Raw genomic sequence first — 57395 nt, forward strand, 5'->3', positions numbered from 1 at the left:
GTAGCTCGGGGCGATGCCCTCGGCGTAGGTGCCGAACGTGTAGCCCTCGGCGCCGTTCACCGCCGTGATCTCGGTCGTCTCGTCGGTGTCATAGAAGTGCACCTTGTAGGTGACTGATCTAGACATCGAAGTTCCCTCATAATTTCCATCGTCCTGCGCCAACGCGACCGCAGGCACGCTGGTAAGCACCATGGACAGAGACAAGCCCGCTGTCACCGCCGCATTGAATACACGCTTCTTGTCCATTTGAACTCCTTTTCCCGTTTTATCCCCACTCGCTCGATAGAGACGAGTAGATGAGCCCATCGGTTGATGTGCTAGTTCATTCCAACACCGGGTTTCAGGAGTCTGTTGCGCAACATTACGGGTTTCGTTCAGTCTGCTTCCTCGTAACAAACATGCTGGTATACATGCAACTATGCTGCGTTATATACCGACCACTTACTGAACTACCCTTGAATCCCACTCTGTCCTTGCGGTACAAAGCTCTTGTTGCACAACAATTATTGAGCGTTAGACAAACGTCATGTGCACGATAGGCATCGGGAAGTCTTGTGAGAGAGACGCGCGGGAGGTGACACTCATAGAGACGCCAAGCTCCTACATGTTCTCCGACCTCCGGAAGTTTGGTAGACTCACCAACCGCGACGCCGCCCAGGAGCTCCTGAGCGCAACCGTCACGTATGGCGGCAAGGCTCCGCGCATGAGGATTACTGACCGCACGTTCCTCTCGCGCCAGATTGTCCACGCGCTCCCCGGCCAAACGCACCCGGAGCTGTTCGCCGACTTCTTCCAGAGTTCCCAGACGCTGACGTCTCGCATCATCGCCAACCGCCCCAACCCCGTAACCGCGCGCGAGGAGGTTCGCGATCACTACTGCGGCGAGGCGGCACTGGGCATGCAGCAGGTCCTGCGCGACTTTGACCTTGACGACACGCTCTACGCCAATGCCATCAGCCGCATCGCCGCGGCGAAGTTCCGCACCGAGTCTGACAGGACCGTCCTCTACGTGATGCTCTTCCTCGCCACGGGGTGCCTCGCCGACCCGCAGCGCGCCGTCTCTATCGTGGAGCGCTTCGTGGAGTACAAGCTCGCCATGGACATCGGCACGGTGGAGATGGACGTGGGCGCGGAGTACGAGGACCGTCCCGGTTCGGAGCGTGACGAGGTCGTCCTTGGGCTGCTGCGCATCTCCGGTGACACGGCCCGACCGCCCATCCACCCGCTTGCCACGACCGACGAGGGCACCCTCGTGGGCTCGCTCGCCGACGGCGAGAGCGTCATCAATGACGTGGACGTTGACGTGAGCCGCCGCCACCTGCGCATATGGCGGGATGGCGCGCGCTGGTACGCGCAGGGCCTCGGGTCCACCAACGGAACCATGCTCATTCCCGGCGACGGCACCGACCCCGTTGTCATTGAGCCGCCGCGCGCCAAGCGAGCGCATGACGGCAGCTACCCGCCCGTTGAGATCAGCAACAGCGACGTCTTGTGCCTCGGCGCCACGACGCGCTTCCTGGTAATGCGGATAACGTCCTAGATGACGCAGCTAACGCGCAGCATACAGGGTCCTTCTCGGCATCGGCGCGCCCGCTGGCGAGAAGGACCTCGCACGCTCCGCGCCAGCCGCCCACTAGAACGACGCAACGTCGCTCATACGACATACACAATTCAACAGCGAGACGTTGCGCAACTTGAATCAAAGTGCTGTTTCTACGATTGTCTCGACCTGTTCCAAACGTTTGGAACCGGGAAGAGGCGGCCTTTGGGATCGTTAGGCAGCGGCAGAAATCAGGACTGCCCAACAGAGATAGTTCGGATTCGCAACTTCACACCCGCGTTTGGAATCTTGCCGACGCGGGCCGGTGAGGTGCGTCGGCGGTTTGAGACACTGCTTATTCCCGCCGTGCCGCGCGAGGGTCTCTCGGACGGTGCCGTCCTCAGGGCGCAGAATACCTCGGGGGAGGTGTTTGCGCTCAAGGTCCTCCGCGCGCCCGCGCCCACCCACGGCCTTGGGGACAAGACCCCGGACACCGAGGCGCTGCGCCTGGTAGAGTCAAGCCGCGAGCTGGCGTTTACGGAGGAGTACCGCAGCATGCTCGCCGTTTCCTTTCTGAGGGGGTTCCCGAGGGTCTACGGGTTTGGACTCGCCGCAAGCTCCCTGGACGGCCACGAGGAGGAGAAGCCGGCCATCATCATGGAGTGGGTCGAGGGACTCACCCTGAGGGAGGCAACAACCCTGCTCCCCGCGCGAACGTACGCGGACGAGAACGCCCGCCCGCGGCGGTCCGTCCTCCCCGAGACCGTCGCCGCGCTGGGGACGGCGCTGCTGGACATCCTGCTGAGCACGAGCGAGCTTGACTGTCGCTTCCTTCACCGGGACCTCTCCCCGCGCAACGTCATCGTGCGGACGTCTGCCGTGCCCATCGCCGAGCAGATCGCCTCGTCCTCGTTTGACCTGCGCATCGTGGACCTGGGCAGCTCCTCCGTCCTGCGGGATGGGGAGCGCGGCACCACCCTCACGCACGACATCTGGCGCTTTGGCACCGTGGAGTATGCTGCTCCCGAGATGCTGACGCGTGACGTGCCCGAGGTCTCCCGCCTGCGTCATTCGCAGACCGTGGACACCTACGCCGTCTGCAGCATGCTGTACGAGCTGGTCTGCGACCAGACGCCCTTTGAGCTGTCGCGGCGGCCCAACGCGTCCCCGTACCTCACGAAGATGGTGGAGCGGCCCGAGGTTCCCGCATGGCTTGATAACAACGCCCGCTCCCTTGCCGACCTTCTTGTCCGCGGGCTCAACGCCGAGCAGCCCAAGCGGTACACGACCCTCGCCCTCAGGGAGGCACTGGCCGCATGGCCGGGCGGCGCGGCGGCGCCCTCAGGCGCGCCATCGCAGCGCGGGAGGCGCCGCTCGCTCTTCTCGGCCCTCGCAAGCGCCGCTGCCGAGTGGGCTCGCGAGCGCCGGAGGGACGGATAGCGGCCTCCGCGCCAAAATTAATCCGCCCTTGGAGTCCCTCTGACGGCGTTTTCCCAGTTGAGTTTTCCGGGAGACGCCTTCAGGGCGGATTAATTTCCCGGCACCGCCGAAGAGAGGCCTTGAAACGCAAGAGGGCGCGCCGCCATGCCGCGGCGCGCCTCTCGTCTGACGCTCAGATGCCCCTAGTTGCCGCTCAGAATCTGGACCGGCGTGAAGGACGTGGTGATCTTGTCGCGCAGCTCGCCCTGGATGGACTCGTCCAGGCCCGTGATGTGCAGCGAGAGCTGGACGCCGTCCGCGGACTGCGTCTTGGTCCACACGTACGTGATGTACGAGGTCACGTCCCCCGTGGGCTTGAGGAAGCCAAAGAGCGCGGACTGCTGAATCTCCCCGTCTGCGCTCATGTGCACGTTGACGTGGTACACGACGGTGTTGATATTGGGATTGAGCAGGCAGTTCACCGCAAACGCCTGAGCCTGCACGCCGGAGCCCGCAAAGCACTCGAGCGCGTTCTCCGAGCTCGTGTCCGTGACGGTGACCTCCACGCGGCCGGTGTTCTCGTCCGCCTCCTGGACGGAGAAGTCCTCCGGGAACTGAGTGAAGCCGTTGCCCCACTCCACGCCGCCGCGCAGGGCCGAGGCCACGGTGCGCACGGTGACGCTCTCCGTGAGGTTGGACGTGTTGGCGCGGCGGATGAAGCCAAAGGCCACCTGGCCCACCACCACGGCAACGAGGAAAATCAGCACAAAGGAGACCGCGGTCTTGGTGATGACCTTGCCCACGTTGGAGCCGGAGGGGTCCTCCTCGGACAGGGGGTCAATATCGAGCGAGACGCCCTTCTCCTTGCGGTGCGCGCGCTGACGACGGGCACGCTCCTCGTCGGAGTGACCGGTGTGGTCGACGGTCGCAAACAGCGCCTCGGCCTCGTCGGGCGTGAGCGCGCCCTTCTGGATGCGCGCAATCTCGCGTTTCTTTGCCATCTCTCTCTTCCCCGTCGCAGGACCCGGCGGCCAAGAAGGCAGCGCGCGGTCACAACAGACCCTGTTTCAGTATACGCAATCGCACCCCGACCTGCCGAACTTGACAGTTTGCTCAGGGTCAACCGTCAGGTTTTCCATGCGGGCAGGAGGATACCGAGCACGGCGTCTGCGGGGATGCGACAGTGTCGCATCGGCTGTCGCGACATTGTCGCGTTCTAAGCCATCGTGTAGTGATGCGCCCTGCCATCCCTCTCCGCAACGAATCCATTGTTGAGCATCCGCCGGATGTAGCGCTGCGCGGTTCTTGTTGTCACATCAAGATATTCCGCAAGAGTCGCGGCGGTGAAGTCCCCATCCCGAGCGGTCAGTATCGCCGCCGCCTCATGCGCGCCGTCGACGCCCTTCGACGCAAAAATCGGCGTGACGGGCACAGACGCGCGGAAGACGTCCCCGTCCTCAAGAATGGCGGGCTTCCCACTGTACGCGCGCGAATACTTCTGGAGATTGCGCATCCCGCTGCCCAATTCCTCGGCATAGCCAATCTGGGAAAACACCCCGGCAATGTTGGGGTTTTTGGAGATGGGATTAAAGTCGCGGAGAGTGAGCCTACCCTCGTATATCGAGCGACTTGCGTTCTCCGTGCGCAGCTCAGAGCGCCCGATAACCAACTTGGCAGGAAACGGGCTGATGTACTCGCGGTGTATCAGGAGGTTTGACACCAGCTCTCTCACGATGATGTCACGCGCGCTTACTCGCTGTCCTGACTCAACAACAAATCTGTCGGGTAGGTTAGCAGCCGCAAACTCGACGAGCCTCGGATAGGCTTCGATGAGGTTGCAGGTCAACGTGAGCCTGTCATCGTAGCGGTCCATGTTTTCCCTACGCGCGATGGTGTCGGTCTTGTACGCCGGACAAACGTCGGAGATTACCTCGTCCGTGCCAAAGAGCAGAACGGCCGCGAGCGTATAGACCTCGTCGCCCGTCCTACGGTCTTTGGCATATACCCTGGCGCTTCTTAGCAGCTCCTCATCGCCCATGGATTCCCACGGATGGCCAGGGACCCTCTTCGAAGCAAGCTCTCGTGCCTTGTCGATTGTTTTTGCATTAAAATCATTAATATTTACATAGCGGAATATTCTACGTTCAGAGTATTCATTCTGCTTTCGCAGATAGAGGGGCGTCATCTGCTCCGCCCCGGAGACCTTAAATATGAGTGACAGGCCTTGAACGGATGAGGCACCGCAGAAGGCGCCATCCGTTCAAGGCCTGTCACTCACCCAAACAAGCTCAACCAAGCAAGCTGCCAGGCGCCGGGAAGGTCCCTGCCGCGCTACCCCGCGAACTGCATGGCGTAGTAGCGCGCATAGGTGCCGCCGCGCGCGAGGAGCTCCTCGTGGGTCCCGCGCTCGGAGACACTGCCATTCTCCATGGTGACGATCTCGTCCGCGTTCTTGATGGTGGAGAGGCGGTGGGCAATCACCAGCGTGGTGCGTCCGCGCGCGAGCTCGGACAGGGACTCCTGAACGGCCTGCTCGGACTCGTTGTCCAGCGCGGACGTCGCCTCATCAAAGATAAGGATCGGCGGGTTCTTGAGGAAGACGCGGGCGATGGCGATGCGCTGCTTCTGACCGCCGGAGAGGTGGCTTCCGCGCTCGCCGACCTCGGTCTCGTAGCCGTCCGGCAGGCTCTCCACATACTCCGCGATGTTGGCCTTGCGCGCCGCGTCCTGAATCTCCTCGAGCGTGGCATCCGGGCTTCCGTAGGCAATGTTCTCCGCGATGGTGCCGTCAAACAGGTAGACATCCTGCTGGACAAGGCCAATGGACTCGCGCAGGCTCCGCTGCGTGACGTCGCGCACGTCCTGGCCGTCAATGGTGATGGAGCCGGAGTCCACGTCGTAGAAGCGCGGGAGCAGCGAGCACGTGGTGGACTTTCCGCCTCCGGAGGGGCCCACGAGCGCGATGGTCTCGCCGGGCGCGATGTCCAGATTGAGGTGGCGGATTACCACGTCATCCTTCTCGCCCTTTGCTCCGGGATAGGCGAAGCAGACGTCGTGATAGCTGACCGCGCCCTTGGTGACGCTCAGCTCCGGGGCGCCCGGCTTGTCCTGGATGTCCGGCTGGGTCTCAATCACCTCGTGGAATCGCTTGAACCCGGCAATGGCCTTCTGGAAGGTCTCCGTAAAGTCCAGGATGCTCGTGATGGGCGTGGTGAAGAGAGAGATGTAGAGCGCGTAGGTGGCGAGGTCGATGGCATGCATCTGCCCGTTGGCAATCAGCCAGCCGCCAAACACCACCACAGCCGTGTTGAGCGCGCCCATCATCACCGCAATTGCCGCCTGGTAGCGGCCCATGGCGCGATACATCCGGGTCTTGGAGTCCAGATAGGCGTTGTTGCTGCGACGGAACTTGTCACGCTCCACGTCCTCGGCGGCAAAGCTCTTGACCACGCGAACGCCGGCGAGGGAGTCCTCCAGGCGGCTGTTCACGCCGGAGATGCGAACGCGGTTCTCGGTATAGACGGCGCGCATCTGCCAGTTTGCGTACACGTTATAGACCACAAGCAGACACGCAATGAGCGCGAGCACGCCCGTGAGCGGCAGATTGATGGTGGAAAGGATCACAAACGAGCCCGCCACCTCCACGATGCCAATAAGGATGAACTCCGGCCCATGGTGAGCCGCCTCGGAGATGTCAAAGAGGTCAGAGACCAGGCGGCTCATAAGGTCGCCGGACTTGTGGTGGTCAAAATAGGAGAAACTCATACGCTCGTAGGCGTCGAAGAGGTCCTCGCGCATGCGGCTCTCCATGCGCGCGCCCATGACGTGACCCCAGAAGATGACAAAGTAGCGGCAAACAAAGCGCAGGGCGTACATGCAGACAAGTCCCACAGCAAGATACGCGAGCGCGCCCATGATGGCATCTGAGCCCTCGGTAAAGAGCCCGCCCGTAAGGGTCCGCAGGATCTGCGGGAAGGCAAGATCGATGGCGGCAACGGTCACGGCGGCAATGATGTCGATGACAAACAGGTGCCGCTGCCCGCGATAGTACGAGAGGAACGATCGGAAGAGCGAGCGATGCTGAGCAGGCATGAAACTCCTTGTGAATCGGCGAAAACGTGCGCAAACAAGGGTATCACCTCGGGCACGCCACCTCGCCGACCCAAAGAAAATGCCAGCAAAATGGGGACGCCCGCCTCTGAAGCGAGGACGGGCGCAGGGAGGGAAGATGTGATTTTCACAATAGGCCATCGCACGCAGGTTCCGGTAACCAGGCAGTAAGGCATCGGTAAACCTGACGACCCGCCGCGATGGCCCACGAGCGTATGGAGATCTTCCCCCGGGGTATACTCCCCACACGACTCGGCGGTCCGAACCGCGTACCGAGGGCAGCGCCGTACCCGAGAGGGGAGGTGATGCCTATGGACGTCTCTGAGGTCGTTGTTCTTCTGACGAGTGTTCTTAACCTCGTTATCGCGATAGTAAGTCTCGTTCGAGAGGTGCGAAGGAGGTCCGATGAAAGGAACGGCCGCTAGCGCGTAAGCGCGAGCGGCCAACTACGAGTAACGGCACTGCCTAGGTTCCCCAACGTAGGCGGCCGTCGAGCCTATTGTACCCTCCCCCGGCGGTTTAGTCTCGCCGTTTTGACCCCTTTGGCAATTCCCGAGGACAAGCCCAGGGCATCCCCCGGATGGTCATAGGCCGGCCTGCGTCCCGCAAGTACGTGGCTCCGACTCGACAGAGTAACGACCCCGTAGAGCGACTGCCCAGCAGAGTGACTACTTTTGAACGGACGGCGACCCTTTGACGGCCCAGTTTGTTCAATACCTGTCACTCACGTAGCAGAAGGCGCACCCAGATGCTCTCTCCACTGCCCTGGCTGAGAATAGGCTCACTCCTGTGCAACGAGCGGCGTGCCCATAGCTGCCAGGCGATAGGCGTTTGCAAGCTGGGCCCCGTTCTCGTCGTAGCAAGGCTCAGAGAGGAGCAGCCCATACGCACGCAGGCGCGAGATGGACTTGCTCACCGTCACCTTGCTGCGCCCCAGAATCGCAGCGAGCTCCTCCTTAGAGCATGCCTCGCCCTCGTGATCGAGCACGTACGCAAGGATGCTACGCTCCGTCGGCGTCAGCCGGCGCGGAGAGTAGATGATGACCGTGTTCCCAGACATCCTCGCGTCCCAGCAGCAATCCGCAGCTAGCGGCGCGCGCGACGAGCAAGCAGGGCAATGCCAACAAACACCACGCCGCACACCGCAAACGCAACAATGGGCATCGCAGGCTCGCCCGTCTCGGGCGCACCCTCCTCCGTGGGCGGCGTCACGGGCTTCTTCTGCAGCTCGAGCTTGGGGCTCGCGTCAATCTCGTACACGTACGCGCCGTCCTCAGTCAGCGGCATGCCAATGAGGAAGGGGTCGATAGCATAGTACCCAGACGCCGGATCATGCTGCACCATGACGTAAAGGCCCAGGGCAACGTCCGTGAACGTTGCCGTACCGTCGTCGCCAATCTCAACCGTGGTGCCGGCAATGTCGTGGGAGGCCACCCACGCCGCAAGCGCCTCGGCAGCGTCCGGAGACTGCAGGTCGTCAAGCGAGACACCGCTGTCGGCGCAGGCGTCGTTAAGCGCAAACAGGTAGTCGCCGTCATCAGAGACAACGTCGCCCACGCGATACAGTGTCACCGTGCCGCCCGGCACCTGCTGCCCGTCATACTTCATGCTGACGGAAATCGTCCCCGTACGTGACGGATCGGGCACCTCATGCGCGTAGGCCACAACGCCCGTAAGGCTCAAAGCGAGCACCGTCATCACGAGTGCCGAGAGTCTCCTGAGCCACTTCATACGATGTCCCTCCTAGTTCTTCCTGCGAGAAAGGGCTCGCAGAGCAATTCCAGCCGCAACCAAGACGCCACCCGCAACCGCCATGGGCACAGCGGGGCTCATCTGCCGAGAAGAACTCTCGTCCTCCACGGCCCGATTGGGCACCCGATGCCCGCGGACGAGCAGGCGATGCGTGTTGATGCCATACGGCGTGCACGTGACGAGCGTGCAGTAGTCCTGCTGCGGATCGATGGCAAGCGCGTCCATGTCATACGGGTCAACCGTGAGAATCTGGTCGACCTCATACGTCATGGTGCGGTCGAGCACGGTCAGCACAAACACGTCGCCGACCTCGAGCTTGTCAATGTCAGTGAACAGCTCGGAACTCGGCAGCCCGCGGTGACCCGAGAGCACGCAATGCGTCCCCAACCCACCCGTGGGCAGCGAGCTTCCCTCAAGGTGCCCAGCGCCAACCTGCAGGACGGATTCCTCCGTGCCGTGGTAGATGGGGATGGACACGCCGAGGCTTGGGATGTCGATGTAGCCCATGATGCCGGTGTCGGACACCCTGAGCTGGCTCTCGTAGTCCGCACGCTCAGAGTTGGTCATTTGAAAGCGGTTGGGGTTCTGGGCGAGCTCCTGGTTGTAGCGTTCCGCACGCTCCCAGAACGCCGTGTAGTCCTGCGCGTTCATGTCCGACACCTCCTCCGAGTAATCGACGATCGCCTGCGACATGTGCATCGAGTTCCAAAGGTTGCTGACCGTTGGGTACAGCAGCAGGGACAAACCAGCAATAAGAAGGACGATAAGAACGACGTTTGATGCGGTTCTCTTGGTGCTCTTGCTCACGCTGGCCTCTCCTTGCCACTGTAGCCGTAAGGCTATCGTGGTCTCTCGCGTCCGCCGGGGAGGGAGCGCCTCCCCGGCGGCGTCGAGACTGCCTGCTTACGCAGGCTTATGCATACTTACTGGTTGCTCTCCATACGCTTGCGGTACACGAGCGTCGCAGCAACGGCAATCACGATGGCGCCGCCAGCCACGTAGAAGATCGTGGTGCCCATGCCACCGGTTTCCGGCAGAAGGGAACCGGCCTTGTTGACGACGTGGATGCCGCCGCTAGTCCACGTGCCGCCATCAACGGTCGCGTCAAGGTTGACGTCCATGATGGCGATCTCCTTGCGACCAGCGAGCTTGTTGTATCCCTCGGGGGCCTTGGTCTCCTCGAGCCAATAGGTGGTGTTGGCATCAAAGCCCTTGATCTCCACCTGGCCGTCCTTGGTAGTAATGACCTCTCCCTGCTCGCCATCCTTGGCAAGGCGATACTGCCCGTCAGCAATCTTCACGACGGGGACCTCGTTCCCACCGTTCTCAGCGTCGTAGAGCTTGAACTCGGCGCCGTCAAGCACCTTGTTGTCACCGTCAGTCTTCACGACATCGACCTTGTAGGTGTAGGTCTTGGTCTCATCCCACGTGGTCTCGTCACGGTGATCCTCGCCAAACGCCAGCTTGGTCTTGTTGGTGTTGGCGTCATCAAAGATGACGGCATTCTCGTTCACCACAGCGCTGTAGGTCACGACGATGTCGGTATCCGCGGTGATGGTATCGAGGTAGCTCTGAGCAAACTCAATCTCAAAGGTGCAGCCGTCGTTCAGGCCGGCCGCCTTGAGGGTGTAGTTAGCCGCAGCAAGATCGGAACCGCCAACCTGAACCTTGATGGAGTCAGCGTTGAGCGTCAGGCCCTTGGACATGACATCGTGGAGGACGTAGCTCTCCGCGCCCTTCTTGGCGGTGATGGTGGTCTTGAACTCGACGGTATCGCCAATCTCGGCGGTATTCTTGTCGCCCCACTCACCGGTGTCGTCCTCCTTGACCTCCTTCTTCACAGGAGGCAGCTCGTTCTTCTCCTCCATCGTGGCGCTAGGAGTGGTGGTGTCAAGCGAGCAGAGCGTGCCGACCGTGGTGTCAACGAGGTAGTAACCGAGGTTCAGGTTGCTAAACGTGACGGTGGAGTACTGCGCGCCTTCAGCGGCAGCGGGGGCCGTCTGAGTGCCCTTTGCAGCAATCTGGGCCTCCTTGGCGTGCGCAAGGGCAGCCTTGGCGAAAGCAGCAACGTCGGCATCCTTGACCCAAGTCACATAGCCCTGGTCATCAATGGAGACGTACTGAGTCTGGGTCTCGAGCCACTTAGCCCAGTCAGGGTTCGCCTTGTAGGAATAGGCCTTGGCATCGGTGTCGTAGCTCTCGAGGACGAGAACCTGATACGCGTTGTAGGTGTGGCCGGGCTCAGCGTCGTTGATGGTGATGGAGCCGGTGTTGTTGTTGGTGCCGTTCGCGGCGAACGCAGGCGTCACGGTCATGGCAAAGACCATGAGCGCGGCAACAATCGCCCCTATGAACTTCTTCAAATGCCTCATGGGTTACTTCCTCTCATTCCTTCCCATTTGGTACTTGCTTACAGAACCCGATTCAATCGCTCAGCGAGAAGAACGCTTCCGCTGATAGAACCCATACGTAAGACCGGTCGCAATGACGGCGGCTCCGCCAAGGGTGAAGATGAGTGCTCCCGGTCCGCCGGTGTCAGGCAGCTTGGGTCGTGCCGTGTTGGTGAACAACACGAAGTTGCTAATGCCCGGAGCTATCGTGCCGACTACCGTCTCAGACTTGTTTGTGGTGCCGTAATCAATTTGGTTGCTGACTTCAAAGCCTTCAGCGCCCGTTTCCTTAATTGTGTACTTGGTCCCATGCTGCAGGTAGTCGATGATTACGTACTCGTTGGCCTTGAGCTTGAAGGAGCCCTTACCGCCGGTCAGCAGCGAGCTTTCGACGCGGTTGCCCTCTGCGTCGTAGCGGACGATTGAATAGTCAGAACCTTCAACTACCTCGTTCTCATGCTCGATGCTGATATCAAAGCTGAACTCGGTATTGGGATCTGCGCTGCCTACGACTTCCTTCTGAACCTTCAGCTGGCTGTTCTGATAGGAAGGGGTGTTAGAGGAGACGGACGGCAGGGTGAACTGCATGTAGCACGTGGAGCCAGAGAGACCGCGCTCGGTGTAGTAGAACTTGAGCGTGTGCTCGCCTGCATCGCCCTGCTTGATGTAGTCCCACAGGTTGACATACATGCCAACAGAGCTGTGCACGCCACCGATATCGCAGATCAGCCTGCCATCGAGAAATACCCACATGTCATCGTCGCCGAAGAAGTAGTACTCCAGCGGCCCGACGTAGTCCTCAGTCAGCTTAAAGTTAACGCTGTACACCATTCCGAACAGGTTATTGTGAGCCTTGCTGTCATCACTTGGCGGATACATATCATTGCCGCCATACCCGACGAAATCGCCTCGGTTATAGTATTCGCCGGTTAGGCCATCAGTGCCTTGGTTTCCGTCCATCGGCCAGAAGTTATTTGTATAAATTACCCTGTTCTGCCAGAACATCTCACCGTTGACATAGCGATCAAGTCTCGTAAAGTTCTCAAGATTGTCGAGTCCTGCGCCACTTACTGCGGAGAGCGTATAAGTATCCCCAGCTCGATTAAAGTCGAGAGAATAATTGGTTATTTCCCTCTTTCCAATTGCCGAACCGTCGTCGAAGAGCTTGGGAGCGCTTATGTCGTCGGCATATACAATATGCCCCTGGTCATCGAGGCCCTTCACCAGGCCGAACGTACAGCCTTCGATGCTCGCGTTGTTATACTTGTTGAGCGTGTTACCGTTCCAGGTTTGGTTGTCCAGACCCGTGCCCGTATTGGCATTACCAAAGGCGAGCTTAGCTCCAGTACCCTGGTAATTACTATTGCTGTTGATTCCATGGGCACCGTTCGTCCCATCCCAAGTATTTCTACCGTCGTTTGTGATGTCATAATCATAGAACGTAGCGGCATTGTTGTAGTTGCTCTCCGTCTGATCTGCGACCAGGCGAATGACCATTCCATCCTCAATATAGATGGTGTCCGGATCGTCCTTCTTATCGGGATTGTTCGTAAAGTGAAGCTCAGTCGCCTGTCCGATGGGCCCGTAGGTCTCCCAGTCATCAGGGTTCGTGCTCGACGCCAACTTGCCGTCCTTCAGCACCCAGACCTCTTTAGCAGTGTAGTTTCCATTATCACGGAAGATGTTCACATACGGCAGACCCGGAGCATCAAAGTAGTTAAAGCTCTTCTCCTTGTATAGCTGCATAAGAGTCGTCGTGGACTCGAGGGAGCCATCGTCCTCGACATAAAGGCCTGTTTGCGGCAAACTTCCGCCATTCGTCGGGAGATTGCCCCCCGTACCGTCACCATTACCGCTTGTGTCAAGAATTCTCAGATATCCGTCATCGTTTCGGACAAGCGTTGTGAGATTCGCGTAATACTGCACCGTAAACGTAGGATTCAGTGCCTCGCGAGCCACAAGCTGCAGCGCGGGCGCGGCGGCATCGAGCGCGAGCGTCATCGTCGGGCGCTCGGTCGCGTCCTTCTCGACCAGCACGGTGTCGAGCTCCTCGGCCTCGCTGCTCTCAGCGCTCTGGAGCGCGGTCAGGGCAACGCCGACCTCGGCCTCGTCGGACGTGTCCTCATCGGTCTCGATGGCGTTGGCCGCCTCCTGGAGCTTGTCGCTCGGCGTGACCTCGGCGGTCACCTCGCAGTCGGAGACGTCGAGGGCCTGGCCGTTGTAGACGAACTCGAACTCGAGGGCGGAGACGCTGATCACGCTCTCGGGGTCGCTGTCCTCGACGTAGGCCTCGGCGGCCTGGTACTCCGGAGTGCTGGCGTCCAGTGCGACCGTCTCCATGGAGAGGCCCTCCGCCTCTTTGGCGGGCATAGCGTCCTCTGAGACCGTAGCCTCACCGGAGACCTTCACGGCAACGGTGTAGTCCTCGGCCTCGTAGGTGAGCGTGTTGTCCAGCGTCACCGTGTCATCAGCATCGGCGCCCTCGGCGGTAACATCATCCGCCGGCTGCTCGGGGAGCAGGCCGTAGCCGAGGATGCTCTCATCATCAAGGTCGTAGGCGGTCTCAACAACCGCACCGTCAACGTCGCCCTCAACGACCTTCATCTGGGCCGGCGCCTCGTCGGTGGCCTCGGTCACCTCGGACACAATGCCCACGCGGGCCGCCTCGTTCTTCTCGCCCTCGTCCGAGCGGAAGAACACAAGGTCGCCGGGCTCGGGAGCGTGATCGGCCGCGGCAACGTACAGCGAGGGATCGCTCTGCTGCAGCTTCTCTGCCCACGCCTGTGCGTCGGCGTCCTGCGGCATGCCCTCAACGCCCGCGTTCTCAAGGCAGAAGGATGCAAAGAGCGTGTTCCACTCCGCAGAGGGCTCACCGGCCCACTCGCCATAGCGCGAGAAGAACGTGGGCTCCTCATTGGCCTGCGCATCCGCAACGGCGGGCGCGGACTCCTCCGCATAGCCAACCTGACTCTGCGCCACGGCTACGACGGCGTCATTCCAACGGGAGGGGATGTCTTTGGGAAGGGAGGACTCCCAGCTTGCAGTGGCGCTCGACTCTGTCGTCGCCTCTTCGGCAAGCGTTGCGGAGGGAAGGATGAGCGTGTTACCAACGCTCAGAACCGCGGCCAGGCATATGGCTGCGAGCAACCCTCCCCCAGTCACAATTTTGCTTCGTTTGGCGTCCACGGTGGCACTCCCTCACAACTCGGAGCCTTGCGGCCCCGTCCTACTTTCCGGCCGTGGTTGCGGTCCGTCCCATACAGAAACATGACCCCTCCCACATTTTGTCGTGTCTCGTATCTTAACCTTCGGCTAGGCAAAATGTTTTGAGAAGTTTGAGATGTTTCCAAGAGCTAGATGTAGGTGCGCAAAATTGGGAACCAAATGACGTCATAGGGAACAAAGACTGTTTTGGTTTAATTCAGAGGTTATATGGGTCCTCCCACAGTTTGATATGACCCGTTTGTGAGGTGGACGTAAAGGGGCAGCGGGCGGCTAGCCGGGTTCAACGCATCTCTCATGCCTCAACGCAGATTGCAGGGTAATTCTTGAAGCGTGCGTTCTGCGTATAGGGGTTGCATCAACTGGTCAAATGGCCGAACGGGCGCGAAGAATGTGCGCTATCAGGCGCATGCGCCCGACTTAACGCGGGCTCTCACGCCGCCCCAAGAGACCACACGCGGACGAGCCCGGATCCGTTGCGACTCATGGGCTTGCCCTGCCGCGCACTTCTGGATGCGATGCTCGTTCCCCTTGACAAGGAACCCGAGTGTTCTGTGATAGGTGGCTGATAACGAGAAGGCCAGTAAGAGACAAGTAAAATCAGCACGAGGCCTCTTTTGGCGGCCCCGCGCTGATTCGAATTAACCTGTTGAGAGCTGGTGCTCGTCTATTCCTCGGAGAGACGACGAGAGATGGCGTCACAGAGCAGCGCGCCGACGACGGTCTTGGCGTCCTCGATGCGTCCGTCGAGAACGGCGTCGATGAGCTCGCCCACCTCGACGAGGTCAACGTTGATGAACTCGTCCGCGTCCGGGCTGGACTTGGAGAAGCTGAGGCCGGTGGCCATGTAGATGTGAATGAGCTCGTCGGTGAAGCCGTCCGAGGTGGCGATGGTGGTGAGATACGCGATCTTCTCGGCCTCCATGCCGGTCTCCTCGAGGAGCTCGCGGCTTGCGCACTCGAGCGGGTCCTCGCCCGGGTCGAGCTTGCCGGCGGGAATCTCAACGGTCACGCGGCCGAGCGCCGTGCGGTACTGGCGCACGAGGCAGATACGACCCTCCTCGGTCAGGGCCACAATGGCAACGGCGCCGGGATGGCGCACCACATCACGGATGGCGTTGCGGCCGTCCGGGAGCTGCACCTGGAGACGGTCGACGTTGAAGATGCGGCCCGTCCAGACCACGTCCTCGGTGAGGGGGCGTTCGGCGAGGCCGGCGTCGCGCGGATCGTCATCGCCGAGTACGAGATCGCGCTCCACGGGCGCTCCGGACAGGTGGTCCTGACTCATGCGGTCGCCGTCATAGGTGAAGGCGGCAACGGAGTCCTTGATGTCATCAACGGCGTTGCCGAAGTCCTCGCGCGTGGGCTCGGGAACCTCGACCGTGCCGGATTCCCTGTGCGAGGAGGGGTTCTTATCTGCGTCGGACATAGGTCCTCCCGTGTTCGTTCTTCTCGGCCATAAGACCTTGCGACTACTCTAGCCCAAGTGGTCATGAGCGACCGTCTTGTGACCAAAAGGGTACACAACCGACCAAAACCGCCCTGCTGGATGGTCGTCTCCCCTTGATAGGGGAGCCTCCATCTGCATGGCCGATTGTTCGTCCGAGATTTTCAATCTGGTCGAACACTTATTTCTTGTATAGAGATTGGCTTTGCTTGGGAGCCTTGTTTACTCATCGTCCACCCGCGTGACTATATTGCATATCTCAGTCGATTATTGGTTGATGGCGGGTATACATCTCCTCACCCACTCGTATAATCGATGTTCAATCAAACATGGGCATCTACGCCCAACCAGCGAGGAGCGCACATGGGAGTCACCAAGAGGGAAGTCGCCGACCAGCTTGGCGTTGCCAAGCAGACCGTGGTCAACTACATAGAGAAGCTCGGCCTTGCTCCGGAGCACGTCACCCGCGTGGGCAAGACCGACGTGCTCGACGACTTTGCCGTCTCTGCGCTGGCCGACGCGCTGGGCAAGAACGTCGTTCCGAGGCCGGCGCAGGATGATGCGTCTGACCAGCGCGACTCCGTGATTTCTGCCCTCAATGCCCGCATTGCTGACCTTAAGGAGCAAAACGATCGGCTTGTTGCCGAGATTGCAGAGATGAGGTCGTCTCGCGAGCGCGAACTGGGCGAGCTGAGAGACCAGCTTGCAAGCGCCAACGACCGCGCTGCGCGCCTGGCCGAGCGCGTGGCGGGTATCGCCGAACGCCAGCAGGCAATAGCCGCACTCCCCTGGTGGAGACGAAGCTACTTTGCCACCAAGCTCCTTAATTCGGGCGCTGAGTAGGCTTGTTTAGTCGAACATAGTCAGTAGTTGAACATCGACCAAACACAACCCTCTACCTAATGCTGTCGAGAAGTTCGTCGGTGTGCTCTCTGAGCTACTAGCACACGTATGAAATGGCAAAAGTTGCCTTGATATAGGCGATTTGTTCGATGAGAGCGGCGCTTATGAGCCGCCGGCTGTACGAAACGACGTCACATTGCGGCATAACAGGCGGATATTCTGTCCGCTGCATCCCTAAAGAGCGTCCTGTCCGCCCCGACAGAAAGCCTCTCGATTGGCAAAGGCTAGCAAGGCTAGCAAGGTTGGCAGGATGGCTCAGCTGGTAAGGGTCACTCCATAGCGGGCCAGAAGCGCGCTTTCCAACCTCTCAAATTCGGGGATGTATTGGTGAAGTACGCTGTTGACCAGCCGCTTGGCAGCCCCGACGTCATAGATGTGCGTCGTACTGCTGCGGTATCGCAGCATGGAGAGCCACGTTTCCTCGTCGAGGAAATCGAAATGGCTGTACGCCTCCGTGATAATCTCACGCGGGGAGCCGGATGCCGCGCGCGCATCGCCCTCGTACGAGAGCACTCGCTTCAACAGCTTCCAGCTCAGCTCAAACTGCAGGGCAAATTTACCGATAATTCCGCTCTGCACAAACTCACTGTTCAGGTCCTGAAAAGGCGCCTCCCTGAGGACTTTCAACGCTGAGACGTAGTTCTCATACTTCCTCATAGAGAACCTTTCCATCGCGGGCTATCTCCTTCCTCAGCTCCTCCGATACAGTCCCATCCAAATCAACTACGTCAACCTTAAGTAGGCTCCAGAGGTCGTTCTGCAATGCGTCGTAGAGACGGCCAAAGTTCTGGCACCCCTCAACAGCAAGGTCTATGTCACTTTTGGGAAAGTTATCTCCACGAGCCCGCGAGCCAAAGAGAATCACACGACGGGCTCTCTCACGGCGCGCGATGTCAGCAATCTGCTGGTAAACATCCTCGATGGAAACCATGTGGCCTCCCCAGGACAGGGCGGGGGTGACACGGGGACGGAGCGGTGACAAGCCCTCCGTCCCCGTGTATGTTTACCGGATGGCGCGCAGGCCGATGTCCGTGCGGAAGGTCTTGCCCTCAAAGTCGATGAGCTCACAGGCGGCGTAGGCCTTGGCGCGGGCCTCCTCGAAGGTGGGGGCCACGGCCGTGACGTCGAGCACGCGGCCGCCGCTGGTGACGATCTGACCGTCCTTCTCGGCGGTGCCGGCGTGGTAGACGGTGACGCCCTCCATTGCCTCGGCCTTCTCGATACCGGTGATGACCTTGCCCTTCTCATAGCCGCCAGGGTAGCCGGCGGAGGTGAGGACCACGGAGACCGCCCAGTCGTCATCCCAGGAGACCATGTCCTCGGTGAGGGTGCCGTTGTCGCAGGCCATGAAGACGCTCACGAGGTCGGCCTTCATGCGCGGCAGCACGACCTGGGTCTCCGGATCGCCAAAGCGGGCGTTGAACTCCAGAACCTTGGGGCCGTCCTTCGTGAGCATGAAACCGCCGTAGAGGCAGCCGGAGTAGGTGATGCCCTCGCGCGCGAGCTCGGCAACGACCTTCTTCTCAATCTCGACCATCGTGGCCAGCTCCTCGGCGGAGACGAGGTGCTCGGGGACGGGGGAGTACACGCCCATGCCGCCGGTGTTGGGGCCCTTGTCGCCATCGAGAGCGCGCTTGTGGTCCTGGGAGGTGGCAAGCGGCACTACCGTCGTGCCGTCCGTGAGGGCGAGAAGGGAGCACTCGGGGCCCTCGAGGGTCTCCTCGATCACGACGGTGGCACCGGCGTCGCCAAACGCGCCGGAGAAGCACTCATGCACGCCCTCGAGCGCCTCCTCGGTGGTCTTGGCCACGATCACGCCCTTGCCGGCGGCCAGGCCGTCCGCCTTGACCACCACGGGGCCCCCTACCTGGCGCACGTACGCCGCCGCGGTCTCCTCGTCGGTGAAGCTGCGATAGGCCGCGGTGGGCACGCCGGCACGGGCCATGACCTGCTTGGCGAACTTCTTGGAGCCCTCCATCTGGGCCGCGTTGCCGTTGGGGCCAAAGCACGGGATGCCCGCGGAGCGCACGGCGTCGGCCACGCCCGCCACGAGCGGCGCCTCGGGACCAATGACCACGAGGCCGATGCCGCGCTGGCTCGCCCACTGGGCAACGTCAACGGGGGAGTTGATGTCGAGGTCCTCGACGGGGGTGGCCATGGCGTTCATGCCGCCGTTGCCGGGGGCCACGTAGAGCTTGCCCGCGCGGGGCGACTCGGCGAGCTTGGCGAGAAGCGCGTGCTCGCGCCCGCCTGAGCCGAGCAGCAGGATGTCAGTCTTCTGGGTGTTCATGGGATGCCTCCTTATTTGGGCAGTTCTCCGACAGCACGGGATCACATTCGTGCGTGCCTCCCGGCTGCTCACGGTCTGATTGCGCGGCATCCCCGGATAGGGAGTCGCCCCAGTAGTCTTGCGCGGGAACAAAGGCCACGCCCACTGCCCCCTGGCCAACAACATGCTCCACGCCCTGCGTCACGCGGAGCGTCCCCAGGCAGCGGGAGTCAAACTCGTTGGTGTCGAGCGGCTTTGTGAGCGAGCGGAGGGCCTGCTTGTCCCCCGTCTCAACGCACGCGTAGACGAGCGACCCCTCGTTGGCCGCGACCGCACTCATGGCACGGGCAAGGCGTCCGGTGAGGTCGGCCAGGTCAACAGAGCGCGCGAGCTGCGTGAGCTCCCCGTTGGCAAGCAGGTAGAGGCCACGCTCGCCCGAGAGGCGCACCCTGATGGAGGACGTGGCGCGGCGGATGAGCGCCGTTCCCTTGCGGCGGGCACGACGGTCCGGAAAGCGTGGCGAGCGGGCGGGGATCACGAGCAGGCGGACCTTCTCGGCGAGGGCGCGGGCGCGCGTGACGGCATCCTCGAACGGCATGCCGTCCTGCCGTAAGCAGGCAAGCCGGAAGACGACCATGCCCGTCGCGGCGCTTGCCGCAGCGGACTCCACGACGCGCACCTCCGCCACGTCGACGCAGGACGCCGCCGCCCTGCAGGCGCAGGCGACCTCCAGCGAGAAGGCCGGCGACGAGTGGACCGCGGCGATCTGTGTGACGCCTTCCCGGGCGAGCGCGCGATACGCCGCCTCGTAGCGAGCGGTCAGCTCCTGCTCGTCGTTCTTCTCGGCACAGCCGTCCACGAGCACGGCCCCCATGCGCTCCAGATAGCGCGCAGGGAGGTCGCACCCCGCATCACAGACGATGGCAAAGCTCTTCTCGGACACGTCGTGCGAACCGTGCCGTTAGTGCCAGTAGCGATCGATGGTCTGCTCGCGGTCCGGGCCCACCGTGATGATGGAGACGCGGACGCCCGCGAGCTGCTCGAGGAAGTCGATGTAGTCCTTGGCCTCGCGCGGGAGCTGGTAGAAGTTGCGGACGCCGGAGATGTCGCAGCTCCAGCCGGGCAGGGTCTCGTAGACCGGCTTGGCGTGATAGAAGACGCTCTGGTGCTCGGGCACGGTGTGGTACTCCACGCCATCGCACTCGTAGGCCACGCAGACCTTGATCTCATCCAGGCAACCGAGGACGTCGAGCTTGGTGATGGCGAGGTCGGTGAGGCCGTTCACGCGGGCGGCGTAGTTCACCACGACGGCGTCATACCAGCCGCAGCGGCGCTTGCGGCCGGTGGTCACGCCGTACTCGTGGCCAACCTCACCGAGCTTGTCGCCCACCTCGTCGAAGAGCTCCGTGGGGAAGGGGCCCGAGCCCACGCGCGTGAGGTAGGCCTTGGCCACGCCGAGGACGCGGTCGATGTTGGTGGGACCCACGCCCGAGCCGGTGACGGCGCCGCCGGCGGTGCAGTTGGAGCTGGTGACGAAGGGGTAGGTGCCGTGGTCGATGTCCAGCATCGTGGCCTGGGCGCCCTCAAAGAGGATGTTCTTGCCGCTCTCGAGCTGCTCGTTGAGGAAGAGGGAGCTCTCGACGATGTAGGGGCGGATGCGCTCGGCGTAGGGCAGATAGGTCTCGCAAATCTGCTCGACGGTGTAGGTGGGTAGCTCGTAGACCTTCTCCAGGATGGGGTTGGTGTAGGCGAGCGCGCTCTCGAGCTTCTGGCGGAAGATCTTCTCGTCCAGCATGTCCTGGATGCGCAGGCCCGTGCGGTTCATCTTGTCCATGTAGCAGGGACCCACGCCGCGCTTGGTGGTGCCGATGAGGTTCTTGCCGAGCTTCTTCTCGTGCGCGCCGTCGAGGTCCTTGTGGTAGGGCATGACGATGTGCGCGTTGCCGGAGATCTTGAGGCGCTCGGCCGAGATGCCCTGATCGGCGAGCATGTCAATCTCCTGGAGGAGAACCTCCGGGTCGACGATGCAGCCGTTGCCGATCACGGGGTAGGTGCCCTCGTACATGACGCCGGAGGGAACCTGGTGCAGGGCCAGCTTCTTTCCGTTTGCGATGACGGTGTGACCGGCGTTGGCGCCACCGGCATAGCGGCAGACCACGTCAAAGTCGCCGGAGATGAGATCGGTGACCTTGCCCTTGCCCTCGTCGCCCCACTGAGTTCCCACGAGCACTGATGCCGACATGAGTGTCCCTCTCGTCGCGATTCACATACGAATCTACATTATAGGGCAGACGGACGAGAGGGAGGGGACGGTGAACAAGGGCGTGCAAAAGCGGTCGTCCCCCTTGCACGCCCCCCACAGCCTGTCAGGATGCGCTTAGTCGTGGAAGGTGTCCACCTCGACGAACTTGGTCGAGCCGGGAAGGAAGGTGAGCGGGACGTCCGCGAGGGCACCGGAGCGGTTCTTGGCGATGATGAAGGTGGTCTCGTTCATCGCGGGGCGATCCTCTCGCGACGCCTCGTCCTCGTTCATCGAACGGTCGAGCAGCGCAACGACGTCTGCGTCCTGCTCGATGGAGCCGGACTCGCGTAGGTCGGAGAGCTGCGGGCGCTTGCCCGTGCGGTTCTCGACGGTACGGTTGAGCTGGGAGAGGGCCACGACGGGCACGCCGAGGTCCTTGGCCATAATCTTGATGCCGCGGCTCATCTCAGAGACCTCGGTGGCGCGGCTGTCCGCGCGGTGGCCGCCGGACGGCGGAGAGATGAGCTGCAGATAGTCGATGATCACCAGGCCGAGCGGCTTGCCGCGCAGGATGCGGCGCGCCTTGGCTCGAATCTCGGTCACCGTGGTACCCGGCGTGTCGTCGATCATGATGTCGAGCTGGGAGAGGTCGTTGGTCGCCTGGAGGATCTGGGGCCACTGCTCGTTTCTGATGCGAGCGGAGCGGATCTCCTGCAGGCCCACGCGCGCGTTGGCCGCGAGCAGGCGCTGCGCGATCTCCACCTTTGACATCTCGAGCGAGAACATGGCCACGCTCGCCCCATTGAAGGCGGCGTTGGTCATGAGATTCAGGGCGAAGGAGGTCTTGCCGACGCCGGGTCGGGCGCCGATGACGATCATCTGGCCGGGCCGCAGGCCGAGCAGGCACTCGTCGATGCGCGGAAACCCCGTGAGGACGCCGAGGGGCTTGTCGTGGTTGGCGGCGTTCTGGCCGAGCTCCTCGTAGAGGTCGGCCATGATCTCCTCGAGAGACTGCTCGTTCTTGTGCACGTCACGGTTGGTGACGTCGAGCAGCATCTTCTCGGCGCGGTCAACGACCTCCTTGGTGTCCTCCGGGGCGTCGTAGGCAAGCGCCGTGATCTGCGCGGAGGCGCTGATCATCTTGCGCAGCGTGGTGTCGCGATGCAGCATCTCAACGTGGCGGCGCCACCCCACGAGCGCGAGCGAGTTGTTGCCCAGGCCCAGAAGGAAGCTCCTGCCGCCCACGCGCTCTAGCTCGCCGGCGCTCTTGAGGTAGTCGGCGAGCGAGATGGTGTCGATCGGCATATTCTTGTCGAACATCTCGCGCATGGCCGAGAAGACGGTGCGGTTGGAGGGGAAGTAGAAGTCATCCGGCGTGAGCTCGATCAGGCACTCCTGGAGTGCCTCGGTCGAGACCATCATGGCTGAGAGGACCGAGGCCTCGGCCTCCGGGTCCTGTGGCATCGCCGCATCCTGGTTGGCTCTCATCCGCGTGGGATTGACGTCATACTCGCTCTGGGCCACGAATCCTCCTCGGGTGACTGTTCCGGGGTCCCATTATCGCATTCTGCCGCCGTCCAAACGATCGGATGATGCCACAGGCGGGGTCCTCGCTCGCCCGTGGCAGCGCAATCAGGCCCTTGGTGCGAAAGGTGGGCGTTCTCCTGCGCAATCGGCGCGTTGGTGCGAAGCGATTTCCACGCTTGTCCGAAGTGCGCCAACCAAAAACCTGCGCAAACAATTTGTCTAGTGCAGGTAGCATTTTGTAAAACCAGCACGTAGACGGAAACGTGCTTCGCACCAAGACGGTGACTGCGCAGGAGAACGCCCGTCTTTCGCACCAAGGGCCTGATTGCGCAAGCAAGGACCGATGGCCACTCCACCCCTGCTGTCAAGAGGCAAAAATGCCGCCTCCGGCCCTCCGAGAGGCCTTGTCGAGAAGAAGGGGCACCTGAACGGGCCTTTCTTCCTTTTCGACGTTTTCAACAAATTTTTTTCCTGCGGAAATGACGAGTTTTCAACACGATTCTTTACCGCTAGAAGAGCCCTCAACCGCTGCTCACACACCACTCGTCTGGTTTCAACATCGGCATACCAGTATAAAAGCGCAGGTAGATGGCATATGTGCTGGGTGTTGCACAACAATGCCCCGTGAGTCGGTAAGACTCACGGGGCATCACCTTACATGGTGCTGACCTGCGGATATTGTAGAAATCCCCAGCTCAGACGTGGACGTCGAAAAGTGGTTACTCCTCGACCTCGGTGGTCTCGACCTCGGCGACCTCGGCGGTCTCCTCGGCCTCCTCCGCCGGCTCCTCCTCGGTCACGCCAACGAGGACGTTGACCACCGCGGTAATCTCGCGGTAGAGGTTGACCTCGACGGCGTGCTTGCCGGAGGTCTTGATGTTGTTCCCGCGGCCGACGCGCTTGCGGTCGACCTCGATGCCGAGCTGAGCCTGAATGGCGTCGGCAATCTGGGACGGGGTAACGGAGCCGAAGAGCTGGCCCTCGTCGCCGATCTTGGCGTCGACGGTCACCGACTTGCCATCGAGAGCGGCCTTGGTGGCCTCGGCGACAGAGATGCGCTCGGCCTCACGCTTCTCGATGTTGTGACGGCGCTCCTCGAGCTGCTTGATGTTGCCCGGGGTAGCGGGCTGGGCGATCTTGTTGGGGAACAGGTAGTTCTCCGCAAAGCCCTGTGCGACGTCGACGATGTCGCCCTCGCCGCCCTTGCCCCGAAGCTCACCCAAGAGGATGACTTTCATGGGATACTCCTTCGATCAGCCGGGCTGACCCGGCTTTTTGTCCTGCGCTGTCGTGTCGTCCGAGGCCAGCGTGCCACGCTGGAGGTGGCGGAAGTTGGCCCAGACGTCGACGACGCCGACAACGGTCAAAACGACGAACTGCACTTCGAGATAGAGCGCTGCGACCCAGACGAGGACCCTCGCAAACGGGCCGAGGTCCCTTCCCCTCAGGAGCCAGACGAGCACAGCGGCTCCCTGAATCGCAAACGCGATCCTCAGGGCCATGGCCAGATTGGCCGAGACCATAAGGACGAGCTGCGGCGCCGAGGGGACCGTCAGGGAGACGGCCAGGCCGGCCGCCGCCGCGACGAGCACCGCGACGACCCATAGGGGCAGGTCGTAGTTTGCGATGCCCTCCTCGGTGCGAGGGGAGTCCGCCCTTCTCAGCGCAAGATGCGCGCCGACAAGGCCTGCCGCGAGTTCCCCTGCGGAGACGACCACATAGGCCGTCGGCCAGAGGATGCCCACGAGCGAGGACACGGTCTCGACCTGAGCGGAGCTCGTGGGGGAAGCCTCGGTGAAGGCCTCCCGATAGAACTCGATCAGCTCCGCCATGGTCTGGGGGAGCGTGGTGCCGCTCATGAGCGCGAACACCGAGTCCGCCCCGATGTGAGCCGCAAACAGCACGGCCACTATGAGGCACCCAGTGCCCGGGGTCAGACGACCCTTCCAACAGACGAGCGCAACGATGAGTCCCGCAAGGCATGCGATGACAGCCCCGACCCCCTGAGCCGCCCCGAGGGGAAGCCCCAAGGCGAGCGCCGCCGCGAGGGCGATGCCCGTGCCGAGCGCCGTCATGCGCGCGCCCCCTCGTGCATGGGCCACGCAGAGCCCATATCCCACGAGCGCGGGTGCGGCCACAGACATCGAGGAGGATGCCGCCGCGCCTCCGATGGCGCAGGTCAGCAGGGCAAGGGGAAGCGAGGCCGCTCCGCGGTTGCCCTCCTCGTTGTTCTGCTGGCCAAAGGGGGTGATGGCACCCCCGGACCGCACGGAGCCAGCAGACGGAAGCTCGCCCATGCCATCAGGCGTGGGTGGAACACCGTTGTTGGACCATGCGCTCATCGTGCGCGCGCTCTTCTCTCGTGCGCGCGGCGCTAGCCGCGGTTACGGCCGCCGCGGCTGGAGACCACGGGGACGGTGTAGGGGAGAAGCGCCATCTCGCGGGCGCGCTTGATCGCCAGCGCGATGTCGTGCTGATGCTGCGTGCAGGCGCCAGTGACGCGACGCGGCTTGATCTTGCCACGATCGGTCATGTACTTGCGGAGAAGCTGCACATCCTTGTAGTCGATGTACTCGGTCTCCTCCTTGCAGAACTGGCAGTACTTGCGACGCGGCTGGCGCTGAAAATCCTGCTTCTGCTGAGCCATGTCTAGTTGCCTTTCTGTTGGCGGCCGAGCGGCCGCCGGTGATTAGAACGGGATGTCCTCGTCGTAGACGTCGGTCTCCGGCGGGGTCTGGACGGGCGCCTGCTGCATCTGCGGCTGCGGCGCGTAGCCACCCTGCGGGGCGGACGGCACCGGCGCGGAGGCGACGGGCGCGGCGTACGCGGGCGCGGGGGCCTGCTGGAAGGCGGGCGCACCGGCATTCTGCTGGTACCCTCCGCCCTGCTGGTTTCTCGAGCTCAGAAACTCGACCTCGTCGACGACGACCTCGAGCTTGCTGCGACGCTGACCGTCCTTGGTCTCCCAGGAGCTGTAACGAAGCTTGCCCTCGACGGCAACCTTCGTGCCCTTGGAGAGGAAGCGGGAGAGCGGTTCGGCGCGGGCGCCAAACACCACGCAGTCGACGAAGTTGGGGTAGTCCTCCCACTCGCCCGTCTGCTGGTTGCGGCGACGGTCGTTCACGGCAACGCCGAAGGAAAGAATCTGCGAGCCGCTGGCCGTGGCCCTGAGCTCGGGGTCCCTCGTGAGGTTACCCGAGATGTTAACCCTGTTGATGCTCATGGTCTCACTTCCTCCCACCCGCGGGCCTTATGCCCGCGCTTCCTTGCCTAGTCCTTGTCGACGCGGCGCACGACCATGTGGCGCTTGACGGCGTCGTTGATGCGCAGAACTCGGTCGAGCTCGGCGATGTGCTCGGGATCAGCGTGGAAGTTGATGAGGGTGTAGTCACCCTCAGTGAGATCGTCGACCTCAAAGGCGAGCTTGCGCTTGCCCCAGTCCTCGACGCTGTCGACCTTGCCAGTCTCGCCGAGAGCAACCTCGATGCGCTTCATGACGCCGGCGCGGGTCTCCTCGTTGCACGTGGGGTCGACAAAGTAGAGCAGTTCATAAGCCTTCATTCGATTCACCTCCTCTGGGCTAGTGGCCCCGGGACATGAAGGCTCGCCCGGGGCAGGAAAGGTTCGGCGAAGCATCATACCACAGAAGGCTCTTCTCGCTGTATCCCCTCCACAACATCCCTGCATATAGCCTACATGCTGGCGGTTACCAGAGGCTGCCACCAGGCACACGCGTCTCTGACGGGCAGGGGAGGTTCGCCGCGCTCCGGGCGGGCGGGACTCTTGATGCGCGGCCCTCCGAGGGTCTCGGCGCGCACAGCATCTCCAAACATGAGGGCGGGGGCGGGAGTGGAATCGCAGGACATTGCGATTCCGCGCCCGCCCCCGCCATGAGGACGTGCCTGGACCTACTCGTTTGAGCGCGGCTCCTCGGGGCCGTCTTCCGGCGCCGGGACCGGCTCGATGGAGGAGGGGTCGCCGGCGTCAAATGGAGTTGCCTCCTCCGACGGAGGGGCCGGGACCATCTCCGCGGACGCGGCAGGGGTCACGGGACTGGGCGCGGCCTGGGGCTCGGGCGCAGGTCGCGGCGCCGCCTGGGGCTCGGGAGACACGGGGCGCGCGGCCCCGTCGGGCTGCTGCGGCACGCCATACTGCCAGCTTCCCGCCTGCTGCGCCGCATCTCTCGGGTCGCTGACAAACGGCGGCAGCGGGTCCTCGTCCCTGCCCCATGCGGTGACGTTGAACTGCCGCATCCACAGCGCGACGGCGTTCATGCACACGAGCGAGATGATTGAGCCGAGAAAGCCGCACACGAGAATGAGCACGATGAGCGTCGGACCGATGGCGGAAAGCACGGAAAACGCCGCCTGCATCGCGATACGCGCCTGCATGCCGCTGGAGAGCACCGAGGAATACTCAAGGTACTCGACCATGGTGACGAGGCTGGGAATGATGCTGAACAGGACCGGGAGCAGGGCGATCGTCATGACCGCGCCGATGATTATGCCGCCGATGATCTGGATTCCCGCGATCCTGGCGAGGCCGGCGGGGTCATGGGAGATCATCTTCCAGATGGTCGGGACGCGCAGGCCGGGCACGATCTTCTGGTAGACCGTCGCACGCATCGCCGCGACGCTGGCGATAAGGGCAAAGCAGACGGTCACGAGCGTCCAGACAAAATCGAGGAGGTCACCGATCACCGGGACGCTCAGCAGGATGCCCGAGACGATGGTAAAGCCCACATACCAGACGAGGCACACCACGAAGACGCGCCACCCGCTTGCGATGCACTCGCCCACGCGCACGCCCTTCTGCTTGGGTGCCGAATTGACGCCCCACGCCGTGAGGCGCGCCCACTCGTAGACGTAGCCCATCACGCCGAGTGCGCCGACAAAGGGCACGAGCAGGGAGACCGTCATGAGAAGAACCGGCTTGATCCAGCCGCGGTCCCTCGTGAGAAGCGCCCACGAGCGCGCGAAGTAGCGGTCGCGCCTAAATCCCTCGAGCTCAGACTCGCCAACCATAGATTCCCCTTTCAGCGGAGGGTGGATTCACACACGTACCCTGTAGCGTACCCTAAACGTGCGCGAGACTGACGTTCTTCTCGCCGCGCATGCCGAGATATGAAAAAAGCCGGTCAGATAGACCGGCTCTCTCGTCAATGGCGGAGGAGGAGGGATTCGAACCCTCGTACCCCCGAAGGGGTAAACGGTTTTCGAGACCGCCGCATTCAACCACTCTGCCACCCCTCCGAAGGGTGACGTGGCGCCCGAAGGCGCCACGGTAAGTTCTGGCGGAGAGTCAGGGATTTGAACCCTGGAGACGCTTTAGGCGCCTACACGATTTCCAATCGTGCTCCTTCGGCCACTCGGACAACTCTCCATGAGAAGGTGCAGCGGTCAATATAGCATAAGTGCCGCGGTTTTGAAAACACTTTTCTTGATGAAAAGGGACTGTCCCTTTTCATCACGGTGCGCAACAATGTACGAGCGCCGCCCGCACCTGACCGCGAGGAGACACCCGTGCCAGAGATCTTCTCAACCTATAGCCCAGAAGTCGCCGCCGTCTCGCTGCCGACGTGGGTCGACCTCGCGTCCGTCGTCGTGGGATCTGCCGGTGGGGTCATGGTGGCCCGGGCGCGGCACCTGGACGCCGTCGGCTTTGTGGGCCTTGCGCTCCTGTGCGGCCTTGGCGGCGGCCTCATCCGCGACGTGATGATGCAGGTGGGCAGGATCTACATGCTCACCTCGCCCTTCGCCATCCCTGTGAGCGTTGCCACGGGACTCGTGGCGTTCCTCTTTCCCCGGCCGCTCGACCGCGCCGCAAACCTCCTCGAGTGGCTCGACATCATGGCCGTGGCGCTCTTTGCCCTCGTCGGCACCGACAAGGCCATCGTCCACGGCTTCTACCCGGCGTCATGCGTGCTCATGGGCATCATGACCGGCGTAGGGGGAGGCATGCTGCGCGACGTCTTCCTCGGCGAGGTGCCCCGAATCTTCCAGAAGTCAAACCTGTACGCCGTGTGCGCGCTGGCGGGCGGCGTGGTGTATTACCTTGCCGTCGTGTGCTGCTCGGTCAACAAGCTGTGGGGGTCCCTGCTCTGCATCGCCGTCACCATAGGGCTCAGGCGCTGGTCGCTGCACTTCAACGTGCAGACCCCCGCAGACGTCGACCTAGGCCCGCAGGTGGCCGCGCCGGTGCGGCGCGTGAGCCGCTACGTACGCGTCACCCGCTGGCGCACGAGCAAGTACGAGAAGGACCGGCCGGTCCGCAACGTGACCTCGCCGAAGGGCGGGCGCAAATCCTGACGAGGGTGCCGTGCGAGCCTGACAAAGGTGCCGGGGCAGACTGTCATGAATCTTTCACGACAGTCTGCCCCGGCACCTTTGTCAGGCTCACCCCCGGCGCTGCCGCCGGCAGGCCCAGGTTCTTCTCGGCAGCTGTGCCTACTTCTTCACCTTGCCGTTGCGGACGGCCCACTTGCGGCGCTCGATCTCCGAGAGCAGGCGCTTGCGCATGCGGACGCTCTTGGGCGTGACCTCCACGAGCTCGTCATCCATGATGTACTCGAGCGCCTCCTCCAGGGTGAAGGTGCGCGGCGGCGTGAGCTGCACGGCGATGTCCGCGGTGGAGGAGCGCTGGTTGCCCAGGCTCTTGGTACGCGCGATGTTGACGACCATGTCACCGGGCTTGGACCGCTCGCCCACGAGCATGCCCTCATAGCACTCGTCGCCCGGCGCCACGAAGAGCTGGCCGCGCTCCTGGAGCGTGCCGAGCGCGTAGGCCACGGCCTTCTCGGTGCTCATGGAGATCATGGCGCCGTTCTGGCGGACGCCGATCTCGCCGGCGTACGGACCGTACTCGAGGAACGTGTGGTAGAAGACCGCCTCGCCGTGGGTGACGTTCAGGATGCGGTTCTTGAGGCCCATGATGCCGCGGGTGGGAATCTTGAACTCGAGGTGCGTCTGGGTAGTCCCGGCGTCCATCGTGGTCATGGTGCCGCCGGCGTTGCCAAAGACCTCGATGACCTTGCCGGAGTACTCGCCCGGGCACTCCACCACGGCCTGCTCCACGGGCTCGGTCATCTGGCCGTTGGCATCCTTCTTGAAGAGGACGCGCGGGCGGCCCACCTGGAACTCGAAGCCCTCGCGGCGCATGGTCTCCATGAGGACAGAGAGGTGCAGGATGCCGCGGCCGGCCACCTCGACGCCGGTCTTGTCGGGCAGCTCCTCGATGCGCATGGTCACGTTGTTCTCGCGCTCCTGCATGAGGCGCTCCTTGAGCTGGCGGCCGCCCACGATGTCGCCCTCGCGGCCTACGAGCGGGGAGGTGGAGGGCTCAAAGACAACGGAGAGCGTCGGCGGGTCAATCTCGATGGGCTCAAGCTCGACGGGGTTCTCCGGGTCGGTGTAGACGTCGCCGATGTCGGTGGAGTCTATGCCCACGACGGCCGCGATGTCGCCGGCCTGGGCCTCCTTGCACTCCTTCCGACCAAGGTAGTCGAAGGTGAAGAGCTGCTTAACCTGGCTCATGGCGCGCGAGCCGTCGTTTTTCACCACGAGGATCTTGTCTCCGTCGTGGATGGTGCCGGAGTAGATGCGGCCGATACCGATGCGACCAACGTATTCGGAGTGGTCGATGGTCACACACTGCATGGCAAGGGGGCCTTCGATGTCAACGTCCGGCGCGGGCAGCTCGTCGACGATCATGTCGAGCATGGGGAACATGTCCTGGTTGTCATCGCTCGGGTCGAGGCGCGCGAAGCCGTTCACCGCGGAGGCGTAGATCACGTGCTCCATCGCAAACTCGAGCTGCTCGTCCGTGGCGCCAAGGTCGGCCATGAGGTCGAGCGAGGTGTTCACCGCGCGCTCGGGGTCAGCTGCGGGCTTGTCGATCTTGTTCACCACGATCATCACGGCAAGGCCCGCGTCGATGGCGTGGCGCAGGACAAAGCGCGTCTGCGGCATGGGGCCCTCGGCGGCATCGACCAAAAGGAGGGCGCCATCGGCCATGCGCAGCACGCGCTCGACCTCTCCGCCAAAGTCGGCGTGGCCCGGGGTGTCGATGACGTTGATCTTCACGCCCTTGTACTCGATGGAGATGTTCTTCGCCAGGATGGTGATGCCGCGCTCGCGCTCCTGGTCGTTGGAGTCGAGCACGCGCTCCTGGACCTGCTGGTTCTCGCGGAACGCGTCCGTCGCCTTGAGCATTTGGTCGACCAAGGTGGTCTTGCCGTGGTCGACGTGGGCGATGATGGCGATGTTCCTGATGTTCTCCTGGCGCATATGTCCCCTCACCTAAGGCGCATGTGTAATCCCGACCGCATCGGCCGACGGTTGCTATTTATCGACATACGGTACTTTACAGCAGCGGGGGCAGCTCTCCTGCCGGCGCGGGGTCGGTCCACGTGAAACCATCACCTGCGCCCTTGCCGTCGACGAGCGAGAAGGCCGAGTAGCTGCGATAGCCACGCTCGCCAAACTCGAGGAGGAGCGCGTCGGAGAAAGATCCGTCATCACCCTCTATCGCGCCCTCATAGCAGATGGCGTAGCGCACGGCGTCCTTGAGCTCAGCCACCTTGGCGCGGGCGCCCTCGAGGCACGCCTCGGGGCCGTCGTCAACGAACTCGAAGCTCATCACCTCGCCCGTGGACCCCTGCACCGCGAGAAGGACCTCGAACGCCTCGCCGGCGGCAAGAAGATCGAGCGCGTCTCCCATCAGCGTACTTGCCAGCTCGTCGGTCTGGGGCGACACGCCCTCACGAAGCCCGCTCGTCTCTGCCATGGTCCCTCCTCACGCCGATTTCTGCTGCGATGATACCTGACAAAGGTGACGGGGGCGTTTGTCATGTTTTTCATGACAAACGCCCCCGTCACCTTTGTCAGGCGTGTGCAGATGCGGCCTTGGTGCGAAGACTTGGGCGCGCTGTGCGCAATCAGCCCCTTGGTGCGAAGAGCTTTTGGTCGACCATTCCCCATCTTGCCTTGTTCGATTTGGTCAAGGAATGCATAACCGCTGGTACAGAGGTTGTCGGAAGAACGGAATAGGGGAGCTCCCCTCAAAAACCCTTCGCACCAAGGGGCTGATTGCGCAGAACCGCCGTATAGCTTCGCACCAAGGAGGATTCTGCGCAAAAACGGACCTTGGCCCTCGGGCAAAGACAAAGGCCGGACCCGAAGGCCCGGCCCTGACATTGTGGTGGAGACGATGGGGTTCGAACCCACGGCCTCAGGCTTGCAAAGCCCGCGCTCTCCCAGCTGAGCTACGTCCCCGCTCTGCCCGACGTATCGCCGGAAATGAATAATCACCCCAGCGGCGACTCGGCTAACGCTGGGGTGACTATTGTCAAAAAATGGTGGGCCTGACAAGGTTCGAACTTGTGACCTCCCGGTTATCAGCCGGACGCTCTGACCAACTGAGCTACAGGCCCAACGCAAGGAGATATACTACACGGGCAATCGGCTCCGGTCAACGACTTTTTTGACTTTTTCTTTCCAATCTCTTGCAAGCAGCTGACGACCCGCACAATTGGGTAGGATATGCGGTCGAGAGAAAGGAAGAACGTGCCGCTGCAGAGGATGGACATAGAGAGCGTCGTCGTGGGCACGGGCCCGCTGGCCTCGCTCATCGTTCTCAAGGCCCAGGAGCCCGGCGCCGGGAGCGCCGCGCCCGAGCTGCCCATTCAGATCGGCTCCTTCGAGGCGAGCGCCATCAGCATGGGCGTCGCGCCGCGCGAGGGGGGCCGTCCCATGACGCATGACCTCCTCAAGTCGACCATATCCGCGCTCGGGGCGTCCTGCGTCTCCGTTCGCATCAACGACGTCAAGGGGACGACGTTCTTCGCGCAGGTCGAGCTCATGCGCGAGGACGGTCGGCAGGTCCTCGTTGACGCGCGGCCCTCTGACGCCATCGCGCTCGCCGTGCGCGAGGAGGTGCCCGTCTTCGCCGAGCGGTCCGTTCTCGAGACGGCGTCCCTGCCCGACTTCCGCGGGGTCGAGCGCGACGAGCGGGAGCGGGAGCTCGCCCAGTTCCACGACTTCGTCGAGTCGCTCTCCCCGGAGGACTTCACCGTCACCCAGGAGGAGAAGGACGGCGAGTAGCCGTACGCGAAACGGGCAGGCGCCCCTGCACGCTGAAAACGTGTGCGGGGGCGCCTGCCCGTTTCGCACGGCCTCCGCACACCGGCCGCCCGTGGGCGGCCGGCGGCTTCTTCTCGTTACTCCTCGTCGTCGAGGAGGATGTCGTCGAGCTCCTCCTCGCCGCCGATGTCAACGGACTCGGGCTCGTCGGCGTCTCGCGCGCCGGCCGCGGCGAGGTCGAGCATGCCCTGGTTCTCGTCGTGCTTGGGCGCCTTCTTCTTGTGCGCCACCATGCGCGCCACCGCGCTCACGCGGTCGCCCTCGACGAGGTTCATCACCTTGACGCCCTGCGTGGAGCGCCCGAGCTTGGAGATGTCCTTCACCTTGACGCGGATGATCACGCCCTCCTCGGACACGATCATGAGCTCGTGCTGCGGCCCCACGACGCGGCAGGCGGAGAGGTTGCCCTTCTTCGCGGTCATCGCGATCGTGAAGACACCCTGGCCGCCGCGCTTGTGCTCGGGGTACTCGGAGATGGGCGTGCGCTTGCCGTAGCCCTTCTCCGTGATGACGAAGAGGTCGCCGTTGCCGTTGGTGATCTCCATGCCGAGCATCTTGGCGTCGCCCTTGAGCGTGATGCCGCGGACGCCCGAGGTGTCGCGGCCCATCGGGCGGACGTCGGACTCGGGGAAGAGGATGGCCTTGCCGTCCGTGGAGACGAGCACCACCTTGTCGCCCGGGCGCACGCGGCGGACGTTCACCAGCTCGTCGCCCGCCTTGAGGTTGATGGCGATGATGCCGTCGCGGCGGGTGCGGTCGTAGGCGCTCATAGCCGTCTTCTTGACCACGCCGTTCCTCGTGGCGAACATCAGGTACTCGTCCTCGGGGAAGGTGCGGCAGGTGATGACCGCCATCGCGTGCTCGCCCTCGGCAAACGGCACGAGGTTGACCATCGCGGTGCCGCGGGCGTTCCTCTGCGCGATGGGCAGCTCGTGGACCTTGAGGCGGTACACCTTGCCCTTGTTGGAGAAGAACAGCACGTAGTCATGGGTGGACGCCACGAAGAGGTCCTCGACGAAATCCTCGTCCTTGAGGTTCACGCCCTGGACGCCCTTGCCGCCGCGCTTCTGGGAGCGGTAGGTGGCCACCGGTGTGCGCTTGACGTAGCCTGCGTGGGTAACGGTGACGACCATGTCCTCGTCGGCGATGAGGTCCTCGACGTTGAGCTCCTTGGTGCCCTCGACGGAGATCTCCGTGCGGCGCTTGTCGGAGAACTTGCGGCCCACCTCGCGCATCTCGTCCTTGATGACCGCGAGGATCTTCTCCGGGTTGGCGAGAAGGTCCTCGTAGTAGGCGATCGCGCGGCGAAGGCCCGCGAGCTCCTCCTCAATCTGGTCACGCGAGAGGCCGGTCAGGCGGCGCAGGCGCATCTCGAGGATGGCCGTGGTCTGCTCGACCGTGAAGCCAAAGCGCTCGATGAGGCGCTGACTGGCCTCGATGTCCGTGCGCGAGGAGCGGATGATGGAGATGACCTCGTCGATATGGTCGAGGGCCATGAGGTAGCCCTCGAGGATGTGCGCGCGGGCCTGGGCCTTCTTGAGGTCGAAGCGCGTGCGGCGGGTCACCACGTCGACCTGGTGGTCGATGTAGTGGCTCAGCATCTCGCGCAGGGACAGGCACTTGGGCACGCCGTTCACGAGCGCCAGGTTGATCACGCCGAAGGTGGTCTGGAGCTGCGTGTACTTGTACAGGTTGTTGAGGACGACCTGCGGGATGACGTCCTTCTTGAGCTCAATGACGAGGCGGATGCCCTTCTGGTTGGACTCGTCGCGCATGTCGGAGATGCCCTCAATGCGCTTCTCATTGACGAGCTGGGCGATCTTCTCCTGCAGGGTGCCCTTGTTCACCTGATAGGGAATCTCGGTGAAGACGAGGCGGTTGCGGCCGGTCTTGGTGGACTCCACGTGCGCCTTGGCGCGCACGGTGATCGAGCCGCGACCGGTCTCGTAGGCCTCCCGGATGCCGTCCGTGCCCATGATGACGGCGCCCGTGGGGAAGTCGGGGCCGGGCATGACGGTCATGAGGTCGTCGACCGTGGCGTCCGGGTTGTCGATGAGCATGCAGGTGGCCTCGATGGCCTCGCCGAGGTTGTGCGGCGGGATGTTGGTCGCCATGCCCACGGCGATGCCCGAGGAGCCGTTGACGAGCAGGTTGGGGAAGCGCGCGGGCAGGACCTGCGGCTCGGCGAGGGACTCGTCGTAGTTGGGCTGCCAGTCGACGGTGTCCTTCTGGAGGTCGCGCAGGAGCTCCATCGCGGGCTTGGCCAGACGGCTCTCGGTGTAGCGCATGGCCGCCGCGGAGTCGCCGTCGATGTTGCCGAAGTTGCCGTGGCCGTCGATCAGCGGCGTGCGCATGGAGAACCACTGGGCGAGACGAACCATCGTGTCGTAGACGGCGGAGTCGCCGTGCGGGTGGTACTTGCCGATGACCTCGCCGACCGTCCAGGCCGACTTCTTGTGCGGGCGGTTGGGGAAGATGCCCGACTCGTTCATGGCGTAGAGGATGCGGCGGTGGACGGGCTTCAGGCCGTCGCGCACGTCCGGCAGGGCGCGTGCGGTGATGACGGACATCGAGTACTCGATGAAGCTCTGGCGCATCTCGTGGCCGAACTCGGAGACCTGCAGGGCCCCGCCGTGCTCGTCGGTCTCGCCGGCGTCCTCGCCGCGCCCGGCCTGGCCGAACTCCTCCTCGAGCTCGCCGTCGTCCTCGTCCTCGGCGTCCTCCGACTCCTCGTCGGGGTCGTAGACGTCCTCGCCCTCGTCGCTCGCCTGCGCGCGGTCGAGCAGGCGCCTCAGGTCCTCGGGGAGGTCGCCCGGCGTCTCGGGCGTGGTGTTGTTCATGTCGTCTGCCAAGTTCTTCTCCTCATCGGACATGACAAAGGTGACAGGGTCGTTTGTCACGTTTGTCATGCTGCTGGTAACGGTCTCCTCTGACAAACGTGACAAACGACCCTGTCACCTTTGTCATGTCGGGCGTCTACGCGTCGAGGAACCTCGCGTCGTGCGCGTGGCGCTCGATGTAGTCGCGGCGGTACTCGACCTGGCTGCCCATGAGCTCGCGCACGGCGCGCTCGGCGGCCGAGGCGTCCTCGATGGTCACGCGCTGCAGGATGCGGGTGCGCGGGTCCATCGTGGTGGAGGCCAGCTGCTTGGGGTCCATCTCGCCGAGGCCCTTGTAGCGCTGGACGGTGTAGGCCTTCTTGCGCTTCTTGCCCTTACCGTTGACGGACTCGTCCTCTTCCTCCTCGTCGTAGGAGAAGCCCAGCTCGCGGATCGTGCGCTTGAGGATCTCCTCCTCCGGCTCGCGGCCGTTGGGGTAGACGTAGTGAATCTTCTTGCGCACCTTGATGCCAAAGATCGGCGGGCACGCCACGTACACGTAGCCGGCGTCGATGAGCGGCCGCATGTACTTGTAGAAGAAGGTGAGCAGCAGGATGCGGATGTGCGCGCCGTCGACGTCGGCGTCGGTCATGATGATGATCTTGTGGTAGCGGGCCTTGGAGATGTCGAAGTCGCCCCCCTCGCCGCCGGCGCCGGTCACGCCCGTGCCGATGGCGGTAATGAGGGACTGGATGGTGTCGGAGGAGAAGGCGCGGTGGTCGCCCACGCGCTCGACGTTCAAGATCTTGCCGCGCAGGGGCAGGATCGCCTGGATGTCCCGGCGACGGCCGTCCTTGGCCGAGCCGCCTGCCGAGTCGCCCTCCACGATGAAGAGCTCGGTGACCTCGGCGTCGCGCACGGAGCAGTCCGCGAGCTTGCCAGGCAGGTGGGCGGTCTCGAGCAGGGACTTGCGGCGCGTGGCCTCGCGGGCTTTGCGCGCGGCGGTGCGGGCCTTGGACGCCTGCATCGCCTTGTTCACGATGGTGCGGCCCTGCTTGGGGTGCTCCTCGAGGTACTCGGCCAGGCCGTCGGCCACGACCTTCATCACGAGCGGGCGCATGAAGGAGCTGCCGAGCTTGGCCTTGGTCTGGCCCTCGAACTGTGGGTCGCCGAGCTTGACGGAGATGACCGCGGCCAGGCCCTCGCGGATGTCGTCGCCGGTGAGGTTGGCGTCCTTCTCCTTGAGGATGTTCTGCTTGCGCGCGTAGTCGTTGATGACGCGCGTGAGCGCCGTGCGGAAGCCCTCGAGGTGCATGCCGCCCTCGGGGGTGTAGATGTTGTTGGCGAAGCTCATGACGGTCTCGGAGTAGGAGGTGTTCCACTGGATGGCCACCTCGACCTCGCCCGCCTTGGCGGGGTCCGTGCCCTCGTCGGTCTTGCCCGCGAGGTAGATGGGCTTCTTGAGGCCGTCGGCGACCTCCTTGCCCTCGTTCAGGAACTTCACGAAGTCCACGATGCCGCCCGCGTAGCAGAACTCCTCCACGCGCGGGGTGAGCTCGCGCTCGTCCGTGAGCGTGATCTTGAGGTTGCGGTTGAGAAACGCCATCTCCTGCAGGCGGTCATGCAGGGTGTCGAAGTCGTAGACCGTGGTCTCGAAGATCTCCTCGTCGGGCCAGAAGGTCGTGGTGGTGCCCGTGGCCTTGGAGGTGCCGACCTTCTCCATCTTGCGGACGGTCTTGCCGCGCGCGAACTCCATCTCGTAGATGCCGCCGTCGCGCTTGACCTGCACCACCAGGCGCTTGGAGAGCGCGTTCACGACGGAGATGCCCACGCCGTGCAGGCCGCCGGACACCTTGTAGGCGTTGTTGTCGAACTTGCCGCCCGCGTGGAGGATCGTCATGACGACCTCGAGCGTGGGGATCTTCTTCACGGGGTGCTTGCCCACGGGGATGCCGCGGCCGTTGTCCACGACGGTGATGGAGTTGTCCGCGTGGATGGTCACGGAGATCTTGGTGCAGAACCCGGCGAGCGCCTCGTCGACGGAGTTGTCCACGACCTCGTAGACGAGGTGGTGGAGTCCGCTCGCGCTCGTGGAGCCGATGTACATGCCCGGGCGCTTGCGCACCGCCTCGAGGCCCTCGAGGATCTTGATCTCCCCGGCGCCGTATTCGTTCTCGTTCTTCTTCGCCACGCGACCGTCCTTCCCAGAAGCGTCACATTAGTTAAAACCCTGTGTGATATTAGGCCAGACGAATCTATGATACCGCTTCTGGACGCCCTGAGAGGCCCTGTGAGGCCACGTTCACGATTTTCGCTCTTATGTATCGCGCTGGCACCGATACGAGGCTCTCATCGCCCGAGAGACGCTTTCACGCAGCGTTGAGGGCAGCCCCGCGCAGGCCCGCTCGATCTCGGCCGCCTCCTCGGGAGAGAGGGGCGCCGGCGGCGCGGCGGGCGAGAAGGACGTGCGGGCAGCGGCCTTCTCCGCCCGGGGCTGCGCGTCCGCGCCGCGCGCCGGGTACTTGCTCAGGCGGAACTCGACCTTGGAGAACGAGAGGCCGGCGTTGGCCAGGCGGGCCACGTAGACCTCGCTGTTGGCCGCGAAGTCCGTGGCGCGCGAGCGCGAGTCCACGTAGACCACGAGCACCGGCCCGTCCTCGCCGCGCCGCGGCTCGCGCACGAAGGTGCCCGTGGTGTGGGCGCGCTCGATGTCCCCGTTGACGGCGTGCCACGCGCGGGTCACGCGCCAGGAGGCGTCCGCCCGGGCGTCGAGCATCGAGGAGAGGATCCCCGAGAGCCCCGCGGGGGCGGCCTCGCGGCGCGCGAGCGCGGCGGTGAGCTCATCGGCCATCAAAGCTCACCACCTCTGAGGCGTCGAGCAGCTCGGGCGAGAAGTACCCGAGGTTCGTCGTGGTGATGACGGTCTGGATCCCCCGCTGCGCGAAGCGCACGACGGCGTTCCTGCGCCGCTCGTCGAGCTCGCTCATCACGTCGTCGAGCAGCAGCAGCGGGCGCGACCCCACGATCTCGGCCGCGAGCTCGACCTCGGCCATCTTGAGCGCGAGCGCCACCGAGCGCTGCTGGCCCTGGGAGCCGTAGGTCCGGGCGTCACGCCCGTCGATGAGGAAGGCCACGTCGTCGCGGTGCGGCCCCGCACAGGTCTGCTGCCGGCGCAGGTCCTCCTGCCGGCGCGATGCCAGGGCCGCGGAGAAGACGTCGCGGATCTCGTCCCTCGTCATGCCAAAGACGTCGTCGCCGAGGGTGCTCACGTACGAGCAGGTCAGCTCCTCGCCGCCGGAGACCTCGGCGTAGATGGCGCTGACCTTCTCGGCGAGGCGCGCAAAGAGCCTGAGGCGCGCCTCCAGGAGCGTGGCGCCTCCCAGGGAGACCGAGGCGTCCCACGCCTCGAGCAGCCCCTCGTCCGGGAACTCCTCGCGCAGGAGGCGGTTTCGCTGCTCGACGGAGCGCGTGTAGGCCGCGAGCACGTTGGCGTAGCCCCGGTTGGCCTGGCGGCCAAAGCCGTCGAGCTCGTCGCGCCTCCCCGAGGCTCCGCGCTTCACCAGCGCGAGGTCGTCCGGCGAGAAGAGCACCGACATCAGCGCCGAGGGCATGTCGGAGGCCTGGCAGCGCTTGCCGTTGAGCGAAAAGGACCGGCGGCCCGCCACCACGTCGCAGCGCGCGTCCAGCACGCGGCCGTCGCCCTCGAGCCGGGCGTCGATCCGCGCGGACTCGGCGCCCTCGCGCACGAGCTCGCGCGGCCGCGGGCGCCGGAAGGACGCGCCGGCCGTGAGCAGCTGAAGGGCCTCCACGGTGTTGGTCTTGCCCGCGGCGTTGGGCCCCACGAGGACGGTCGTCGTGGCCGAGGGGGTCAGCTCGAGCCGCTCGAAGGACCTGAAGTCCGCGAGCGAGAGGCGGGTGACGAGAAGCCCCATGAGCGCTAGAGCCTCACGGGCATGAGCAGGTAGAGGTAGTTCACCTTGCCGTTGCACTTGAAGATGCCCGGCTGCACGGACCCCTGCAGCTCGAGGCGCATCTCTCCCGAGCCGGAGACCGCGTTCACGCAGTCGAACACGTAGTGGTAGTTGAGCGCGATGGACAGGCTCTGGCCCTCCACCTCGACCGGCAGCAGCTCGGAGGACTCGCCCTGCTCGGGGGAGCTCGCTGAGAGGCGCATGAGGCCGCCGTCGGCGTCTATGTCAAAGCGCACGGCGGCGTTCTGGAGGGCGATCACCGAGACGCGCTTGAGCGCCGCGGAGAACTCCGCCACGTCGAGCGTCACCGCGGTGCCGCAGGTGGGCGGCAGCAGCTGCTTGTAGTCGGGGAAGTTGCCCTCGATCCTGCGCGCCACGAAGGTGGTGTTGCCAAAGGTGAAGACCACCTGGCTCTCCGTGGTGCCAATCTGGATGGTCTCGTCCGAGGAGGGCATCGTGAGCACGTCGTGGAACACGGTGCCGCCCACGATGGCGCGGAACGACTCGCCCGCCGGGGACTCCACGGAGGAGTCGCAGACGGCCAGGCGGAAGGAGTCCGTGGCCACGAGGCGGATGGTGTTGTCCTCCACCGTGAGCAGGATGCCCTGGAGGATGGGGCGCGAGGTCTCGCGCGAGGTCACCTTGTAGACCTTGTCCACCATGCGCGAGAGCAGCTCGCCGGGGAGCTCGATCGTGCGGTCGGGCGCGAGGTCCGGGAAGGCGGGCCAGTCCGCCGGGTTGAGCGTGTTGAGCCGGAAGGTGGACTTGTCGCACGAGACGGTGATCGTGCGGTCGGACCCCTCGAAGGTCACGGCGGAGTCCGAGAGCGTCTTCACGATGTTGGTGATCACCTTGCCGGAGACCACCGTCTCGCCCGGCTCCTCGACGTTGGCGGGGATGAGGTGGCGGATGGAGATCGTGAGGTTGTTCGTCTGGAACTCGAGCGTGCCGTCCTGCGCGCGCACGTAGATGCCCGAGAGGATGGGCAGCGTGGAGTTGGTCCCCATGCCCTTGGCCACCACGGTGAGGGCCTTCATGAGGGAGGACTGGCTGACGGTGAACTTCATGTGCGGCCCTTTCTATTAGTTCTTTAGTAGATATTTAAGGACAGTAGTAGTAATAGGGTCTGTAGAAAAGTCAAAAAGGGCGAGAAGAACGAGGTGAGAGGCACTGTCTGCCGCCCCTCGGAAGGCCCCCTCCACTCGACACGATTCGACATCCCCCTTCTGTTGAAAACTTCTTCGACACAAGCCGACGGTTTTTCTCGATGTTCCCACAAGCTTGCGACACGATTGTCGACAATCCGCCCGGCCTAGGAGTTGCCGGTTATGGCGTCCCTGATCTGCATGAGGCGGTCGTAGAAGACCTTGTCGTCGCGCTTGGCCTCGTCCACCACGCTGATGCTGTGCATGATCGTGGCGTGGCTCCTGCCGCCGAAGTGCTTGCCGATGTCGGCGAGCGTCCGGTCGCAGAGCTCGCGCGAGAGCCAGATGGCCACGTGGCGGGCCTCCATGAGCCCCTTGTGGCGCTTGTTGCCCACGAGGCTCGCGTGGTCGATGTCGTAGTACTTCTCCACGGCCTTCTGCACGTCCTCGATGGAGACCGAGCGCATGGAGCTCGGCCAGCACTCCTTGGCGAGCGAGCCGATCTCCTCGCGGCTGATCTCGCCGCCTCGCCCCTCGGCCGCGGTGGCCGCGAAGAGGCAGCGCTGGCAGAAGCCCTCGATGACGCGGATGTTGGTGCCGGCGAGCTCGGCCATGTAGCGCATGGCCTCGGGCGGCACGGTCCCCGAGAGCGCGGGCACGTTCTCGCGCTCGGCGTCCTCGCGCATGCGCTCGCAGAAGGTCTCGATGAGGCGCAGCTTGAGCTCGTAGCTCGGCACCTGGACGGGCGTGGTGAAGCCCGAGCCCAGCCGGCTCGTCACGCGCTCGTCGAAGCCGTCCTTGCCCATGCCGAGCTGCGCCGGCGTACGGTCGGCGGCGAGCACGATCTGCTTGCCGTTGCCGATGAGCTCGTTGAAGGTGTCGAAGAAGAAGCCCACGGTGCCGGCCTTGCCGGCCATCTTCTGGATGTCGTCGATGATGAGGACGTCGATGTCGGCGTAGTTCTGGCGCAGCACCGCCGCGGCCGAGCGCTCGGAGTGGCGCATGGCCTCGGTGTAGTCGGTGATGAAGGACGAGGCGTCGCGGTAGACGCACAGGCGCGAGGGGTCGTTGCGCGCGATGTAGTTCTGGATGGCGCGCAGCAGGTGCGTCTTGCCGAGGCCGCTCTTGCCGTAGATGAACAGCGGGTTGTACGTGCTGTTCATGCCGTTGGCCACCTGGAGCGCCGCCTGGTAGGCGATGTCGTTCTCGTCTCCGCGGACAAAGCGCTCGAAGGTGAGCTTGGAGGTCGCGGCGGCTATGTCCTCGACGAGGGGGTTGCGCTCGCGGCGCCGGCGGTTCTCTTCCTCGCGCGCCTCCTGGGCGCGGCGCTCGTCCCAGGTGTCCTCGGCGATGCTCCTCGGCGTGGCGCGCTCGTCCCGGCTGCGCGCGGGGCCCTCGACGTCGGCCATCCAGGCGCGGGCCTCCTCGCGCGACATGCTCGACGCCGCGGCGGGCACCGGCGCCGCGGCCTGGGCGGGCGCGAAGGAGATCTCGAGCCGCATGGGCTCGAAGGCGGCCTGCGTGAGGCACTCCTCCACCACGGCGGCGTTCTTCGACACCGTCTTGAGCACGAGCCGCATGGGCGTCGTCACGCGGAGGGTGCCCCCGTCCATGGACTCGGGCGTGCAGTTCCTGAGCATGGCGAGCACCGACTCGGGCACGCGCTGCTGCGCGGCGAGAAGGTCGAGCGCGTCCTGCCAGAGGGCCTCGGCGTCTGACTCGAGGGAAAGTTCCATGGGTCCCACAATCCTTGTATGTTGAAAAGTGTCACCCAGTATAGCGATTGTTGATAACCCTGCGCGCGGGTGAGCCGGGAGTGGCTTGGCCGGGGTGCCGGGGCATGACAAAGGTGTCAGGGGAAACTGTCATGAAAGGTTCATGACAGTTTCCCCTGACACCTTTGTCATGCCCCGGCACCTTTGTCAGGTCGCGAGCAGGCGCCCGAACTCGGTGGGCTGGTACTTCTGGCCGACCTTCATGACCGCGCCCTGGGCCGCGAGCGACGCGAGCGCGCGCGACCACGTGGCCGCCGAGGAGCCGTACGCCTGGACGAGGTCCGTGGGACCGGCCGCGCCCCGCTCGAGGACGAGCGCGAGCGCCTGCCTGCCGCGGTCGTCGAGGCTCACGTCCGCGGCTCCGGCCCACGCGGGCTGTTGCGCGGGCGGCTGCGGCGCCTGCTGCCAGCCGGGCTGCGGGTAGCCGGGCTGCTGGTAGGGGGCCTGCGGGTAGGGCTGCTGCGGGTAGGGCTGCTGCGGGTAGGGAGCCTGCTGGTAGCCCGGGTAGCCCGCCGGCTGCTGGGGCCACGGCGCGCCCTGCTGCCACGGCTGCGCCCAGGCCCCCTGGGCGGGCGCGTGGGCGGGGTACGCCCCCTGCGCCTGGCCGGCCCAGCCGGCCGGCGCGTCCTTCTCGCCCCCTGCGTTGGAGAGGTCGCGGGCGTCCGTTGCCGGGCGGGTTGAGATGGTCACCACCGTGCCGCCCGAGATGTTGTCCTCTATCTCGAGGCTGCCGCCCTTGTCCTCCATGTACTGCTGGGCGTACGGAAGCCCCGAGCCCACCCCGCGGATGTAGCGGCGCATGTCCTCCGTTGCCGAGGTGGTGCCAAACTCGAGCGCGAGCGACTTCTCCTTGATGCCGGGGCCCTGGTCCGAGAAGCGGATGGTGTTGCCGCCGTCGAGGATGGTGATGGTGGGCGCCTGGAAGTAGGCGTGGATGAAGTTCTCCACGATCTCGCGTATCACCATGAAGGGGATGGTGCCGCCCTGCTCGTGCGAGAGGCGGTTGACCGTCGCGGTGATCTCCTCGAGGTAGGCGCGCACGTCCTTGGGCTCCACGACGACCACGCGGGGCGCGGCGGCGGGGTCGTCGTAGACGGCGATTCGCGCGGGGTGCTGCACGACGAGCCCCTCGCCCTCCGGAGCGCCCCCGTCCTTCTCGCCGTCCTCCACGAAGGGGAAAAAGTCCCGCGCCACCGTGTCTCCCCTTTCGACAGTCGCTTGACATTTGTAGAAAACTTTTCACTGAGAATTCGATGTGAGAGAAAGTTTTCTACAGACGATAAAAACATGTTGAAAACTGGTAGAACCCTTGTGAAACGACGCGAAAAATCATAGCACGGAGGCCGCAGATTTCACCTCTATGCAAAGATGGATTCAAACGTGTGCAAAACGCATCGCGCGCGTTTGTCAAGAGTGCGAGGAGATTTCTCACGCAGGAAATTGACAGGTCAGCGGCAAGACCCTTACAATCTCTGGGCTTATTGCTCTATTGGAAGTTCATACCCACAACCGGGAGGAATAGCTATGAAGCGTACGTATCAGCCGAACAAGCGCAAGCGCGCCACCACGCACGGGTTCCGTGCCCGCATGGCCACCAAGGGCGGCCGTGCCGTCCTGGCCCGTCGTCGCGCCAAGGGCCGCAAGCGCCTCACCGTCTAGCAAGGGCCGATGAAGACCATCAAATCCAAGAGAGATTTTGAGAGGGTCTTCTCGCGTGGGAGGCGGTTCAACGACCAGCTCCTGCGAATCCGCGTGGCAGCGTGCGACGAGGGCGCATCCGCAGGGGTCGCCTTCGTCGCCGCGAAGAGGCTCGGCAACGCCGTCTTCAGGAACCGGTGCAAGCGCGTGCTCCGCGAGGCGGCGCGCCTGTGCGGGCTTCCCGGGGACGGCCATGACGTTCTCCTCTTCGCCACGGCACGGACTCATGACAGCTCGCCGGAACAGGTCGCTTCCTCGCTGAGGAAGCTGCTCAAGAGGGCGGGGCTCTAGATGGCCGTCGGCGCCCGCGTGGCGCTTGCGGCCATTCGCTTCTATCAGAGCCGGATCTCGCCGCTTCTGGGGGCACGCTGCATCTACGTGCCCACCTGCTCCGAGTACGCGCGCCAGGCCATAGCCCGCTACGGCCTGGCCAAGGGGGGATGGCTCGCGCTTCGCAGGATTCTGCGGTGCCACCCCTTGCACGCCGGCGGTTACGATCCCGTCCCCTAGGGACGGAGCGGAGGAACCATGTGGGATTGGTTTATTAACTTTCTGACTGCGGTGCTCGCGGGCATCGAGGGCTTCGTCGGCGACTGGGGCCTTGCGGTCATCATCCTGACCGTCATCATCCGCCTGATCCTGACGCCGCTCATGGCGCACTCGACCAAGTCGACGGCGCGCATGCAGGTGATGCAGCCCAAGCTCCAGGAGATCCAGGAGCGCTACGCGGACAACCCCGAGCGCCAGGCCGAGGAGCTGCGCAAGGTCTACGCCGAGATGAAGTTCAACCCGCTCGGGGGATGCCTCCCCATCTTCCTGCAGATGCCGGTCTTCTTTGGCTTGTTCACCGTGGCCAAGCAGGTCCCCGCTGATGCGTCGTTCTTCGGCATCCTGCCGTCCATCTCGCTTTCCGTCTCCCAGGTCATCGAGGCGAGCGGCTGGATGGCGGCCGCCCCCTACATCCTCTTTGACGTGCTCTTTGGCGTGCTCACCTTCGTGCCGATGGTGCTCAACGTGAGCACCCAGGCCGAGTCCCAGCGCAGCCAAACCATGACCATGGGCGCCGTGATGGCCATTATGATGCTCTTCTTTGGCTGGAGCGTCCCGGCGGCCGTCCTGCTCTACTACGTCACCTCATCGCTCTGGCAGGTGGTGCAGCAGAAGGTCATCACGCAGCGCGTGATGGAGAAGGCCAAGGCCGACGCCGAGGCCGAGGCGGCGAGCAGGCCCATCGAGGTCGACGTTGTGCGCAAGGAGAAGAAGGCTCGTCCTCATAAGAAGAGCTAATGAGCTTTCTACCACTGTCTTTACCGATATTTTGATTTAAAAATATTTGGAGGTTACCATGGGGGAAGAGGTCATCGTGCCCGAGGGCGAGGCTGTCGAGGAGATGGCGGCGCCTGACGAGTTCTCCTCCATCCGCGAGCGCTACGAGTCCGGCGAGGCGCTGAGCGATGCCGAGATGGACAAGATCGCCGACCTTGCCGTCTCCTATCTCAAGGGCATCCTCGGGCTGTTTGGCGAGACCTCGTCCTCCATTGACGAGTATGACGGCGATGACGGCGAGCTGATTCTTGACGTCAACGGCGGGGACCTTGCCGTGCTCATCGGCCGCCACGGCCGCACGCTCGATGCCCTGCAGGCCGTCCTCACCTCGCTGCTGAGCAGCCGCATCAAGTTCTACTATCCCGTCGTCGTTGATATCGAGGGGTACAAGAGCCGCCGTCGCAACAAGCTCGAGGACATCGCTCGCTCTGCTGCCGAGCGCGCTAAGCGCCGTCACGGCAAGGTGTCGCTCGCTCCGATGAACGCCTACGAGCGTCGCCTGGTTCACCTCGCCCTTCGTGGGGATGAGGGCGTCGTCACTCATTCGGAGGGTGAGGAGCCCGATCGTCACGTCGTGGTGACGGCCGTCTAATCCCGTCAGACTAACGTTTCTTGCGAGGGAGGGTGTGTTGAGCATCCTCCCTTTTTCTGTGACAATTTCTTTTGATGCGTGAGTTTTTGTCAGGAGGAACCATGGATACGAGCCTCGCCCAGCGACTTGAGTGTCAGCTCATTGCAGAGCTTTCGGAGTTTGGGATAGCCTGTGATGCACGTCAGGCGTCTCTTCTTATCCGTCATCTCTCTCTTGTGATCGAGAAGAACCGTGTGGTAAACCTTACGCGGATTGTCGAGCCTGAGGAGGCGGTGACGCTCCACATTGTTGACTCCCTGCTGCCTCTCGCCTCATGCAAGCTGAACCTTGGTGTTGAGAGCAGATACCTCGACATCGGTACTGGTGCCGGATTCCCCGGTATTCCTCTTGGCATCATGACGGGTGCCCATGGCCTGCTTATAGACTCAGTCGGCAAGAAGGTCACGGCGGTTAATGAGTTCGTCCAAGAGTTGGGACTCTCCCAGGTGTGTGCTCGTCAGGTGCGAGCAGAGGACCTTGCCCGTGAGAGTGAGCACCATGACGCCGTCTTTGCTCGTGCCGTTGCTCAGTCCAATGTTCTTATCGAGTATGCTACTCCACTTCTCAAGAAAGGTGGTCTCTGTTTACTCGAGAAGGCCCATGTTCACGACGATGAGCTCAGTGCCGCTCAGCAGGCTGCTGACATCTGCGGGCTCTCGCTTGTTTCACGTGAAACGTTTGAGCTTCCTCATGAGTTGGGTCACCGTGAGATTCTCATATTCCAGAAGCAGAGAGGGTCTCGGATTAAACTGCCGAGAAGAACCGGTGAGGCAAAGAGGTCCCCGCTTGGTTTGTAGCTGATGGGTTGAATTGCTCGATATAAGAACTCCCTGACGTTTCACGTGAAACCTCAGGGAGTTCTTATATCAAAAATCGGATAACGACAATCACCTTCACATGTCGAGATGATTTGGCTTGAAAGGAGGAACAACATACGAAAAGACATTGTTTCACATGAAACGTCCTGTGGTGGATAGCAATCGAGATTGTCAGCGTTTCACGTGAAACCATACCGTATAGTTAGGAAAGGCACCAAGCATCAGGTCAACGGAGGATAGAAATGAACTATAAAGATGCAAAAAGAGGTCTTCCGCAGCGTGACAGCAAGGTTCTTGCTGTCATCAACCAAAAGGGCGGTGTCGGCAAGTCAACGACAGTCGTAAATCTCTCGGCATGTCTTGGTGAGGGCAAGAAAAAGGTTCTCGTCATTGACTTTGACCCCCAGGGGAACTCGACGAGCGGGTTTGGTGTCGAGAAGGATGAGCTGGAGCATGACATCTATGACGTCATCCTGCATGATGAGCCCATTGAGAACGTCATTCGAGAGACCTGTCAGCCGAATGTGTTCATTGTGCCCGCGACTATTCAGCTTGCGACCGCGGAAATAGAGCTCGTTTCTGCAATGGCTCGTGAGTCAATACTGAAGGATGCCATTTCGGCAGTACGTGACGAATTTGACTACGTCTTTATTGACTGCCCTCCTTCGCTCGGCCTTCTTACCATCAATGCGCTTGTTGCTGCGGATGCGCTCATCATTCCGATTCAGTGCGAGTATTATGCCCTTGAGGGTGTTGCTAAGCTGCTTGAGTCCATGCAGATGGTGAAGCGTCGCATGAATCCGAATCTCGAGATATTTGGCGTGGTCATGACGATGTTTGACTCGCGGACTACGCTTTCCAAGCAGGTCGTCGACGAGGTTCAGGCCTACTTTGGCAAGAAGGTCTTCAAGACGGTCATTCCGCGCAACGTCAAGCTCTCCGAGGCGCCGAGCCATGGTCTTCCCGTCTCGCTCTATGCCAGAGTGAGCAAGGGTGCCCTGGCCTATTCAAAACTTGCGCGGGAGGTGGTCGCTCGTGGCTAAGAAAAGCGGACTGGGACGGGGTCTTGGCCTCCTCGTTGGCGAGGCTGACGCCGAGACGGCTGGAATGAGGCCTGACTCCACGCTTCCCATAGACGAGATCAAGCCGAACAAGGGACAACCAAGAAAGACGTTTCGTGCCGAGGAGCTGGCAGAGCTTGCGGACTCCATCAAGCAGAACGGCATACTGCAGCCACTGTTGGTGCGCAAGAAGGGCACGGGATATGAGATTGTGGCCGGAGAGCGACGCTATCAGGCTGCAAAGGCAGCGGGACTGACTGAGGTTCCTGTTGTCATTCGTGAGATCTCAGATGACGACGTGTTCAAGCTCGCCCTCATTGAGAACCTTCAGAGGTCGGACCTGAGCCCGCTCGAGGAGGCGCAGGGCTACCGTCAGCTCATCAAGGAGAAGGGGCTGACGCAGGAGGAGCTTGCCAAGATTCTCTCCAAGTCACGCTCTGCGATAACCAATACGCTGCGGCTGCTCGACCTCCCAAGAGAGGTGCAGGAACTCGTGGAGGAGGGCAAGCTCACGGCCGGGCATGCCCGTGCGATCCTTGCCGTCCCGAGCGAGGAGGGGCGGATACAGCTCGCCCAGAAGGTCGTGGCAGAGCGTTTGTCGGTCAGGCAGACAGAAAGTCTCGCTCCGTTGTTTTCTGTCAGCAAGAGCAAGGAACCGGTGCGGAGGGCGCCTGTCCCCCAGTCGTTCAAGCGCGCTGCCCGGCAGATCAGGCTTGCGCTTGACACCAACGTCAAGGTGAAGAACGTGCGCGGCAAGAACAAGATAGAGATTGAGTTTGCGTCTGAGGACCAGCTGGCGCATATCGTTGACCTTCTCGCTGGACCGGGATCGTGGTCATAGATGAGACGTGTGAGAAACGCGATGGTTCTTCTCGCCCTACTTGGGGCTGCCGGCTGGCTCTCATACCGGTATCTGCTCTCGGATGAGGCCAAAATAGGACTTCATGATGCCGCGCGCAATGCGAAGGACGCATATGAGCACATCACGGAGGTTATGAGGGCAGCACAGGGCACGTACGTCAAGGAGGACCTCCCCAACCGCCGCCAGACCGAGGCCCAGTGGGAGGAACTCGGTCTATAAACATAATAGAACATATGTTCTTTATTTGGTAAGAGAAGAGCCCTCCGGGACTGTCCCGGGGGGCTCGCTGTGTGAGGGGATGGGGCCTACCTGCGGGAGAGGCGCTGCTTGAGCTGCCCGCAGGCGGCGTCGATGTCGGACCCGCGGGAGTTGCGGATGGTGGCCTCGACGCCGACGTTGGCAAGCCTGCGCACGAAGTCCTGCGCGCGGAGCTCCGTGGAGGGGCGGAACTTGGAGCCCTCAACCTCGTTGAGCTGGATGAGGTTGACGTGCGCGAGAGTACCCTCGCAGAAGTCGCAGAGGGCCTGGAGCTCGCTTTCGGTGTCGTTGACGCCGGCGATGAGGGCGTACTCGTAGGTGGGGCGACGCCCCGTCTTGTTGACGTACTCTCCCATGACGTTGTAGAGGTTGATGAGGGAGTACTTGCGCACGCCGGGCATGAGGGCGTTTCTCGTGCGCTGCACCGCGGAGTGGAGCGAGATGGCGAGCGTGAACTGCTCGGGCTCGTTGGCAAAGCGCATAATCTGCGGTATGACGCCGCAGGTGGAGACCGTGAGGTGGCGCGCGCCGATGCCCGCCCCCTCGGGGTCGTTGAGGCGGCGCAGCGCCCCGAGCGAGGCGTCATAGTTCATGAAGGGCTCGCCCTGGCCCATGAGCACGACGCTCGTGACGCGGTCATTGAAGTCGTCGCGCACGTGCATGACCTGCTCGTAGATCTCTGAGGCGGTGAGGGAGCGCGTGAGGCCCGCGGCTCCCGTCGCGCAGAAGGCGCAGCCCATGGCGCACCCCGCCTGGGTGGAGGCGCACACGGCGAGCCGCCCGCGCGAGGGCATGCCCACGCACTCCACGGAGACGCCGTCGGGGTATCTGAGCAGGTACTTCCTGCTGCCGTCAACGGAGACCTGGCGCGCGACCTCCTCGACGCCCCCGAGCGTGAGCCTTGCCGCGAGCTCCTCGCGCAGCGCCTTGGGGAGGTTGGTCATGTCGTCGAAGGACTGGGCGTTCTTTGCCCAGACCCACTCCTCGACCTGCTTGACGCGGAAGGCGGGCTGGCCGAGGGATGAGAGGATCTCGGTGAGCTCGCCGTGGGTGAGCGTGTGGAGGTCCCGCCTCCCGGCATCCGCCCCGAGCGGTTGGTTCTTCTCGTCAGCCGTTGGCATTTCTGGGTCCTCCGCGTTCGTCGTGTCACGTCACTGGAGTATTCTCTTGGGGTAACACTCCACCTGAGAGTCTAGCGTACGGGCACCGCCCGCCGGAGGAGCTTTGATGGACAGACAGGAACTGCTGAGCAAGAGGGTCGTCGTCATCTGCGGGGGGTGGTCGGACGAGCGGGACATCTCGGTCCTCTCGGCCAGGGAGTGCCATGACGCGCTCGTGACCGCGGGGTTTGCGACCGTCGACGTCGTCGACCTCGCGAGCAGGGACTTCATCCCCCGCCTCCTGAGCGGCGGCTACGACGTGGCCTTCGTGGCCATGCACGGTGCCTATGGCGAGGACGGCTGCGTCCAGGGGCTTCTCGAGGTGCTTCACCTGCCCTACACCTTCTCGGGTGTGGCGGCCTCCGCCGTGGCGTCGGAAAAGCAGCTCTCCAAGGCCGTCTACGAGGCGGAGAAGATCCGCGCGCCCCGGGGCGTCGACCTCGCGGCGGGCACGGTCCTCACGGACGACCAGCTCGACACCCTCGTGGAGACCCTGGGCCTGCCGCTCTTTGTGAAGCCCGCGGCGAACGGCTCCTCCTTCGGCATCTCGCGCGTGACGGAGCGCGCGGGCGTCAACGCGGCCATCGAGCTCGCCTCGGCCGGCGGCGGGCGCGTGCTCGTGGAGGAGTGCGTCGAGGGGGTTGAGATCTCGGTCCCGGTCATCGGCAACGATGACGCCCGCGCGCTGCCCATCGTGGAGATCGTGACGGGCGCCGAGTTCTACGACCTCAAGGTGAAGTACGAGCCCTCCTCGATGCACCACGTCATCCCCGCGCGCCTGGAGCCGGGCGTCTACGCGAAGGCGCAGGACCTCGCCGTCCGCGCGCACCGCGCGCTCGGCTGCCGGGGCTGCTCGCGCAGCGACTTCATCGTGACGCCCGAGGGCGAGCCGGTGATCCTGGAGACCAACACGATTCCGGGCATGACGGCCGAGAGCCTGCTCCCGGACTCGGCGCGCCACGGCGGTATCGAGTTCCCCGAGCTCTGCACGCGCTTCGTCGAGTACGCGCTCGAGCGCGATCGGGGCGCGGCCAGGTGATGGCGGGGGGTGCCGGCGTGACCCTCGAGGGGATTATCCTCCCCGGGACGCCCGACGACGTGAGGCAGCGCTACCTGAGCCTCGCCCGCCGCGCGGCCGGCAGGGGGTTTGGCCCGCTCGAGGAGGACATCGTGGTCCTCGACACCGAGACCACGGGGCTCTCGTTCAAGGACTGCGAGCTCATAGAGATATCCGCCGCTCGCCTCTCCGGGCGCGAGGTGGTGGGGCGCTACGAGACGTTCGTGCACCCCACGGGGCCCATACCGGAGGAAATCTGCCGCCTCACGGGCATCTCGAACCTCGACGTGGCCGATGCCCCGAGCGCGCGCGACGCGGTGGCGGGGCTCGCGGACTTCGTGGCGGGCTCGCCCGTGCTCGCGCACAACGCGACCTTCGACCGCACCTTCATCGAGGCGGTCCCGGGCGGCGCCGAGGTCTCGGACACCTGGATAGATACGCTCTCGCTCTCGCGCATCGCACTCCCGCGGCTCTCCACGCACCGCCTGGCGGACATGGCGGCCGCCTTCGGCTGCGCGGGCGTGACGCACCGGGCCGGGGACGACGTCGACGCCCTCTCGGGGATGTGGCGGATTCTGCTGCTCGCCCTGAGCGACCTGCCGGACGGCCTGCTCGCCCTTCTCGCCTCCCTGCACGAGGAGGTCACGTGGTCGATGAGGCCCGTGCTGTCCTACCTGGCCACGGAGGGCGATGTCACGCCCCGGCCCTTCTCGCTCAAGGAGGTGCGCGCCTCGCTCGTGCGCGAGGCGCGCTCGGATCCTCGCCCGGACGCGGCCGAGCTGGACGCGCTCGTGGCGCCGGGGGCGGACGAGGTTGCCGCCGAGTTTGGCCCGGGCGGCGTGGTCTCCCGCATGTACGAGCGCATGGAGCGCCGGCCTGAGCAGGTCGCCATGGCGCGCGAGGTCGCCTCCGCGCTCGCGACCTCGACGCACCGCTCCATCGAGGCGGGGACGGGCGTGGGCAAGTCCATCGCGTACCTGCTGCCCGAGGCGCTCTTCGCCCGGAGGAACCACGTCACGGTGGGCGTGGCCACCAAGACCAACGCGCTCACCGACCAGCTCGTCTCCCACGAGCTGCCCGCGCTCGCCGAGGCCCTGCCCGGCGGGCTCACCTATGCGAGCCTCAAGGGGTACGACCACTATCCCTGCCTGCACCGGCTCGACCGCGCGACGCGGGAGGACCTGCCGCTCGCGGCCGTGCCGCACGACGGGAGGTCGGACAACGCCGTGGCGTGCGACATGCTCACGGCCATCGCGGTGACCTATGCGTACGCCTGCCAGTCTCCCGACGGCGACCTCGACGCCCTCGGCATCAGGTGGCGCTACGTCCCGCGCGCGATGCTCACCACGACGCCCGGGGAGTGCCTGCGCGGGCGCTGCCCGTACTTCCCCAACGAGTGCCCGCTGCACGGGGCGCGCCGCCGCGCCGCGGCGGCTGACGTGGTGGTGACCAACCACTCGCTGCTGCTGAGAAACGTCATGGCGGAAGGCAAGATCCTCCCGCCGATCAGGAACTGGGTCGTCGACGAGGCGCACGGCTTCGAGGCCGAGGCGCGCCGGCAGTGGGCCGTCGAGGTCTCGGGCGAGGAGGCGCGCGCCGCCTTCGAGCTTCTGGGCGGCACGGGGTCGGGCGTCATCCACAACCTGATGGTCCAGGCGATGTCCCTCGAGGGCTCCACGCTCGTGGTGGGGCTGCTCGCCAAGGCGGCGGCGACCCTCGCCCGCGCCTCCGTGAGCGTGGCCGACCTCTTCGTGGCGGTCCATGGCCTCGCGGGCGTGGCGCGCGGCGACGGCGGGTACGACTCGGTCACGCTGTGGATCGGGGAGGACGTGCGCAAGACGGCGGAGTGGCGCGAGGTCGCGGACGCCGGGGCGCGCGCCGCGGACGCGCTCGCGGAGGCGGTGAAGCAGCTCGCCGAGGCGGCGGAGGCCCTGGGCGAGGAGGCGCCCGCCGCCGCGGCCGACCTCGGGGAGTCCACGCGGTTCCTGCGCGACCTGCTCTTTGGCATCACGCTCGTCTGCGAGGGGACGGACGAGTCCTATGTGTACTCGGCGCAGCTCTCCCGCTCCAAGCGGCGCGCCTCGTCCGAGCGGCTCGTCGCCGAGAAGCTCGACGTGGGGTCAGACCTCGCCGCGCGGTGGCTGCCCGAGATGCAAAGCGTCGTCTTCACCTCGGCGACCATCGCCGTGGGGGACGACTTCTCGCACTTCAACCACGGCGTCGGGCTCGACCTCCTGGGCGAGGCGAGCCACCGGGACGTGCGGCTCGACTCGAGCTTTGACTTCGACGGGCACATGTCCGTCGTGCTGGCGCGTGACCTGCCCGCCCCGAACGACCGCGCCTACCTGCCGGCCCTCGAGGACCTCCTCTTTGACGTGCACGTGGCCATGGGGGGCTCCGTGCTCACCCTCTTCACCAACCGGCGCGACATGGAGCGCACCTACGAGGCGCTGCGGCCGCGCCTCGCCGCGGCGGGCCTCGAGGTCGTGTGCCAGAGCCGCGGCGCCTCCCCGCGGTGCCTGCGCCAGCGCTTCATGGAGGAGACCTCGCTCTCGCTGATGGCGCTCCGCTCGTTCTGGGAGGGCTTTGACGCCACGGGGGACACCCTGCGCTGCGTGGTGATTCCCAAGCTGCCCTTTGCGAGCCCCAATGACCCGCTCGTCCGCGAGCGCGACCTGCGCGAGGACCGCGCGTGGTGGAAGTACTCGCTGCCGGACGCCGTCATCTCGGTCAAGCAGGCGGCCGGGCGGCTGATCCGCTCGTCGACAGACACCGGGGTCCTCGTCCTCGCGGACTCGCGGCTCGTGAGCAAGGGCTACGGGCGGCTCTTCGTGAGCTCGCTGCCGTCCAGGACCGTGACGCGGCTCGAGAGCGTCAACGTGGGGCGCTACCTCTCGCTCTGGCGCGCGAGCCACTGAGGCCCGGCGTCGGCGGCCCGGGGCGCGGTGGGGCGTCAGGCGTCAGCGCTGCGCCCGGCGGACAGGAGCGCGCGGGCGTAGTCCGCGGCAAGGCGCGTCACCTCCGCGTCCGTGGTGCGCGCGGCGCCCCCGCAGGCGGCGATCATGCGGGGGAGCCACATGCCGCCGTAGTACTCCGTCCGCGCGATGACGGAGCCGTCCTCGCCGACGCGCGCCACCCGCAGGTCGTGCCAGGGGAGCAGGTCAAGGTAGCGCCGGTCGGAGAAGGTGATCTCGACGGCGCGAGACGTTTGCCTCCCGGGCGCGGCGTTGCCCGCCGCGGCGCGCCCGCCAACGAGCACGTCCTCCATCCGGTCGAGCCGGAAGGTCCGCTCGCCGCATCGCTCGAGGTCATATGCGTCGAGGTACCAGACGTCGCCCTCGCACCTCAGCCCCCGCGGCACGCAGGACCGCGCCTGCGCCGCCTCGTCCGCCGCGCCCCGGTACGAGAAGGAGAGCTCCCGCCGCTTGAGGAGGGAGCGGGCGCAGGCGGATATCGTCTCAGAGCAGGCGCCCGCGCCTGCGGCGACGACGCGGCGGACCACGTCCTCGCTCACGGGCTCGGCCGCGAGCGCCCCCTCGAGCCGCGCCCGCAGTGGGTCGTCCGCGCCCACGCCCAGGCGCTCGAGCGCGGCCGCTAGCGCGACGGTCTCCGTGCGGGTGAGGCGCAGGCGCCGGCCGCGCACCCCTCCCGAGAAGGCGAGCGTGGCCTCGCCGTCCCGGGAGGGGGTGAGGGGAAGGCCGACCCCGCCCGCAGAGGACGACGTCTCCACGAGCCCGATGAGCTTCTCGGCGCGCTCGGCCGTCGTTCCCAGCCGCGCGGCCACCGCCTCTGCCGAGAGCGCGTCCCCCGCCTCGGAGAGGCTCGAGACGAGGGCCACGAGCTCGCGCGCCTCGGCGACGGCGCCCGTTCTGCCGGCCCGCGACTCCCTACGAGGCATCCTCGAGCACCCCCTCGAGCACGGAGCGCCAGGCACCGACGAGCTCGGGCGGGCCAATCGGCACGACGCCCTCCGCCGCGGCCCAGCTGGCCGCGTCCGCGGCGGAGCTCATCTCAACCTCCCAGACGGTCTCACCGCCGCGCGAGAAGAACCTCCCGCAGCCGCCTGCCGCCTGCCGCACGTCCTTCTCGCGCTCCGGCGGGACCGCGAAGGTCGCGGTGCCAACGGGCGCGCCCATCTGGAAGGGGAGCCTCTTCCAGTCGGCCACGGAGAAGTCCTCCGGCACGCGGGCGGGCACGTCCGGAAGGACGCCCGCCCGCACGACCCGGTCTACGCGGTAGGTCCTCGTGCCGCCCTCGATGGGGGTTCCCTCCTCGGACAGGCGGCCGGCCACGAGGTAGAGTCCCCCGTGCAGGCCGAAGAACCCGTACGGGGCGATGACGCGCTCGGACTCAGTCCCGCGGGCGTCGCGGTAGGAGATCTGCGCCGCGCAGCCCCCGGTGAGCGCCTCCCTGAGCACGGCCAGGGGGCGGCCGTCGTCCCGGGCGCCGGCCAGGGCGGGCGCGGCCTCGGCGAAGGCGCGCGTCAGCTTGGCGAGCGAGAAGCGCAGCTCCTCGGCGAGCGGGAACGCGGGGTCCTCAATGAGGGGCTGACACGCGAGCTCGAGCACCGCGGCGTCCGCGGGGCCGATCTCGGCGCCCTCCGGGTAGGAGGAGGCCTCGTCGACCGCCCATGAGGACTCGCTCCCGGCGTCCGAGCACTCGCGGACGACGACCCCGCACGCGGCGAGGACCATGCGGTCTCGGGAGAACGCCCGACGGAAGCTATCTGCGGAAAGGCCGGGATAGAAGTCGCGTGCGACGCCCGATGAGGGGATGGGCGTGCCCGCGTTCATGAAGGCGAGCGCGAGCGAGCAGACCCGCCTCGCCCGCTCGTCGTCCTTCGTGATCCTCATGCCACACACCCCTCATCCCGCTTCCGCTTGCCGAGCGGGCCCGCGCATCGCCCGGCGTATCTGCGTCTTTTTAACGAACGAAAAGCATAAGACGTATACTGTCTAGATTGTATGCACCCGGATGAGCACGTCTTTCGAGACTCTTCAAAAGGACGCCCAGTATGGCTATGACTCACGACTACTTGGATTACCTCAACCAGAGGGTCGGAATCGCCCCCGCGAACAGCCAGGAGGAGCTTCAGGCAGCCGAGACCATCGCGAGCCTCATGGGCCAGCATGACGTCGAGCCCGCCATCGAGGAGTTCGACGCGCCCTCCGTCTCCGGGCTGGCGCCGGCGATCATCTCCATCGTGATGTTCCTCGGCATCCTCGTCTCCGGCTTTGGCATGGTGGCTCTCGCCCTCGTCGGGTTTGTCCTCGCCGCCGTCCCCGCCGCGCTCGCGCTGCTGAGGGCCTTCGGCAGGGAGCCCTCTCTCGCCCTCGGGCCGAGCGCGCGGAGCCAGAACGTCGTCGCGGTGCACCGCGCCTCGGGCCCGCTCGTGGTCAAGGGCAGCCGCCCCATCGTGGTCGTGGCCCACTATGACACCCCCCACGAGAACTTCCTCTATTCCTCTCCCATTGCGCCCTACCTCCCGCTCATCTCGCGCGCGGTCGCGCCGTGCTCGTATGCCGTCGCCCTCTGCGCGTTCATCCAGCTCCTCGGCTTCATTCCCGCGCCCGCCCGCATCGTGCTCTGGGTCGTGGGCATCCTTGCGTCCCTGCCCGCCGTCCTGCTCGCCGTCGGCGCGATCTACGAGCGCGTGTCCCCGTGCACCCTCGGCGCGAACGACAACAAGGCCGCCGTCGCGTCGCTTCTGGGCGTGATGGAGAACGTGAGCCCGAGCGGGCTCGTCCCCACGCCGCGCCCCGTCGTCGCGCCCGAGCCCGAGCCCGCCGAGGAGCCCGAGCTCGCCCCTGAGCCCATGGAGGCCACCGAGGAGGTTGCGCCCGCGGTCGAGCCG

Annotated in this window: 50 protein-coding genes and 4 tRNA genes (1 of these 54 running past the window's edge); 17 read left to right on the forward strand and 37 right to left on the reverse strand. The window is 64.3% G+C overall.

The window, feature by feature from the left end; genetic code table 11:
• Positions 1 to 574: 574 nt before the first annotated feature.
• Both H6A23_RS11710 and H6A23_RS06625 read left to right on the forward strand, forming a co-directional pair.
• Positions 575 to 1540 carry an FHA domain-containing protein gene (locus H6A23_RS11710; protein ID WP_204831416.1) on the forward strand — a complete coding sequence of 322 codons (966 nt, stop codon included), beginning with the start codon at positions 575 to 577 and terminating at the stop codon, positions 1538 to 1540.
• Positions 1541 to 1966: 426 nt separating this feature from the next.
• The gene (locus tag H6A23_RS06625) at positions 1967 to 2980 is read left to right on the forward strand and encodes a protein kinase domain-containing protein (RefSeq protein ID WP_204831417.1); all 1014 of its coding nucleotides are present in this window, start codon (positions 1967 to 1969) and stop codon (positions 2978 to 2980) included.
• Between the two features lie 182 nt (positions 2981 to 3162).
• On the opposite strand, the gene H6A23_RS06630 is transcribed toward H6A23_RS06625, so the two are convergent.
• The 9 genes from H6A23_RS06630 to H6A23_RS06670 form a co-directional block, all read right to left on the reverse strand.
• Positions 3163 to 3960: a hypothetical protein gene (locus H6A23_RS06630; RefSeq protein ID WP_204831418.1), complete on the reverse strand. Its 798-nt coding sequence runs from the start codon at positions 3958 to 3960 to the stop codon at positions 3163 to 3165.
• 215 nt (positions 3961 to 4175) lie between these two features.
• On the reverse strand, positions 4176 to 4997 hold the full coding sequence (locus tag H6A23_RS06635) for an HTH domain-containing protein (RefSeq protein ID WP_204831419.1): 822 nt from the start codon (positions 4995 to 4997) through the stop codon (positions 4176 to 4178).
• A gap of 293 nt (positions 4998 to 5290) precedes the next feature.
• On the reverse strand, positions 5291 to 7051 hold the full coding sequence (locus H6A23_RS06640; protein ID WP_204831420.1) for an ABC transporter ATP-binding protein: 1761 nt from the start codon (positions 7049 to 7051) through the stop codon (positions 5291 to 5293).
• Positions 7052 to 7850: 799 nt separating this feature from the next.
• On the reverse strand, positions 7851 to 8129 hold the full coding sequence (locus H6A23_RS06645) for a helix-turn-helix transcriptional regulator (RefSeq protein ID WP_204831421.1): 279 nt from the start codon (positions 8127 to 8129) through the stop codon (positions 7851 to 7853).
• A gap of 26 nt (positions 8130 to 8155) precedes the next feature.
• Entirely contained in the window at positions 8156 to 8800 is a 645-nt protein-coding gene (locus tag H6A23_RS06650) for a hypothetical protein (RefSeq protein ID WP_204831422.1), read from the reverse strand.
• Between the two features lie 12 nt (positions 8801 to 8812).
• Positions 8813 to 9628 carry a class C sortase gene (locus H6A23_RS06655; RefSeq protein WP_204831423.1) on the reverse strand — a complete coding sequence of 272 codons (816 nt, stop codon included), beginning with the start codon at positions 9626 to 9628 and terminating at the stop codon, positions 8813 to 8815.
• Between the two features lie 116 nt (positions 9629 to 9744).
• Positions 9745 to 11193 (reverse strand): SpaH/EbpB family LPXTG-anchored major pilin, encoded by a 1449-nt coding sequence (locus tag H6A23_RS06660; protein ID WP_204831424.1) that lies wholly within the window; start codon positions 11191 to 11193, stop codon positions 9745 to 9747.
• Positions 11194 to 11253: 60 nt separating this feature from the next.
• On the reverse strand, positions 11254 to 14397 hold the full coding sequence (locus tag H6A23_RS11715; RefSeq protein WP_204831425.1) for a DUF7601 domain-containing protein: 3144 nt from the start codon (positions 14395 to 14397) through the stop codon (positions 11254 to 11256).
• A gap of 703 nt (positions 14398 to 15100) precedes the next feature.
• Complete coding sequence (locus tag H6A23_RS06670; RefSeq protein ID WP_204831490.1) at positions 15101 to 15721, reverse strand: NUDIX domain-containing protein; 621 nt, start codon at positions 15719 to 15721, stop codon at positions 15101 to 15103.
• A gap of 522 nt (positions 15722 to 16243) precedes the next feature.
• Between H6A23_RS06670 and H6A23_RS06675 the strand changes: the two genes are divergently transcribed.
• A complete protein-coding gene (locus H6A23_RS06675; RefSeq protein ID WP_204831426.1) occupies positions 16244 to 16723 on the forward strand; it encodes a hypothetical protein in 480 nt (159 codons plus the stop codon).
• A gap of 315 nt (positions 16724 to 17038) precedes the next feature.
• Here the strand turns inward: H6A23_RS06675 and H6A23_RS06680 are convergent, their stop codons facing one another.
• The 14 genes from H6A23_RS06680 to H6A23_RS06745 all read right to left on the reverse strand — a co-directional run bounded on the left by H6A23_RS06680 (position 17039) and on the right by H6A23_RS06745 (position 28203).
• A complete protein-coding gene (locus H6A23_RS06680) occupies positions 17039 to 17455 on the reverse strand; it encodes an HI0074 family nucleotidyltransferase substrate-binding subunit (protein WP_286165873.1) in 417 nt (138 codons plus the stop codon).
• The gene (locus tag H6A23_RS06685; RefSeq protein WP_204831427.1) at positions 17427 to 17714 is read right to left on the reverse strand and encodes a nucleotidyltransferase family protein; all 288 of its coding nucleotides are present in this window, start codon (positions 17712 to 17714) and stop codon (positions 17427 to 17429) included. The genes H6A23_RS06680 and H6A23_RS06685 overlap by 29 nt, the downstream gene beginning before the upstream one ends.
• A 72-nt stretch (positions 17715 to 17786) precedes the next feature.
• Positions 17787 to 19073 carry a phosphoribosylamine--glycine ligase gene (gene purD / locus H6A23_RS06690; RefSeq protein ID WP_204831428.1) on the reverse strand — a complete coding sequence of 429 codons (1287 nt, stop codon included), beginning with the start codon at positions 19071 to 19073 and terminating at the stop codon, positions 17787 to 17789.
• A complete protein-coding gene (locus tag H6A23_RS06695) occupies positions 19054 to 19995 on the reverse strand; it encodes a DegV family protein (RefSeq protein ID WP_204831429.1) in 942 nt (313 codons plus the stop codon). The genes purD and H6A23_RS06695 overlap by 20 nt, the downstream gene beginning before the upstream one ends.
• Positions 19996 to 20013: 18 nt before the next feature.
• The gene (locus H6A23_RS06700; RefSeq protein ID WP_204831430.1) at positions 20014 to 21294 is read right to left on the reverse strand and encodes an adenylosuccinate synthase; all 1281 of its coding nucleotides are present in this window, start codon (positions 21292 to 21294) and stop codon (positions 20014 to 20016) included.
• Positions 21295 to 21429: 135 nt separating this feature from the next.
• Positions 21430 to 22818: a replicative DNA helicase gene (dnaB, locus tag H6A23_RS06705; protein WP_353653027.1), complete on the reverse strand. Its 1389-nt coding sequence runs from the start codon at positions 22816 to 22818 to the stop codon at positions 21430 to 21432.
• 722 nt (positions 22819 to 23540) lie between these two features.
• Positions 23541 to 24059 carry a 50S ribosomal protein L9 gene (gene rplI, locus H6A23_RS06710; RefSeq protein ID WP_204831431.1) on the reverse strand — a complete coding sequence of 173 codons (519 nt, stop codon included), beginning with the start codon at positions 24057 to 24059 and terminating at the stop codon, positions 23541 to 23543.
• A 15-nt stretch (positions 24060 to 24074) separates the two neighbouring features.
• Positions 24075 to 25163, reverse strand: a complete 1089-nt coding sequence (locus H6A23_RS06715) for a DUF2232 domain-containing protein (protein WP_204831432.1) — start codon at positions 25161 to 25163, stop codon at positions 24075 to 24077.
• A 32-nt stretch (positions 25164 to 25195) separates the two neighbouring features.
• Complete coding sequence (gene rpsR, locus H6A23_RS06720; protein WP_072373695.1) at positions 25196 to 25468, reverse strand: 30S ribosomal protein S18; 273 nt, start codon at positions 25466 to 25468, stop codon at positions 25196 to 25198.
• Between the two features lie 42 nt (positions 25469 to 25510).
• Positions 25511 to 26044, reverse strand: a complete 534-nt coding sequence (locus H6A23_RS06725; RefSeq protein ID WP_204831433.1) for a single-stranded DNA-binding protein — start codon at positions 26042 to 26044, stop codon at positions 25511 to 25513.
• Between the two features lie 47 nt (positions 26045 to 26091).
• Complete coding sequence (gene rpsF / locus H6A23_RS06730) at positions 26092 to 26382, reverse strand: 30S ribosomal protein S6 (RefSeq protein ID WP_075279077.1); 291 nt, start codon at positions 26380 to 26382, stop codon at positions 26092 to 26094.
• Positions 26383 to 26729: 347 nt separating this feature from the next.
• Entirely contained in the window at positions 26730 to 27845 is a 1116-nt protein-coding gene (locus H6A23_RS06735; RefSeq protein ID WP_204831434.1) for a DUF4013 domain-containing protein, read from the reverse strand.
• A gap of 138 nt (positions 27846 to 27983) precedes the next feature.
• Positions 27984 to 28073, reverse strand: a tRNA-Ser gene (locus H6A23_RS06740).
• A 39-nt stretch (positions 28074 to 28112) separates the two neighbouring features.
• A tRNA-Ser gene (locus tag H6A23_RS06745) sits at positions 28113 to 28203 on the reverse strand.
• A gap of 140 nt (positions 28204 to 28343) precedes the next feature.
• Here H6A23_RS06745 and H6A23_RS06750 point away from each other — a divergent pair.
• Entirely contained in the window at positions 28344 to 29129 is a 786-nt protein-coding gene (locus tag H6A23_RS06750) for a trimeric intracellular cation channel family protein (protein WP_353653028.1), read from the forward strand.
• Between the two features lie 138 nt (positions 29130 to 29267).
• Here the strand turns inward: H6A23_RS06750 and typA are convergent, their stop codons facing one another.
• From typA to H6A23_RS06770, 4 genes are all read right to left on the reverse strand, one after another.
• Positions 29268 to 31106, reverse strand: coding sequence for a translational GTPase TypA (gene typA / locus H6A23_RS06755; protein WP_204831435.1), 1839 nt, complete (start codon positions 31104 to 31106; stop codon positions 29268 to 29270).
• 76 nt (positions 31107 to 31182) lie between these two features.
• The gene (locus H6A23_RS06760) at positions 31183 to 31605 is read right to left on the reverse strand and encodes a hypothetical protein (protein WP_204831436.1); all 423 of its coding nucleotides are present in this window, start codon (positions 31603 to 31605) and stop codon (positions 31183 to 31185) included.
• Between the two features lie 412 nt (positions 31606 to 32017).
• Positions 32018 to 32093, reverse strand: a tRNA-Ala gene (locus H6A23_RS06765).
• Between the two features lie 81 nt (positions 32094 to 32174).
• Positions 32175 to 32251, reverse strand: a tRNA-Ile gene (locus tag H6A23_RS06770).
• Positions 32252 to 32384: 133 nt separating this feature from the next.
• Here H6A23_RS06770 and H6A23_RS06775 point away from each other — a divergent pair.
• Positions 32385 to 32921 (forward strand): bifunctional nuclease family protein, encoded by a 537-nt coding sequence (locus H6A23_RS06775; RefSeq protein ID WP_353653029.1) that lies wholly within the window; start codon positions 32385 to 32387, stop codon positions 32919 to 32921.
• A 116-nt stretch (positions 32922 to 33037) separates the two neighbouring features.
• Here the strand turns inward: H6A23_RS06775 and gyrA are convergent, their stop codons facing one another.
• From gyrA to H6A23_RS06810, 7 genes are all read right to left on the reverse strand, one after another.
• Positions 33038 to 35800: a DNA gyrase subunit A gene (gene gyrA / locus H6A23_RS06780; RefSeq protein ID WP_286165880.1), complete on the reverse strand. Its 2763-nt coding sequence runs from the start codon at positions 35798 to 35800 to the stop codon at positions 33038 to 33040.
• Between the two features lie 136 nt (positions 35801 to 35936).
• Complete coding sequence (gene gyrB, locus H6A23_RS06785) at positions 35937 to 37970, reverse strand: DNA topoisomerase (ATP-hydrolyzing) subunit B (protein WP_204831438.1); 2034 nt, start codon at positions 37968 to 37970, stop codon at positions 35937 to 35939.
• Positions 37971 to 38096: 126 nt separating this feature from the next.
• A complete protein-coding gene (locus H6A23_RS06790) occupies positions 38097 to 38630 on the reverse strand; it encodes a hypothetical protein (RefSeq protein ID WP_204831439.1) in 534 nt (177 codons plus the stop codon).
• Positions 38620 to 39711, reverse strand: coding sequence for a DNA replication/repair protein RecF (gene recF / locus H6A23_RS06795; protein ID WP_204831440.1), 1092 nt, complete (start codon positions 39709 to 39711; stop codon positions 38620 to 38622). The genes H6A23_RS06790 and recF overlap by 11 nt, the downstream gene beginning before the upstream one ends.
• Positions 39712 to 39716: 5 nt before the next feature.
• Positions 39717 to 40817 (reverse strand): DNA polymerase III subunit beta, encoded by a 1101-nt coding sequence (dnaN, locus tag H6A23_RS06800; protein WP_204831441.1) that lies wholly within the window; start codon positions 40815 to 40817, stop codon positions 39717 to 39719.
• Positions 40818 to 41062: 245 nt separating this feature from the next.
• Positions 41063 to 42631: a DnaA ATPase domain-containing protein gene (locus H6A23_RS06805; RefSeq protein ID WP_204831442.1), complete on the reverse strand. Its 1569-nt coding sequence runs from the start codon at positions 42629 to 42631 to the stop codon at positions 41063 to 41065.
• A 186-nt stretch (positions 42632 to 42817) separates the two neighbouring features.
• Positions 42818 to 43864, reverse strand: a complete 1047-nt coding sequence (locus tag H6A23_RS06810; RefSeq protein ID WP_204831443.1) for an ATP-binding protein — start codon at positions 43862 to 43864, stop codon at positions 42818 to 42820.
• 330 nt (positions 43865 to 44194) lie between these two features.
• On the opposite strand from H6A23_RS06810, the gene rpmH reads away from it, so the two are divergent.
• From rpmH to H6A23_RS06855, 9 genes are all read left to right on the forward strand, one after another.
• Positions 44195 to 44329 (forward strand): 50S ribosomal protein L34, encoded by a 135-nt coding sequence (rpmH, locus tag H6A23_RS06815; protein WP_072373740.1) that lies wholly within the window; start codon positions 44195 to 44197, stop codon positions 44327 to 44329.
• A gap of 9 nt (positions 44330 to 44338) precedes the next feature.
• The gene (gene rnpA, locus H6A23_RS06820; protein ID WP_204831444.1) at positions 44339 to 44659 is read left to right on the forward strand and encodes a ribonuclease P protein component; all 321 of its coding nucleotides are present in this window, start codon (positions 44339 to 44341) and stop codon (positions 44657 to 44659) included.
• Complete coding sequence (yidD, locus tag H6A23_RS06825) at positions 44660 to 44878, forward strand: membrane protein insertion efficiency factor YidD (RefSeq protein ID WP_204831445.1); 219 nt, start codon at positions 44660 to 44662, stop codon at positions 44876 to 44878.
• An 18-nt stretch (positions 44879 to 44896) separates the two neighbouring features.
• Entirely contained in the window at positions 44897 to 45655 is a 759-nt protein-coding gene (locus tag H6A23_RS06830) for a YidC/Oxa1 family membrane protein insertase (protein WP_204831446.1), read from the forward strand.
• A gap of 58 nt (positions 45656 to 45713) precedes the next feature.
• Positions 45714 to 46286: a protein jag gene (locus H6A23_RS06835; RefSeq protein WP_204831447.1), complete on the forward strand. Its 573-nt coding sequence runs from the start codon at positions 45714 to 45716 to the stop codon at positions 46284 to 46286.
• A gap of 101 nt (positions 46287 to 46387) precedes the next feature.
• Positions 46388 to 47122 (forward strand): 16S rRNA (guanine(527)-N(7))-methyltransferase RsmG, encoded by a 735-nt coding sequence (rsmG, locus tag H6A23_RS06840; RefSeq protein WP_204831448.1) that lies wholly within the window; start codon positions 46388 to 46390, stop codon positions 47120 to 47122.
• Between the two features lie 263 nt (positions 47123 to 47385).
• Positions 47386 to 48186, forward strand: coding sequence for a ParA family protein (locus H6A23_RS06845; RefSeq protein WP_204831449.1), 801 nt, complete (start codon positions 47386 to 47388; stop codon positions 48184 to 48186).
• Positions 48179 to 49045: a ParB/RepB/Spo0J family partition protein gene (locus H6A23_RS06850; RefSeq protein ID WP_353653030.1), complete on the forward strand. Its 867-nt coding sequence runs from the start codon at positions 48179 to 48181 to the stop codon at positions 49043 to 49045. Before H6A23_RS06845 ends, H6A23_RS06850 begins: the two co-directional genes overlap by 8 nt.
• 21 nt (positions 49046 to 49066) lie before the next feature.
• Positions 49067 to 49285, forward strand: a complete 219-nt coding sequence (locus H6A23_RS06855; RefSeq protein ID WP_204831450.1) for a hypothetical protein — start codon at positions 49067 to 49069, stop codon at positions 49283 to 49285.
• An 86-nt stretch (positions 49286 to 49371) separates the two neighbouring features.
• On the opposite strand, the gene rlmN is transcribed toward H6A23_RS06855, so the two are convergent.
• A complete protein-coding gene (gene rlmN / locus H6A23_RS06860) occupies positions 49372 to 50445 on the reverse strand; it encodes a 23S rRNA (adenine(2503)-C(2))-methyltransferase RlmN (RefSeq protein ID WP_204831456.1) in 1074 nt (357 codons plus the stop codon).
• 106 nt (positions 50446 to 50551) lie between these two features.
• On the opposite strand from rlmN, the gene H6A23_RS06865 reads away from it, so the two are divergent.
• Together H6A23_RS06865 and H6A23_RS06870 are read left to right on the forward strand one after the other, a co-directional pair.
• The gene (locus H6A23_RS06865) at positions 50552 to 51523 is read left to right on the forward strand and encodes a D-alanine--D-alanine ligase family protein (RefSeq protein ID WP_204831457.1); all 972 of its coding nucleotides are present in this window, start codon (positions 50552 to 50554) and stop codon (positions 51521 to 51523) included.
• A complete protein-coding gene (locus H6A23_RS06870) occupies positions 51523 to 54459 on the forward strand; it encodes a helicase C-terminal domain-containing protein (RefSeq protein WP_204831458.1) in 2937 nt (978 codons plus the stop codon). The genes H6A23_RS06865 and H6A23_RS06870 overlap by 1 nt, the downstream gene beginning before the upstream one ends.
• 35 nt (positions 54460 to 54494) lie before the next feature.
• On the opposite strand, the gene H6A23_RS06875 is transcribed toward H6A23_RS06870, so the two are convergent.
• Positions 54495 to 55439 carry a WYL domain-containing protein gene (locus H6A23_RS06875; RefSeq protein ID WP_204831459.1) on the reverse strand — a complete coding sequence of 315 codons (945 nt, stop codon included), beginning with the start codon at positions 55437 to 55439 and terminating at the stop codon, positions 54495 to 54497.
• Positions 55429 to 56394 (reverse strand): helix-turn-helix transcriptional regulator, encoded by a 966-nt coding sequence (locus H6A23_RS06880; protein ID WP_204831460.1) that lies wholly within the window; start codon positions 56392 to 56394, stop codon positions 55429 to 55431. Before H6A23_RS06880 ends, H6A23_RS06875 begins: the two co-directional genes overlap by 11 nt.
• Positions 56395 to 56555: 161 nt before the next feature.
• Between H6A23_RS06880 and H6A23_RS06885 the strand changes: the two genes are divergently transcribed.
• Positions 56556 to 57395 carry the beginning of a hypothetical protein gene (locus tag H6A23_RS06885; protein WP_204831461.1) on the forward strand. 1716 nt of this gene lie beyond the right edge of the window, so only the first 840 of its 2556 coding nucleotides appear in the window; its start codon is at positions 56556 to 56558; the stop codon falls past the right edge of the window.

The sequence above is a fragment of the Olsenella uli genome (assembly GCF_016900775.1).
Lineage (GTDB): Bacteria > Actinomycetota > Coriobacteriia > Coriobacteriales > Atopobiaceae > Thermophilibacter > Thermophilibacter uli_A.

Coding starts and splice junctions, on each gene's coding strand:
- H6A23_RS06630 (WP_204831418.1), bottom strand. CDS start 3,960: ATGGCAAAGAAACGCGAGATTGCGCGCATCCAGAAGGGCGCGCTCACG.
- H6A23_RS06635 (WP_204831419.1), bottom strand. CDS start 4,997: ATGGGCGATGAGGAGCTGCTAAGAAGCGCCAGGGTATATGCCAAAGAC.
- H6A23_RS06640 (WP_204831420.1), bottom strand. CDS start 7,051: ATGCCTGCTCAGCATCGCTCGCTCTTCCGATCGTTCCTCTCGTACTAT.
- H6A23_RS06645 (WP_204831421.1), bottom strand. CDS start 8,129: ATGTCTGGGAACACGGTCATCATCTACTCTCCGCGCCGGCTGACGCCG.
- H6A23_RS06650 (WP_204831422.1), bottom strand. CDS start 8,800: ATGAAGTGGCTCAGGAGACTCTCGGCACTCGTGATGACGGTGCTCGCT.
- H6A23_RS06660 (WP_204831424.1), bottom strand. CDS start 11,193: ATGAGGCATTTGAAGAAGTTCATAGGGGCGATTGTTGCCGCGCTCATG.
- H6A23_RS06670 (WP_204831490.1), bottom strand. CDS start 15,721: ATGAGTCAGGACCACCTGTCCGGAGCGCCCGTGGAGCGCGATCTCGTA.
- H6A23_RS06675 (WP_204831426.1), top strand. CDS start 16,244: ATGGGAGTCACCAAGAGGGAAGTCGCCGACCAGCTTGGCGTTGCCAAG.
- H6A23_RS06680 (WP_286165873.1), bottom strand. CDS start 17,455: ATGGAAAGGTTCTCTATGAGGAAGTATGAGAACTACGTCTCAGCGTTG.
- H6A23_RS06685 (WP_204831427.1), bottom strand. CDS start 17,714: ATGGTTTCCATCGAGGATGTTTACCAGCAGATTGCTGACATCGCGCGC.
- purD (WP_204831428.1), bottom strand. CDS start 19,073: ATGAACACCCAGAAGACTGACATCCTGCTGCTCGGCTCAGGCGGGCGC.
- H6A23_RS06700 (WP_204831430.1), bottom strand. CDS start 21,294: ATGTCGGCATCAGTGCTCGTGGGAACTCAGTGGGGCGACGAGGGCAAG.
- rplI (WP_204831431.1), bottom strand. CDS start 24,059: ATGAAAGTCATCCTCTTGGGTGAGCTTCGGGGCAAGGGCGGCGAGGGC.
- H6A23_RS06715 (WP_204831432.1), bottom strand. CDS start 25,163: ATGAGCGCATGGTCCAACAACGGTGTTCCACCCACGCCTGATGGCATG.
- rpsR (WP_072373695.1), bottom strand. CDS start 25,468: ATGGCTCAGCAGAAGCAGGATTTTCAGCGCCAGCCGCGTCGCAAGTAC.
- H6A23_RS06725 (WP_204831433.1), bottom strand. CDS start 26,044: ATGAGCATCAACAGGGTTAACATCTCGGGTAACCTCACGAGGGACCCC.
- rpsF (WP_075279077.1), bottom strand. CDS start 26,382: ATGAAGGCTTATGAACTGCTCTACTTTGTCGACCCCACGTGCAACGAG.
- H6A23_RS06735 (WP_204831434.1), bottom strand. CDS start 27,845: ATGGTTGGCGAGTCTGAGCTCGAGGGATTTAGGCGCGACCGCTACTTC.
- typA (WP_204831435.1), bottom strand. CDS start 31,106: ATGCGCCAGGAGAACATCAGGAACATCGCCATCATCGCCCACGTCGAC.
- H6A23_RS06760 (WP_204831436.1), bottom strand. CDS start 31,605: ATGGCAGAGACGAGCGGGCTTCGTGAGGGCGTGTCGCCCCAGACCGAC.
- gyrA (WP_286165880.1), bottom strand. CDS start 35,800: ATGAACAACACCACGCCCGAGACGCCGGGCGACCTCCCCGAGGACCTG.
- H6A23_RS06790 (WP_204831439.1), bottom strand. CDS start 38,630: ATGGCCGATGAGCTCACCGCCGCGCTCGCGCGCCGCGAGGCCGCCCCC.
- recF (WP_204831440.1), bottom strand. CDS start 39,711: ATGGGGCTTCTCGTCACCCGCCTCTCGCTCGCGGACTTCAGGTCCTTC.
- dnaN (WP_204831441.1), bottom strand. CDS start 40,817: ATGAAGTTCACCGTCAGCCAGTCCTCCCTCATGAAGGCCCTCACCGTG.
- H6A23_RS06805 (WP_204831442.1), bottom strand. CDS start 42,631: ATGGAACTTTCCCTCGAGTCAGACGCCGAGGCCCTCTGGCAGGACGCG.
- rpmH (WP_072373740.1), top strand. CDS start 44,195: ATGAAGCGTACGTATCAGCCGAACAAGCGCAAGCGCGCCACCACGCAC.
- rnpA (WP_204831444.1), top strand. CDS start 44,339: ATGAAGACCATCAAATCCAAGAGAGATTTTGAGAGGGTCTTCTCGCGT.
- yidD (WP_204831445.1), top strand. CDS start 44,660: ATGGCCGTCGGCGCCCGCGTGGCGCTTGCGGCCATTCGCTTCTATCAG.
- H6A23_RS06830 (WP_204831446.1), top strand. CDS start 44,897: ATGTGGGATTGGTTTATTAACTTTCTGACTGCGGTGCTCGCGGGCATC.
- H6A23_RS06835 (WP_204831447.1), top strand. CDS start 45,714: ATGGGGGAAGAGGTCATCGTGCCCGAGGGCGAGGCTGTCGAGGAGATG.
- rsmG (WP_204831448.1), top strand. CDS start 46,388: ATGGATACGAGCCTCGCCCAGCGACTTGAGTGTCAGCTCATTGCAGAG.
- H6A23_RS06845 (WP_204831449.1), top strand. CDS start 47,386: ATGAACTATAAAGATGCAAAAAGAGGTCTTCCGCAGCGTGACAGCAAG.
- H6A23_RS06855 (WP_204831450.1), top strand. CDS start 49,067: ATGGTTCTTCTCGCCCTACTTGGGGCTGCCGGCTGGCTCTCATACCGG.
- rlmN (WP_204831456.1), bottom strand. CDS start 50,445: ATGCCAACGGCTGACGAGAAGAACCAACCGCTCGGGGCGGATGCCGGG.
- H6A23_RS06865 (WP_204831457.1), top strand. CDS start 50,552: ATGGACAGACAGGAACTGCTGAGCAAGAGGGTCGTCGTCATCTGCGGG.
- H6A23_RS06870 (WP_204831458.1), top strand. CDS start 51,523: ATGGCGGGGGGTGCCGGCGTGACCCTCGAGGGGATTATCCTCCCCGGG.
- H6A23_RS06875 (WP_204831459.1), bottom strand. CDS start 55,439: ATGCCTCGTAGGGAGTCGCGGGCCGGCAGAACGGGCGCCGTCGCCGAG.
- H6A23_RS06880 (WP_204831460.1), bottom strand. CDS start 56,394: ATGAGGATCACGAAGGACGACGAGCGGGCGAGGCGGGTCTGCTCGCTC.